General features: G+C 47.6%; 54 protein-coding genes, 2 tRNA genes and 1 pseudogene (2 of these 57 cut by a window edge). 21 read left to right on the forward strand and 36 right to left on the reverse strand.

From position 1 onward, the window contains the following. The 4 genes in view from WJT86_RS07260 to WJT86_RS07275 are tightly spaced (at most 38 nt apart) and all read right to left on the reverse strand, a layout consistent with a single transcriptional unit that may run on beyond the window. A protein-coding gene (locus WJT86_RS07260) for a DNA polymerase III subunit delta' (RefSeq protein ID WP_346336882.1) crosses the window boundary here: on the reverse strand, nucleotides 1-50 show its beginning. Its footprint begins 1,018 nt before the window's first position; 50 of the gene's 1,068 nt are visible here — the first part of the coding sequence; the start codon lies at nucleotides 48-50; its stop codon lies off the left edge, out of view. Beyond that, the gene (gene tmk / locus WJT86_RS07265) at nucleotides 47-706 is read right to left on the reverse strand and encodes a dTMP kinase (RefSeq protein ID WP_346336883.1); all 660 of its coding nucleotides are present in this window, start codon (nucleotides 704-706) and stop codon (nucleotides 47-49) included. The genes WJT86_RS07260 and tmk overlap by 4 nt, the downstream gene beginning before the upstream one ends. After that, complete coding sequence (locus WJT86_RS07270) at nucleotides 703-1,917, reverse strand: D-alanyl-D-alanine carboxypeptidase family protein (protein ID WP_346336884.1); 1,215 nt, start codon at nucleotides 1,915-1,917, stop codon at nucleotides 703-705. Before WJT86_RS07270 ends, tmk begins: the two co-directional genes overlap by 4 nt. 38 nt (nucleotides 1,918-1,955) lie before the next feature. Then, a complete protein-coding gene (locus WJT86_RS07275; RefSeq protein WP_346337065.1) occupies nucleotides 1,956-2,843 on the reverse strand; it encodes a septal ring lytic transglycosylase RlpA family protein in 888 nt (295 codons plus the stop codon). Nucleotides 2,844-3,387: 544 nt separating this feature from the next. Between WJT86_RS07275 and WJT86_RS07280 the strand changes: the two genes are divergently transcribed. Then, nucleotides 3,388-3,801: a phospholipase D family nuclease gene (locus tag WJT86_RS07280; protein WP_346336885.1), complete on the forward strand. Its 414-nt coding sequence runs from the start codon at nucleotides 3,388-3,390 to the stop codon at nucleotides 3,799-3,801. A gap of 30 nt (nucleotides 3,802-3,831) precedes the next feature. On the opposite strand, the gene WJT86_RS07285 is transcribed toward WJT86_RS07280, so the two are convergent. Continuing rightward, entirely contained in the window at nucleotides 3,832-4,290 is a 459-nt protein-coding gene (locus tag WJT86_RS07285) for a winged helix-turn-helix transcriptional regulator (RefSeq protein WP_346336886.1), read from the reverse strand. Nucleotides 4,291-4,396: 106 nt separating this feature from the next. On the opposite strand from WJT86_RS07285, the gene WJT86_RS07290 reads away from it, so the two are divergent. Further along, on the forward strand, nucleotides 4,397-5,620 hold the full coding sequence (locus WJT86_RS07290) for an MFS transporter (RefSeq protein ID WP_346336887.1): 1,224 nt from the start codon (nucleotides 4,397-4,399) through the stop codon (nucleotides 5,618-5,620). A gap of 21 nt (nucleotides 5,621-5,641) precedes the next feature. Here WJT86_RS07290 and WJT86_RS07295 read toward each other — a convergent pair. Together WJT86_RS07295 and WJT86_RS07300 are read right to left on the reverse strand one after the other, a co-directional pair. After that, nucleotides 5,642-5,800: pseudogene (locus WJT86_RS07295) on the reverse strand (aldo/keto reductase); the annotation flags it as partial. 3 nt (nucleotides 5,801-5,803) lie between these two features. Continuing rightward, nucleotides 5,804-6,208, reverse strand: a complete 405-nt coding sequence (locus tag WJT86_RS07300; RefSeq protein ID WP_407066918.1) for a nuclear transport factor 2 family protein — start codon at nucleotides 6,206-6,208, stop codon at nucleotides 5,804-5,806. Nucleotides 6,209-6,309: 101 nt separating this feature from the next. On the opposite strand from WJT86_RS07300, the gene WJT86_RS07305 reads away from it, so the two are divergent. Then, nucleotides 6,310-6,894 (forward strand): TetR/AcrR family transcriptional regulator, encoded by a 585-nt coding sequence (locus tag WJT86_RS07305; protein WP_346336888.1) that lies wholly within the window; start codon nucleotides 6,310-6,312, stop codon nucleotides 6,892-6,894. A 123-nt stretch (nucleotides 6,895-7,017) separates the two neighbouring features. Here WJT86_RS07305 and WJT86_RS07310 read toward each other — a convergent pair. Continuing rightward, nucleotides 7,018-7,107, reverse strand: a tRNA-Ser gene (locus WJT86_RS07310). A 156-nt stretch (nucleotides 7,108-7,263) separates the two neighbouring features. On the opposite strand from WJT86_RS07310, the gene WJT86_RS07315 reads away from it, so the two are divergent. From WJT86_RS07315 to rimO, 4 genes are all read left to right on the forward strand, one after another. Continuing rightward, entirely contained in the window at nucleotides 7,264-7,572 is a 309-nt protein-coding gene (locus tag WJT86_RS07315) for a hypothetical protein (protein ID WP_346336889.1), read from the forward strand. Nucleotides 7,573-7,692: 120 nt separating this feature from the next. Beyond that, the gene (locus WJT86_RS07320) at nucleotides 7,693-7,941 is read left to right on the forward strand and encodes a GlsB/YeaQ/YmgE family stress response membrane protein (RefSeq protein WP_346336890.1); all 249 of its coding nucleotides are present in this window, start codon (nucleotides 7,693-7,695) and stop codon (nucleotides 7,939-7,941) included. Between the two features lie 145 nt (nucleotides 7,942-8,086). Further along, nucleotides 8,087-8,782: a rhodoquinone biosynthesis methyltransferase RquA gene (rquA, locus tag WJT86_RS07325; protein ID WP_346336891.1), complete on the forward strand. Its 696-nt coding sequence runs from the start codon at nucleotides 8,087-8,089 to the stop codon at nucleotides 8,780-8,782. Between the two features lie 279 nt (nucleotides 8,783-9,061). Next, nucleotides 9,062-10,381 (forward strand): 30S ribosomal protein S12 methylthiotransferase RimO, encoded by a 1,320-nt coding sequence (gene rimO, locus WJT86_RS07330; protein WP_346336892.1) that lies wholly within the window; start codon nucleotides 9,062-9,064, stop codon nucleotides 10,379-10,381. Nucleotides 10,382-10,390: 9 nt separating this feature from the next. On the opposite strand, the gene pncA is transcribed toward rimO, so the two are convergent. The 5 genes from pncA to WJT86_RS07355 all read right to left on the reverse strand — a co-directional run bounded on the left by pncA (nucleotide 10,391) and on the right by WJT86_RS07355 (nucleotide 15,755). Further along, on the reverse strand, nucleotides 10,391-10,999 hold the full coding sequence (pncA, locus tag WJT86_RS07335) for a bifunctional nicotinamidase/pyrazinamidase (protein WP_346336893.1): 609 nt from the start codon (nucleotides 10,997-10,999) through the stop codon (nucleotides 10,391-10,393). A gap of 82 nt (nucleotides 11,000-11,081) precedes the next feature. After that, nucleotides 11,082-12,161, reverse strand: coding sequence for a BMP family ABC transporter substrate-binding protein (locus WJT86_RS07340; protein WP_407066919.1), 1,080 nt, complete (start codon nucleotides 12,159-12,161; stop codon nucleotides 11,082-11,084). A gap of 62 nt (nucleotides 12,162-12,223) precedes the next feature. Beyond that, nucleotides 12,224-13,138, reverse strand: a complete 915-nt coding sequence (locus tag WJT86_RS07345) for an ABC transporter permease (RefSeq protein WP_346336894.1) — start codon at nucleotides 13,136-13,138, stop codon at nucleotides 12,224-12,226. Continuing rightward, on the reverse strand, nucleotides 13,138-14,208 hold the full coding sequence (locus tag WJT86_RS07350; RefSeq protein ID WP_346336895.1) for an ABC transporter permease: 1,071 nt from the start codon (nucleotides 14,206-14,208) through the stop codon (nucleotides 13,138-13,140). The genes WJT86_RS07345 and WJT86_RS07350 overlap by 1 nt, the downstream gene beginning before the upstream one ends. Further along, nucleotides 14,205-15,755 carry an ABC transporter ATP-binding protein gene (locus tag WJT86_RS07355; protein WP_346336896.1) on the reverse strand — a complete coding sequence of 517 codons (1,551 nt, stop codon included), beginning with the start codon at nucleotides 15,753-15,755 and terminating at the stop codon, nucleotides 14,205-14,207. The genes WJT86_RS07350 and WJT86_RS07355 overlap by 4 nt, the downstream gene beginning before the upstream one ends. Before the next feature lie 243 nt (nucleotides 15,756-15,998). Between WJT86_RS07355 and WJT86_RS07360 the strand changes: the two genes are divergently transcribed. Both WJT86_RS07360 and hspQ read left to right on the forward strand, forming a co-directional pair. Then, nucleotides 15,999-17,207 (forward strand): UbiH/UbiF family hydroxylase, encoded by a 1,209-nt coding sequence (locus tag WJT86_RS07360; RefSeq protein ID WP_346336897.1) that lies wholly within the window; start codon nucleotides 15,999-16,001, stop codon nucleotides 17,205-17,207. 15 nt (nucleotides 17,208-17,222) lie between these two features. Next, nucleotides 17,223-17,555 (forward strand): heat shock protein HspQ, encoded by a 333-nt coding sequence (gene hspQ, locus WJT86_RS07365; protein WP_346336898.1) that lies wholly within the window; start codon nucleotides 17,223-17,225, stop codon nucleotides 17,553-17,555. A 52-nt stretch (nucleotides 17,556-17,607) separates the two neighbouring features. Here hspQ and WJT86_RS07370 read toward each other — a convergent pair whose 3' ends face one another. Further along, nucleotides 17,608-18,342 (reverse strand): invasion associated locus B family protein, encoded by a 735-nt coding sequence (locus tag WJT86_RS07370; RefSeq protein WP_346336899.1) that lies wholly within the window; start codon nucleotides 18,340-18,342, stop codon nucleotides 17,608-17,610. A 380-nt stretch (nucleotides 18,343-18,722) separates the two neighbouring features. Between WJT86_RS07370 and WJT86_RS07375 the strand changes: the two genes are divergently transcribed. Next, entirely contained in the window at nucleotides 18,723-20,582 is a 1,860-nt protein-coding gene (locus WJT86_RS07375; RefSeq protein WP_346336900.1) for an extracellular solute-binding protein, read from the forward strand. A gap of 12 nt (nucleotides 20,583-20,594) precedes the next feature. Here WJT86_RS07375 and WJT86_RS07380 read toward each other — a convergent pair whose 3' ends face one another. From WJT86_RS07380 to WJT86_RS07405, 6 genes are all read right to left on the reverse strand, one after another. Further along, nucleotides 20,595-20,969 (reverse strand): hypothetical protein, encoded by a 375-nt coding sequence (locus tag WJT86_RS07380; protein ID WP_346336901.1) that lies wholly within the window; start codon nucleotides 20,967-20,969, stop codon nucleotides 20,595-20,597. Between the two features lie 107 nt (nucleotides 20,970-21,076). Further along, nucleotides 21,077-21,415 carry a hypothetical protein gene (locus WJT86_RS07385; RefSeq protein WP_346336902.1) on the reverse strand — a complete coding sequence of 113 codons (339 nt, stop codon included), beginning with the start codon at nucleotides 21,413-21,415 and terminating at the stop codon, nucleotides 21,077-21,079. Further along, nucleotides 21,408-21,806 (reverse strand): phage holin family protein, encoded by a 399-nt coding sequence (locus tag WJT86_RS07390; RefSeq protein WP_346336903.1) that lies wholly within the window; start codon nucleotides 21,804-21,806, stop codon nucleotides 21,408-21,410. Before WJT86_RS07390 ends, WJT86_RS07385 begins: the two co-directional genes overlap by 8 nt. Before the next feature lie 15 nt (nucleotides 21,807-21,821). Beyond that, nucleotides 21,822-22,304, reverse strand: coding sequence for a hypothetical protein (locus tag WJT86_RS07395; RefSeq protein WP_346336904.1), 483 nt, complete (start codon nucleotides 22,302-22,304; stop codon nucleotides 21,822-21,824). Nucleotides 22,305-22,443: 139 nt separating this feature from the next. Further along, nucleotides 22,444-25,956: a transcription-repair coupling factor gene (gene mfd, locus WJT86_RS07400; RefSeq protein ID WP_346336905.1), complete on the reverse strand. Its 3,513-nt coding sequence runs from the start codon at nucleotides 25,954-25,956 to the stop codon at nucleotides 22,444-22,446. A gap of 36 nt (nucleotides 25,957-25,992) precedes the next feature. After that, a complete protein-coding gene (locus WJT86_RS07405) occupies nucleotides 25,993-26,280 on the reverse strand; it encodes an FAD assembly factor SdhE (protein WP_346336906.1) in 288 nt (95 codons plus the stop codon). Between the two features lie 183 nt (nucleotides 26,281-26,463). Between WJT86_RS07405 and recG the strand changes: the two genes are divergently transcribed. Further along, on the forward strand, nucleotides 26,464-28,587 hold the full coding sequence (recG, locus tag WJT86_RS07410; RefSeq protein ID WP_346336907.1) for an ATP-dependent DNA helicase RecG: 2,124 nt from the start codon (nucleotides 26,464-26,466) through the stop codon (nucleotides 28,585-28,587). Between the two features lie 3 nt (nucleotides 28,588-28,590). Here the strand turns inward: recG and WJT86_RS07415 are convergent, their stop codons facing one another. The 3 genes from WJT86_RS07415 to glmU form a co-directional block, all read right to left on the reverse strand. Next, a complete protein-coding gene (locus tag WJT86_RS07415) occupies nucleotides 28,591-29,325 on the reverse strand; it encodes a DUF502 domain-containing protein (protein ID WP_346336908.1) in 735 nt (244 codons plus the stop codon). A 118-nt stretch (nucleotides 29,326-29,443) separates the two neighbouring features. Continuing rightward, entirely contained in the window at nucleotides 29,444-31,270 is a 1,827-nt protein-coding gene (gene glmS, locus WJT86_RS07420; protein ID WP_346336909.1) for a glutamine--fructose-6-phosphate transaminase (isomerizing), read from the reverse strand. 141 nt (nucleotides 31,271-31,411) lie between these two features. Further along, nucleotides 31,412-32,746, reverse strand: coding sequence for a bifunctional UDP-N-acetylglucosamine diphosphorylase/glucosamine-1-phosphate N-acetyltransferase GlmU (glmU, locus tag WJT86_RS07425; RefSeq protein WP_346336910.1), 1,335 nt, complete (start codon nucleotides 32,744-32,746; stop codon nucleotides 31,412-31,414). 219 nt (nucleotides 32,747-32,965) lie between these two features. Here glmU and WJT86_RS07430 point away from each other — a divergent pair, with 219 nt between their 5' ends. The 3 genes from WJT86_RS07430 (at nucleotide 32,966) to WJT86_RS07440 (ending at nucleotide 37,059) form a co-directional block, all read left to right on the forward strand. Beyond that, on the forward strand, nucleotides 32,966-34,522 hold the full coding sequence (locus tag WJT86_RS07430) for a glucan biosynthesis protein (RefSeq protein WP_346336911.1): 1,557 nt from the start codon (nucleotides 32,966-32,968) through the stop codon (nucleotides 34,520-34,522). Between the two features lie 5 nt (nucleotides 34,523-34,527). Further along, nucleotides 34,528-36,678 carry a glucans biosynthesis glucosyltransferase MdoH gene (gene mdoH, locus WJT86_RS07435; protein WP_346336912.1) on the forward strand — a complete coding sequence of 717 codons (2,151 nt, stop codon included), beginning with the start codon at nucleotides 34,528-34,530 and terminating at the stop codon, nucleotides 36,676-36,678. A 305-nt stretch (nucleotides 36,679-36,983) separates the two neighbouring features. Beyond that, nucleotides 36,984-37,059, forward strand: a tRNA-Lys gene (locus WJT86_RS07440). A gap of 53 nt (nucleotides 37,060-37,112) precedes the next feature. Here WJT86_RS07440 and WJT86_RS12290 read toward each other — a convergent pair. After that, entirely contained in the window at nucleotides 37,113-37,313 is a 201-nt protein-coding gene (locus WJT86_RS12290; protein WP_407066931.1) for a DUF6868 family protein, read from the reverse strand. Here WJT86_RS12290 and WJT86_RS07445 point away from each other — a divergent pair. After that, nucleotides 37,264-37,401, forward strand: a complete 138-nt coding sequence (locus tag WJT86_RS07445) for a hypothetical protein (RefSeq protein WP_346336913.1) — start codon at nucleotides 37,264-37,266, stop codon at nucleotides 37,399-37,401. The genes WJT86_RS12290 and WJT86_RS07445 overlap by 50 nt on opposite strands. 56 nt (nucleotides 37,402-37,457) lie before the next feature. Continuing rightward, nucleotides 37,458-38,138 carry a 4'-phosphopantetheinyl transferase family protein gene (locus WJT86_RS07450; RefSeq protein ID WP_346336914.1) on the forward strand — a complete coding sequence of 227 codons (681 nt, stop codon included), beginning with the start codon at nucleotides 37,458-37,460 and terminating at the stop codon, nucleotides 38,136-38,138. A gap of 11 nt (nucleotides 38,139-38,149) precedes the next feature. Here WJT86_RS07450 and tgt read toward each other — a convergent pair whose 3' ends face one another. The 6 genes from tgt to gyrA all read right to left on the reverse strand — a co-directional run bounded on the left by tgt (nucleotide 38,150) and on the right by gyrA (nucleotide 44,890). Next, nucleotides 38,150-39,280 (reverse strand): tRNA guanosine(34) transglycosylase Tgt, encoded by a 1,131-nt coding sequence (tgt, locus tag WJT86_RS07455; protein ID WP_346336915.1) that lies wholly within the window; start codon nucleotides 39,278-39,280, stop codon nucleotides 38,150-38,152. Further along, a complete protein-coding gene (gene queA, locus WJT86_RS07460; RefSeq protein ID WP_346336916.1) occupies nucleotides 39,277-40,353 on the reverse strand; it encodes a tRNA preQ1(34) S-adenosylmethionine ribosyltransferase-isomerase QueA in 1,077 nt (358 codons plus the stop codon). Before queA ends, tgt begins: the two co-directional genes overlap by 4 nt. A 67-nt stretch (nucleotides 40,354-40,420) precedes the next feature. Further along, nucleotides 40,421-40,888 carry a peptidylprolyl isomerase gene (locus tag WJT86_RS07465; protein WP_346336917.1) on the reverse strand — a complete coding sequence of 156 codons (468 nt, stop codon included), beginning with the start codon at nucleotides 40,886-40,888 and terminating at the stop codon, nucleotides 40,421-40,423. A gap of 65 nt (nucleotides 40,889-40,953) precedes the next feature. Further along, nucleotides 40,954-41,493 carry a peptidylprolyl isomerase gene (locus tag WJT86_RS07470; protein WP_407066920.1) on the reverse strand — a complete coding sequence of 180 codons (540 nt, stop codon included), beginning with the start codon at nucleotides 41,491-41,493 and terminating at the stop codon, nucleotides 40,954-40,956. 44 nt (nucleotides 41,494-41,537) lie between these two features. Continuing rightward, entirely contained in the window at nucleotides 41,538-42,038 is a 501-nt protein-coding gene (gene coaD / locus WJT86_RS07475) for a pantetheine-phosphate adenylyltransferase (protein ID WP_346337068.1), read from the reverse strand. A gap of 152 nt (nucleotides 42,039-42,190) precedes the next feature. Beyond that, nucleotides 42,191-44,890, reverse strand: coding sequence for a DNA gyrase subunit A (gyrA, locus tag WJT86_RS07480; RefSeq protein WP_407066932.1), 2,700 nt, complete (start codon nucleotides 44,888-44,890; stop codon nucleotides 42,191-42,193). 437 nt (nucleotides 44,891-45,327) lie between these two features. On the opposite strand from gyrA, the gene WJT86_RS07485 reads away from it, so the two are divergent. After that, a complete protein-coding gene (locus tag WJT86_RS07485; RefSeq protein WP_346336919.1) occupies nucleotides 45,328-45,954 on the forward strand; it encodes a MarC family protein in 627 nt (208 codons plus the stop codon). A 6-nt stretch (nucleotides 45,955-45,960) separates the two neighbouring features. On the opposite strand, the gene WJT86_RS07490 is transcribed toward WJT86_RS07485, so the two are convergent. Next, nucleotides 45,961-47,103, reverse strand: a complete 1,143-nt coding sequence (locus tag WJT86_RS07490) for a M20 family metallopeptidase (protein ID WP_346336920.1) — start codon at nucleotides 47,101-47,103, stop codon at nucleotides 45,961-45,963. Between the two features lie 151 nt (nucleotides 47,104-47,254). On the opposite strand from WJT86_RS07490, the gene WJT86_RS07495 reads away from it, so the two are divergent. After that, complete coding sequence (locus tag WJT86_RS07495; RefSeq protein ID WP_346336921.1) at nucleotides 47,255-48,001, forward strand: murein L,D-transpeptidase family protein; 747 nt, start codon at nucleotides 47,255-47,257, stop codon at nucleotides 47,999-48,001. 66 nt (nucleotides 48,002-48,067) lie between these two features. Here the strand turns inward: WJT86_RS07495 and WJT86_RS07500 are convergent, their stop codons facing one another. Next, nucleotides 48,068-48,598 carry a single-stranded DNA-binding protein gene (locus WJT86_RS07500; RefSeq protein ID WP_346336922.1) on the reverse strand — a complete coding sequence of 177 codons (531 nt, stop codon included), beginning with the start codon at nucleotides 48,596-48,598 and terminating at the stop codon, nucleotides 48,068-48,070. A 383-nt stretch (nucleotides 48,599-48,981) separates the two neighbouring features. On the opposite strand from WJT86_RS07500, the gene uvrA reads away from it, so the two are divergent. The 3 genes from uvrA to trmFO all read left to right on the forward strand — a co-directional run bounded on the left by uvrA (nucleotide 48,982) and on the right by trmFO (nucleotide 53,826). Further along, nucleotides 48,982-51,933 (forward strand): excinuclease ABC subunit UvrA, encoded by a 2,952-nt coding sequence (gene uvrA, locus WJT86_RS07505; protein ID WP_346336923.1) that lies wholly within the window; start codon nucleotides 48,982-48,984, stop codon nucleotides 51,931-51,933. A 216-nt stretch (nucleotides 51,934-52,149) separates the two neighbouring features. Next, on the forward strand, nucleotides 52,150-52,302 hold the full coding sequence (locus WJT86_RS07510; protein ID WP_346336924.1) for a DUF1127 domain-containing protein: 153 nt from the start codon (nucleotides 52,150-52,152) through the stop codon (nucleotides 52,300-52,302). A gap of 129 nt (nucleotides 52,303-52,431) precedes the next feature. Then, the gene (gene trmFO, locus WJT86_RS07515; RefSeq protein ID WP_346336925.1) at nucleotides 52,432-53,826 is read left to right on the forward strand and encodes a methylenetetrahydrofolate--tRNA-(uracil(54)-C(5))-methyltransferase (FADH(2)-oxidizing) TrmFO; all 1,395 of its coding nucleotides are present in this window, start codon (nucleotides 52,432-52,434) and stop codon (nucleotides 53,824-53,826) included. 3 nt (nucleotides 53,827-53,829) lie between these two features. Here trmFO and WJT86_RS07520 read toward each other — a convergent pair whose 3' ends face one another. The 4 genes from WJT86_RS07520 to secD all read right to left on the reverse strand — a co-directional run. After that, entirely contained in the window at nucleotides 53,830-54,711 is an 882-nt protein-coding gene (locus WJT86_RS07520; protein WP_346336926.1) for a phytoene/squalene synthase family protein, read from the reverse strand. Between the two features lie 13 nt (nucleotides 54,712-54,724). Next, on the reverse strand, nucleotides 54,725-55,141 hold the full coding sequence (locus WJT86_RS07525) for an Mth938-like domain-containing protein (protein WP_346336927.1): 417 nt from the start codon (nucleotides 55,139-55,141) through the stop codon (nucleotides 54,725-54,727). A gap of 5 nt (nucleotides 55,142-55,146) precedes the next feature. Next, nucleotides 55,147-56,073 (reverse strand): protein translocase subunit SecF, encoded by a 927-nt coding sequence (secF, locus tag WJT86_RS07530; protein ID WP_346336928.1) that lies wholly within the window; start codon nucleotides 56,071-56,073, stop codon nucleotides 55,147-55,149. Between the two features lie 67 nt (nucleotides 56,074-56,140). Further along, nucleotides 56,141-57,073 carry the 3' portion of a protein translocase subunit SecD gene (secD, locus tag WJT86_RS07535; protein WP_346336929.1) on the reverse strand. The gene runs 681 nt beyond the window's last position, so the window shows 933 of its 1,614 coding nt (coding positions 682-1,614); the start codon falls outside the window, past its right edge; the stop codon is at nucleotides 56,141-56,143.

Here is a 57,073-nt window from a genome sequence, read left to right on the forward strand (position 1 = left end):
CCCGGAAACTGATCTGGCTCAAGAATGGGATCATCTGCTTTAGCCATCATGCATCTCCACTAAGCGTAAAGTGCTTTGTGACGGTAGCCCAGATATCTTCAGCAATAGCCTCTCGGCTACGTTCGGCATTGATAACCCGGCATCTTTCAGGGTTGGCCTTCGCAATATCCAGAAATGCCTGCCTCAATTTTCGATGGAATTCAAAGCCCTCACCTTCAAAACGGTCAACGGCTCCGCCAAGCTGCTCACGACGGACATTTGCACGTTCCAATCCAGCTTCCGGAGAAATATCCATAATCAGCGTCAGGCTTGGTTTGTTTTGACCAACAGCAACGCGTTCAAGGCTATTAATCGCCTCAACGTCAATATCACCCAGTACGCCCTGATAGGCACGGGTTGAATCGGCAAAACGATCGCACAGTACAAAGGCGCCTCTTTCAAGGGCTGGTACAATGGTTTCCCGCAGGTGATCTATTCGGGCAGCCGAGAACAGGACTGCTTCAGCCAGAGGCCCATAAGGCTTTCCACGGCCAGAAAGAATAAACTCCCGGATCTCTTCACCTCTGGGGGAGCCGCCAGGCTCTCGTGTGACCACAACTTCATAACCAAGAGCCGTAATGCGCTCCTGCAAGAGACGGACTTGCGTGGACTTTCCTCCGCCCTCACCGCCTTCAAATGTTATGAACCGTAATGGATGAATGGTCACTGCTTCTTCTTTATGCTTGCTACGATCTTCTGCCAAAGACCACGGAACGTACGCCCTGACAACTCTTCTATTGCACTGGTTGCCTTAGCATAAAGAGAACCTTCTGCAATATCGGTAGCTGTATAAACAGGAAACGAGACTGTCAAAACACCATTTTTCATGACGTTAAGATAACCGACTGCCTCATTTTTCTGAATCGGCGCCACCAGTGGACCTTTATAGTCTATGCGCATTGAAATGCGCTCTGCACTGCCCTGTTGCCACAAGATATTAACCGCTTTATCAGCAACAAGGGCAACTTGCCTTTCTTTTCCGCCATAGACTTTAATAAAGGCTATAGGTTCCTGCTCAGGAAAAAGGGATCGTTCTGTAAAATGCTCGAAGCCCCATTGTAGAATTTTTTGAGCTTCAGTCGCAGCTTTATGGCTATCATCCATTTTGGCGACAACAACGATAAGCTGTTTATCCGTCTGACCTGCGGTTCCGACCAGGGAAATACCATCAGTCGTTTTTCTGGCTGATTTTAGCCCATTTGCTGTCGGCTCCAGTAGCAACAACGGGTTTTTGTTAAGTTGCTCTATCTTACTCCACGTAAAGGACTTTTCCTTATAGAGCCGATAATATTCCGGATAACTTCGCATCAAATGGAAGGCTAAAACGGCAATGTCACGCGCAGTCGTATACTGGGGTTCATCTCCACTGCCCGTCGAATTAATGTAAAAGGTCTCTCTCAGGCCAAGAAGTTTGGCCTGGTTATTCATCAAAGCAACAAATGCCTCTTCCTTACCTGATGTCAGGCCTTCTGCCAGAGCAATTGCTCCATCATCTGTTGAGAGCACAGTGATACCGCGCAGCAGGTCTTCAACCCGAATACGGCTGTTCACAAGCGCAAACATTGAACCGCCTCGTCCATGCTGCCATGCGTGCTCGGATATGGGGTATTCTGTATCCAGTGTAATCTTTCCCTGTTTTAAAACTGAAAAAATAACATTGGCTGTCATCAGCTTATTCATATCCCCGGACAGAAATGGCTGCTGGGCATCTTTAGACGCAAGGATGTCTCCATTACTTGCATCCATCAGAATAAAGACAGGCGCTGTTGTATTGGGAGTTGAGGCATCCTTGACAGAAGGTACCGCCATAGAAGGAATAGTACATAATGTGCATAGCAGCATCAGGAAAAAGAAAAGCCCACGTTTTTTGTAAAACATGGGCCCCATAAAGCTGAAAAATATTTTTTTCACTTTGGTCACTTTTTCAAAGGTTTAAATCCTTCAGATGACATCGATGCAAATGGGCCATCTTCCAGACTATCGTCTGTTTTCTGTGGCTCGGAGTAATACAGTTCAGCCATCTGTGCATTCTGCTGCATATGACCACCAAGCGCATATGGCCTTTGAGGTGGAAGCGGAACGTCTCCCATAATTATAGGGGCCGTATTATTAAAAGCCAGTTGTGACTCTCGTTGAAAATTCTGCTGTGGCTGGCTCATTACCGGATTGACATATTGAGGCTCTGCATTTGCAAGCATAGTTGGCTGTGCCTGACGAAGCTGAGCTGGCATACCATCCTGGCGAAGGGTTGCCATCAATGTCTTGTCATCACTGCCATTGAGCGAAGCCTTGCCGACATAATCAACTTTAACTTTAGCTGTACCGTTATTCTTAAAGCCCAGAGCATCTGCAACTGTCTTCGAGACGTCCATCACACGGTTGGCATGAAATGGCCCGCGATCATTCACACGAACAATCATTGAGCGGTTGTTCTCAAGATTTGTAACCCGGGCATAGCTTGGAAGCGGCATCGTTGGGTGGGCCGCTGCAATAGCGTATTTATCAAAGACTTCACCATTAGCCGTCAAACGGCCGTGGAAGTCAGATCCATACCAAGAGGCAATACCAACTGCGGAATAATTAGGATTCTCGTTCGGATAATAAGTACGTCCGGCAACCACGTATGGTTTACCAACCTGATAACGCCCGCCACCTTTCGGTACAGGCTGTCCATCAGCAACAACTCTGGGAGATGCCTTGACGCCGTACTTATTCATCTTACCTGAAGAGCAATTGGCAACTGTTAGTGCAATAGCAATAACACCAATGGCTTTAACGACTGGATGGCTGATAACCTTAGACATCTTGGAAGCCTGTCTAAAAGTATTGCGATCTTTGGTCATAAACTCCACCATCTTGCCCTTGTATACATCTCTTTTGCCGCGAAGCGACTTTAATCTGAATGCTCCACCATACCCCAAAAGCAAATGTCACATGTGTTAACTCTTGTCATATGGTTAAAAAACAACCAACAAACCAAGGCTATGCGCAAGACTTACCTATTGTCGAGGATACATAAGTTGCACTCTCAGCGCAGACAAAAGTTTATTTCTATTTATGACATGCTTGCCTGTCTGATTTGACAGTTGTTCCAACCCGTATATTGGGCAAAGTGTCCACATCAACTGCTGATAGTTGACTTTACGATTAGCTTCCACTCTCGCGTGGCCTTTGGGTCACGCTTTTTTTATAAATTCAGGCTATGTCTTTCACACTATGAAAAGAATGCCTGTATCAAAACTCATACTTATTTTTATAATTTCCCTGCTAAGCACAACAGCTCTCGCGCAGGATATTACGGCCGCCTTCTCACCCAGTAAGGATTCTCAAAAGCTTATTTTGAGTGAAATGAGCTCTGCTAAAAAGACGATTGAAGTCGCAGCCTATATTTTCACGTCAGCACCTGTTTCAAAAGCCTTACTTGCTGCCCATAAACGCGGCGTACGTGTCAGGGTCGTTGCAGACAAAAAGGGAAATAATAACAAACTTTCCCGCTCCGCATTAAATGCCCTTGTCCTTGGCGGAATAGAAGTTCGTTTGAACAGCGCGTATGCTATCCACCATGATAAGTTTATGATTATTGATAGCAAAACCGTGCAGACTGGCTCACTGAACTACACTTCATCAGCTATGAGCCGTAACAGCGAGAATGTTCTGGTTATAAGAAACCAGCCAAAACTGGCACAGCAATATTATCAGCATTGGCTATCACGCTTCAAAGAAGCTGAACCGTATTCCGTAAATTTCAGTCAGGCCGAGTGATATTTTCAAAAGCTTTCTAAGCGTTATTTTCTATACACTCTCGTTACCACATTTCTTCACATGGGTATTATTCCAGTCGAGAGGCTGCCTATCGGAACCATTCAAACTCAGCCGTGGAACAGGCATGCCCGTTTTGGTTTCAACCAAAGATGATTTGGGCTCGCCAGAACTATAAAAGTGATCTTCTCCCCATTGGCGCAATGCAACAATAACAAGGAAAAGCCCCTGGCCCTTTTCAGTTAGAACATATTCTTTATAAGCAGAACCGTCAGATGCTGGAGCCGTCTCCATAATTTCGCGCTCAACCAGATTACGCAGTCGCGTTGACAGGACACCTTTAGCAATACCAAGTCCGCTTTGAAAATCACTAAAACGACGCCCGCCATCAAATGCGTCACGAATAATCAGAAGTGACCACCAGTCACCTATCACATCAAGCGCACGCGCAACTGGACAACCCGCATTCCAAAGACTGACCCGTTTGACCATAGCAATAAACCTTTACCTATTATTCTGGTCTTAAAATAGAACTAGATTTTTAAAGGGGCAATAGTTCTTACTAAGAAGACAGATCCATCATACCAACAGAAGTCAGATGAAACGCCAGACAGAACCAACGGCACAGCCCCACTCTCGAAATCAACTCACATTATTCATGACCTGCATATTTGCGATAACGGCTGGTCTCAACGTTGCAAATGTCTATTACGCGCAACCTTTGCTCGAAACTATGGCGGTGGATTTTAATATTCCCCTTAACGACGCCGGTCTCATCGTAACTCTAACTCAGGTTGGCTATGGATTAGGCCTTGTTTTACTCGTACCACTTGGCGAGCTGATTGATCGCCGACGCCTTATTCTTGGCCAGAATACCTTACTGATTATAGCTTTGTTTGCCGTTGCAGCTGCTCCGACAAAAACACTGTTATTCATCTGTTTGGCTGCCATGGGATTACTGTCTGTTACAGTCCAGATTCTTGTTGCTTTTGCCGCGACTCTGGCGCTACCGGCGCAACGCGGCAAGGCAGTTGGTATGGTTACAAGTGGAGTTGTTATTGGTATTCTGGCGGCCCGTATCGTTTCCGGAATACTTGCAGATATTGGAGGCTGGCGAGCAGTTTATGCCACTTCGGCAATTCTAACAGCTGTAATGGTTGGCATACTGCTGCGGATTCTACCGCATGACCAGATATCTGAACGACCTGAGAGCTATATAAAAACGCTGATATCCATCCCGGTTTTATTTCTACGAAACCAGATATTACTGGTTCACGGTATGCTTGCATTATTCGCCTTCGCAGCATTCAGTACATTCTGGACAGCACTGGCCCTGCCCTTAAGTTCTGATCCATTTGGATATAGCCATACTCAGATTGGATTATTTGGCCTTATTGGTATGGCTGGAGCACTTGCAGCAACAGGTGCCGGCCAACTGGCAGATCGCGGCTTAGGGCAGCAAACAATCAGTATTTCTCTCACCTTGCTACTGCTGTCATGGAGTATGATCTATGCGTTACCGTATGCCTTTCCCGTCTTCCTGATTGGCATTATCGTTCTTGATCTTGCTGTTCAGGCTGTCCACGTTACCAATCAGAGCATTATTTTCCGTCTGTTTCCGGAAGCTCGTAATCGCCTTGTTAGTGGTTACATGCTGTTCTACTCAGTCGGCAGCGCGCTCGGCGGTATCACTTCAACAATAACTTACAGCTACGCTGGCTGGGGCAGCGTAGCTGTGCTTGGCGCGATATTTAGCGCAGCAGCCTTAAGTGTCTGGAAGATAAGCCTTGCACATAAATCTAATGCCAGAGAAATTCATTAGAATTAAAGCATTTTCAATGAACTAAAAGAATGTTTCATCTACATCAATTTTAGATAAAGCATCATTGATTCCAGCTAATTCTTCCGCTGTTAATTGAATGTCAGTTGTTCTCAAATTCTCTACTAATCTATGCAACTTCGTCGTGCCGGGAATGGGTATGATATACGGCTTTTGCGCCAATTCCTAAGCGAGAACGGCCTGTGCTACGGCGAAACTATCTTCAAAAAGTCGGAATCGTTTGATCAGCCCGTCCTCAACGATAAAGTCGAAGACAAATTCCGTTTCAATAAGCTTACCGGTCTTATTTACACGTGACGCCAATTCGCCAATTGCAACAACCCTGCTTCCAAGAGCTAGGATATCTTTCAGTTCAAATTGCTCCGAGGTAATCTCAGTACGAAGTTGGGCGTAAAACTCTGCCACAGCTGACTTGCCGATCTTGCGGCCGATCCATGGCACGACAGATATGTCACCGGCAACAAACCAGTCAACATCCTCGCTAACCAGCTCCGCAATCTCATCAACTGAGGTTGCGGAACCAATACGGTGGAAAAATTCTTCGATCGTTTTACGGGGAGAAAGTTGCATTGTGCCGTGCCTTTATGTAGTCAGAATTAAATAATTTGCTATTACACAGCATAGTGCCGGTCAATCTATATCTGTAGTCAAAATTAAAGAAATGTGGAATAATGTCACGCGGACGTCCAAGAAGCTTTGATCGTGATATTGCCTTGCACGCCATAATGGAGGTGTTCTGGGCACGCGGTTATGAAGGCGCACAACTCGTTGATCTAACAAAAGCTATCGGCATTGCACCTCCCAGTTTTTACGCCGCTTTTGGATCGAAAGAGGCGGCATTTATCGAGGTCGTGAAACTCTATATTGAGACGGTAGGGGCTGTCCCTATGAACGCCCTGAACAATTCCACGACTCTGCGGGAGGGCGTGCAGGCAATGTTGCTGGCAAGCATCGATGTTGCTTTGTCGCAGACCCCCGGAGGATGCCTACTGATATTGGGTGTCGTCAACTGCCTGCCCGAAAATGAAGCAGCTCGCAACTGCTTGAAAGAAGCCAGACAGGTAACACGAGATTTGATAGTAAAACGCTTAAGACGCGCGAATGCAGAGAACGAACTACCAAAGAAAGCCAATATTTCCCAGATTGCGGCATTCATTCATGGGGTCATGCAGATGATTTCATTCCAAGCGCGAGATGGTGCGAGCCGAACAGAGATTGAAGCTTTGATCAATCCGGTACTCAAGGCATTGGATTGAGCGACATATTGGCTACAACGTTTTCAAATATTGGTAATAAGGATGCCACAAGCTCATAATCGCGAACACAGCGCGCGACACAATACCAATGCTATTATTCTATGATTTGGTCAAATTCTGCAATGGCGGAGAGGGTGGGATTCGAACCCACGGTAGGCTCTCACCTACGGCGGTTTTCAAGACCGCTGCCTTCAACCACTCGGCCACCTCTCCGTCTGCTCTAAAGCAGCGCACAATGAATGTGCTGTGCTTCTGTAGTCATAACCGAGCTTTTAGGCAAGTCCCTAATCGGAAGATATAACATTTTTCAAAACGGTCTTTTTAGTTTAATTGGCCTGACAGCCCTAAAATCCCTTTAGAAGGTGGATGATGTTTATTCTGATTGATCCTGCGGACAAGCAACTGAGATTCATGCCCTCCATGGAAAACGAAGAGATTTTGGGTTTCCTTCAAGATGAAGATATTGAAACCAGACCACTTGGCAAGATGCTCGCAGTAACAGGAAAAAATGCACAGAAAGCTTTACATAATACGAGAGTGTCTCTGAAAGCAGGTTCCGGCGTTGAGACATTTCACGGACCAATGCTGTTACTTCCACAGGAAGGCTACTTCTGGGATGAAGAGATCGTACAGAGCCTGATTGACGATCTGGGACACAACATCAGCTTTTCATCATAATGAGAGCAGAAAACCTTTAAGTACTTTACATTCCCCATTATTTTTAAACATCCGTATAATTGAAAGCCACCTTTCCTCCTCTAGGTGTTCTAATCAGTAGTAACCGAAAGGATAAAAGTTATGACTGTTGAAAGCCTGATTGTTTTTCTTCTTATTGGTGCAGTAGCCGGCTGGCTCGCCGGTGTTATCGTTAAAGGCTATGGTTTCGGTCTGGTCGGGAATATCGTTGTTGGTATTGTCGGCGCATTTATTGCAGGATGGTTATTACCAACTATTGGTTTTGCCTTCGGTTCTGGAGTTTTAGGCGCAATTATCAATGCAACCCTTGGCGCTGTTATTCTGCTTGTTCTGTTGAAACTGATACGCTAGCATTTAAAAAATTATCCTATGCGACAATGTTCGGTATCTCCTAGAATCATAAGAGCAGATACAATGAATAAATAGACACTTTAAATGCCCAGTCGGGTTCTTTTCAGGCTTCCTTTGTGAGGCCATAACTTTTGGTTTGAAGCTTATGAAGCCTGAAAGACTGTTATCTTCTTATTATAGTGGCGTGCCTGATTACATGGTTGATGTCTATGACTGGGCCTATGTAAATCCAAAATGGGTTGCCAAACTCGATAATAATCTCGTCGTCTGGATTTTGCTGTTTGGTAACGCCAGTCGCCTGATCAAAGCCTATCTCAATGAGATTGATTCTGGCTCGCGTGTCTGGCAGGTCGCCCATGTTTACGGAGATCAATTACAGCAGTTAGCCCAAAAGATAGGCCCGACCGGTCAACTTGAGCTGACAGATATTACACCCATTCAAATTGAGCACGCACATCAGAAACTGGATGCATACCCGTGGGTAAATATCCAGTGCTGTGATTCAGCGTATTTTAAGAGTTCTGAAAAATTTGATGTCGTTGGTAGCTTCTTCCTGCTTCACGAAGTGCCAGATGAAAAGAAACGACAGATTATCGACAATATGCTTGAACATGTTGCGGAAGGCGGAAAAGCGGTCTTTATCGATTATCATCGCCCTGCCCGCTGGCAGCCAATCCGGCAGATATTAAAGCTCGTGAATATTGTTCTGGAACCCTTTGCCTTTTCAATCTGGGATCATGAAATCAAGGATTTCACTGGAAAGGCTGACAAGTTTGTCTGGAGCAAGAAAACGTTCTTTGGCGGTGTCTATCAATACACTGTTGCAAAACGTATTGCCTAACAGCCCAACACAAAACTCAATAATTCTGGCTAAGCGGCCGTAATAATGCTATGGAACGCGGGAAATACGGGTTCAGAAACAGCTTAAATTAATTGATTTACTGTTCAAAGCATTGCGCAGCCTGCTATTATTTCGCTGAAACTCAGTCACAATTTATGATATGTGGCTTGGCACCAGTTGCCTCATGAGAGGATATTGGCTGTTTTAGCAACAACAGCTTGAATTGATTTGTAATTTACAAAGACGTTCATGAATAATTTCTTGATCAAGGTTCTATAAATGTCCACTGCGGCAGCGCCTAAAATTTCGTTTGTATCTCTTGGATGCCCCAAGGCCCTCGTTGACTCCGAGCGTATTATTACGCGCCTGCGTGCTGAAGGATACGAGCTGACAAAGCAGCATCAGGGGGCAGACCTTGTTATCGTCAATACCTGCGGCTTTCTAGATAGCGCCAAGCAGGAATCACTTGAGCATATTGGTGAAGCTCTCTCTGAAAACGGCAAGGTTATTGTTACAGGGTGCATGGGCGCCCAGCCGGATGAAATTACCAGCCGCTATTCCAACCTTCTGGCGATTACAGGCCCTCAGGCTTACGAGAGCGTTCTGGATGCCGTTCATAAGGCTGCACCTCCAGCACACGACCCATTCGTTGACCTTGTACCGCCACAGGGTATCAAGCTGACACCACGGCATTATGCCTATCTCAAGATATCAGAGGGCTGCTCAAACCGCTGCTCATTCTGCATTATTCCGCAACTGCGTGGAGATCTGGTCAGCCGGCCCATCAATGAAGTCCTGCGTGAAGCTGAAAAACTGGCGAAAGCTGGCGTTAAAGAACTTCTGGTTATTTCTCAGGATACAAGCGCTTACGGCCTAGATATCAAATACCAGCCACAGCTTTGGCAGGATCGTGAAATTCGCACGCGCTTCTTTGAATTAGCAAAAGAGCTCGGAGACATGGGTATCTGGGTACGTATGCACTACGTTTACCCCTACCCGCATGTTGACGAAATCATCCCGTTAATGGCTGAAGGCAAAATACTTCCGTATCTGGATATTCCTTTCCAGCATGCCTCACCAAATGTTCTCAAGGCCATGAAACGCCCGGGCAATCAGGAAAAGACACTGGAGCGCATCAAGAAATGGCGTAGTATTTGTCCAGACCTTGCAATCCGCTCCACCTTTATCGTTGGCTTCCCCGGCGAAACCGATGAAGACTTTGATATGCTGCTGGACTGGATTGAAGATGCTCAGATTGAACGTGCTGGCTGCTTTAAATTTGAACCAGTGAAAGGCGCTGTTGCGAATGATCTGCCAGGCCTTGTTCCTGAAGAAGTCAAGGAAGAGCGCTGGCATCAGTTTATGCAGACCCAGCAGGAGGTATCTGCCGATCTTCTGGCGCGCAAGGTTGGCAAGACCTTACCCATCATCATTGATGAAATGGGATCAACAATTGCCAAAGGACGCTCACAATATGATGCTCCCGAGATTGATGGTGTTGTTTATGTGAGAACACCTAAAGCCCTCTCAGCAGGCGATATCGTGAATGTCGAGATTGAAAAATCTGACGAATATGATCTTCACGGCAGGCTCGTCTGAGCCTGCCGATTACATGATAACAATGCCCATTTCATCCCACTGATGTCGGGCATGTTCCAGCGAGCCATTTGTATCAATGGCACGACAGGCCTCTTCGATGATGAAGGTATCAAAGCCTGCCGTTATGGCATCAATGGCCGTCCAGGATACGCAGAAATCAAGTGCAAGACCGGCACAATAAACATTACGGATACCGCGCTCCTGAAGATAACTTGCCAGACCTGTTCTGGTTGCCCTGTCAGCTTCAAGGAAAGCAGAATAGCTATCAATTGTCGGATGGTGCCCCTTCCGGATCACAAGCTCTGCCTTTGGAATGTTCAGCCCAGAAGCGAATTCAGCCCCTCGTTCGCCTTGGATACAATGATCCGGCCATAATATCTGCGGGCCATAATCAAGCTCGATCATCTCGTAAGGCTGTTTGTCTTCGTGTGATGAAGCAAAGGAGATATGAGCTTCCGGGTGCCAATCCTGTGTCAGGATAACATTCTGAAAACGCTCTGCAAGAAGATTGATGGGTTCAATAACCTGATCACCTTCTGGAACAGCTAAAGCTCCTCCCGGAAGGAAGTCGTTCTGAATATCGACGACAAGCAAGACACTATCACTTCCATATCGCATACGATCTTCCTCTCAAAAAGAAAAGCGGCCGGTCAATGACCAGCCGCTCTAGTATATAGAGGCTCAAGCCTGTTTTAAAAGCTTATTGAGGAAGTTTGTCCTCAATACCCTTGACGTAGAAGTTCATGCCAAGGATCTGTTCATCAGACAGAGTGCCTTCACCCTTACATTCAACTTCCTTGCCGGACTGATCAAGAACCGGGCACTTGAATGGCTTCAGCTTATGGGAAGCAATAGCGGCTTCTGTTTCTTCAGCCATCTTCTTCACATCATCAGGCATGTTCTTGTAAGGAGACATGACAATCATCTTCTTATCCAGACCATCCCATGTGTCTGTAGAAGTCCATTTGCCATCAAGTACAAGCTTTGTACGCTCAATGTAATATTCACTCCAGTCATTGACCAAAGCTGTCAGCTGAGCCTTTGGTGCAAACTGCTCCATATCTGAAGCCTGACCGAAACCAAACTTGCCACGGGCTTCTGCTGTCTGAAGCGGAGCCGGGCTATCTGTGTGCTGGGTAATGACATCAACGTTCTGGTCAAACAGTGCTTTGGCAGCATCAGCTTCCTTGGCTGGATCATACCATGTGTTGGCCCAGACAACTTTCAGCTTGATATCAGGACGTACGGACTGCGCACCAAGCATATAGGCATTGATACCAGCAACGCATTCCGGAATTGGGAATGCAGCGAGGTAGCCGATGATACCGGTTTTGGACATCTTGGCAGCAATCTGGCCCTGAATGTAACGGCCTTCATAGAAACGGGCAGCATATGTTGCAACATTCGCAGCACGCTTATAACCGGTTGCATGTTCGAACTTCACATTCGGATACTTCTTGGCAACCTTCAGTGTTGCTTCCATAAAGCCGAAAGAGTTTGTGAAAATCAGCTTATGACCAGTACGGGCAAGCTGTTCAATCGGGCGCTCTGCATCAGCTTCTGAAACACCTTCAACATAAGTTGTTTCGACTTTATCGCCGAGAGCTTTTTCCAGAGCCTTACGGCCTTCATTATGCTGGTAGCTGTAACCATAGTCACCGATTGGACCAATATAGATAAATCCAACCTTCAACTTTTCTTCAGCGGAAACACCTGAGCTGGCTGCAAGAGCCATAGCACAAGCACCTGCCAGAGTTGCGAGAGCCCGACGCGTAATCATTTACATTTCCCTTTCCAGAAGGATTGCCACACACATAAACAACATGAGGGGAATAACGCCCCTCATCGATCAGTAATATACGGATTACCAAGCGAGCCCGGGCCGCCGGCATTACGCCCATGCACCCAAGCCAGAATGACCAGCACAACAATTGTTACAACATAAGGAACACTGCTCAACAGCTGAGACGGAATACCAAGCTGAGCCGCCTGCGCATGAAGCTGCAATACGCTGGCAGCACCAAAGATATACGCACCAACAACCAGCCATACAGGACGCCAAGCCGCGAAGACGACGAGCAGAACGGCAATCCAGCCCTTGCTTGCCGTAATATTGGCGGCCCAGAAGCCTGTGTAGACAAGAGACAGATATACCCCTGCAAGACCAGAGCACGCCCCACCAAAAAGAATGGCACCTAAACGAATACGGCGGACGGGCAAGCCCAGAGCCTGAGCGGAAACATGGTTCTCACCAACGGAGCGCAGCATAAGCCCTAAACGCGTTCTAGACAGAAACCATGCAACCAGAACAGTCAGAATAATGGACACATAAACAAAGATATCATGTGAAAACAGAGCTTTGCCGATAAATGGAATGTCACTGAGAAACGGTATCTCTGTTGGTGCAATCTGAATGCGGCGTAATCCAACAAAACGATTACCAATCATCCCGGCAACACCAAGGCCAAAGATTGTCAGAGCCAGACCACAGCCAACCTGATTGGCTGCGAACCCCAGAACAGCAAGAGCAAAGACAGCAGCAGTCAGCATACCGGCCAACATACCAACCAATACGCCAATGGCATTTGAATCAAAAGTGATTGCTGCAGCAAAGCCACAAGCGGCACCCATTGCCATCATGCCTTCAACACCAAGGTTAAGGACACCTGCTCTCTCAGTTACAAGCTCACCAAGGGCAGCAAGGAGAAAAGGCGTTGAAGCCGTAACAATCGTAAAGAGAACGAGCTCATAAGACATTAGCCACGTCTCCCTCTAACAATACGAAATTTATAACTGACAAGCGCATCTGCTGATAGCACGATCAAAAGCAATAAACCCTGGAAGGCTGTTGTCAGATCAAGCGGCAGTTTCAGCATGATCTGGGCATTTTCACCACCAATCATAACCATAGCCAGAACAAGAGCAGACAGTACAATGCCAACTGGATGTAAACGGCCAAGAAATGCAACCGTTACAGCGGAGAAGCCGTAGCCAGGCGAGATTGTTGGCTGTAGCTGGCCAATCTGGCCTGCAACCTCACTCGCTCCTGCTAGACCGGCAAGTGCTCCTGAAATGCAGAAAACAATAATTGTTGTTGTCTTGCTGCTGAAACCGGCAAAGCTTGCAGCCTTTGGCGCATCACCAGTAATACGCAGACGATAGCCAAAGATGCTTCGGCTGACGATAACCATCGTGATCAGCACAACGATGATTGCTAAAATCAACCCGAAATGAACACGGTCACTACCAAAAACTTTTGGCAGTAAGGCAGCATCCTCAAAGGTTACGGATTGGGGAAAATTCATTCCCTTCGGGTCTTTCAAAGGACCGCGAACCATATAATCGAGGAAAAGCTGCGCAATATTGACCAGCATCAGGCTTGTCAGAATTTCATTGGCACCAAAGCGAACCTTCAAAATAGCAGGAATAAACCCATAAACAGCACCAGCGACAGCACCGACCAGGAGAACGTAAGGCCAGACAAGGCTCCATTCTCCACCATGGGTTGCAATTGCAATCCAGCCACCAAACAGACCACCAATGACAAACTGGCCTTCCGCACCAATATTCCAGAGGTTTGACCGAAAGCAGTAAGACAAACCAATCGCAATCAGTATAAGCGGCGTTGCCTTAACCAGAAGCTCCTGCAAAGCCCAGCTGTCTGACAGAGACCCAACAATATAGACATCAAAGGCCTGTAATGGAGATTTTCCGTAAAATGCAATGACAATAGCCGCAATTGCAAATGCCAGAACAAGCGCAGCAATCGGCGCAGCCAAACGCATTAATGGTGTGATATTGGCGCGGGGAGAAAGCTCAAGCCTCATGAGTGCTTTCCCTCTTGTCCAATACCCATCATTTCAAGGCCAATCGCTTCACGAGACCAGCTCTCCGTCGCATTTGCCGTACTCAGTTTACCATCATGAATGACGGCAATTCTGTCTGAAATTTCAAACAACTCGTCGAGGTCCTGACTTATAACCAGAATAGCACTTCCATAGGCTGCCAGATTAATCAAAGCCTGACGGATCATGTGTGCCGCACCAGCATCAACACCCCATGTGGGCTGATCAACGATCAAAAGGCGTGGCTTGGAAATAATCTCACGGCCAATCACAAATTTTTGCAAATTACCGCCCGACAACATACGGGCTTCCGGATCGGGATTAGGAACCCGAACATCAAAGCGGCGGATAATTTCCCCAGCCAGCTTGCGCGCTGCTTCCTTGGAAACCATGCCTTTGCTGACAACATTGGAATCCAAACGATGTGAAATCAGCGTATTTTCGCTCAGCGTATAATGAGGGGCTGCAGCATGACCTAACCGCTCCTCAGGAACAAAAGCTGCCCCCAAGGTACGTCGTGTCGTAATTCCGTCCAGGCTGCAGTCACGCTCTTCAATAGAAACCATGCCACGTCGCGATAGTCTCTCACCAGAGAGAGCTGCAAACAATTCGCTTTGGCCGTTGCCGGCAACACCCGCGATACCAACAATTTCACCGCAGTGCACTTCAAGATCAATATCCTGCAGGGCAATTTCATGAATTGTTTCCGACTTCAAGGCCAGCTTGTTCAGCTTCAGCATCGATTCTTTTGGCGCATGCTCACGTGGAGAGATATTACCAACCTCAATACCCACCATCATAGCCGCAATATCTCTGGCGGAATTTCGACGTGGATCAAGCGTTGCAATCACCTTCCCGGCCCGCAGAATGGTTGCGGAGCTGCAAATCCGGCGAACTTCTTCAAGACGATGTGAAATATAGAGGATGGCACAGCCTTTGGCAGCCAGCTGCTCCAGAGTCTCAAATAGTTTGTCGGCCTCCTGAGGCGTCAAAACTGATGTTGGCTCATCAAGGATCAGTATCTTTGGATTTTGCAGAAGGCAGCGGACAATTTCAATACGCTGCCTCTCACCGGCAGAAAGTGTCCAGACTTTACGATCCGGCTCCAGCGAGAGACCATAATCAGCACTGATCTTGCCAATTTCGGTACGCACAGACTGGAGCGTCCAGTCTTTACCAAGGGCAACCGTGATGTTCTCTGCAACTGTCAGATTATCAAACAGGGAAAAGTGCTGGAACACCATACCAATACCAAGGGCACGGGCTTGAACAGGAGAGCCCATAGCAATCGGCTTCCCTTCCCAGAGAATGTCGCCGGCACTCGGCTCTACAGCACCATAAAGAATTTTAACGAGCGTTGATTTCCCTGCGCCGTTTTCTCCAAGGAGGGCGTGGATTTCTCCGCGGTTAATACGCAGATCAATATCGTTATTGGCCAGAAGGTCTCCGTAGCGCTTGCAGATTCCCCGCAACTCTACCAATGGTAAAGAGGTTACAGCTCCAAAACTGTCGCTGACTTGCGCGCTCACTCAGTCCTCGTAAAGATTTAGCCGATCTGTCATCTGGCCTAGGTGATATAAGGTTAAGCATGCCCCGTCGGCAATCGTTGATGAATTATTAACTGTGAGTCGTTTCAAAAAAATCTGTCCGCAAAGATGACGCCTCGTTCTTCAATTGCTTGCCATTCGATGTTAAGAATAAAAAACGACCTATCTAAATATGTATCAAAAGTAGAAATATTTATTTAGATACAATGAATTATGGAGTTTCGCATGAAGGGTGCAGAGCCATTTGATATTGCCGTTGTCGGCTCAGGAGCCGTTGGCCTTACAGCAGCCCTCACATTCTCCCGCGAAGGTTATAAAACCTGCCTGATTGGACCAAAAAACTTTGTCAGAGACGGGCGGACCGTTGCGCTATTTCAAGGAGCTATCTGTTTTCTTGATGCAATTGGCTTATGGCGTAAGCTTTCTGACAATGCTGCACCGCTGGAAGGCATGCGAATCATTGATGATACGGGCAACCTGTTCCACACGCCCCCTGCTCTGTTTAAGGCAACAGAGATTGGTGAGGATGCCTTTGGCTGGAACATAACCAATGTTGGCCTGCTTGAGCAGCTGACAGAAGCAGTCGAAAACAGACCAGAGATTATTCGTATTCCGGAGTTTGCAAGCTCTTACAGCACAACAGAGGATTACGCTGAGATAAAGACCAGCGATGGGCAGATAATAAAAGCGTCTCTGGTTATTGCAGCAGATGGTAAGCGCTCTGCTCTCAGGCACCAGGCGGGTATTGTCGATAAAACCTGGAGCTATCCACAATCTGCCCTTACAACAATACTGTCCCATGAGCTGAGCCATCAGAACATCTCAACAGAATTTCATACACGTGAAGGCCCTTTTACCCTTGTTCCCCTCAAGGGTAAAAGATCAAGCCTTGTCTGGCTGACATCGCCATCCAAAGCGACAGACCTGCTGGCATTGCCCGAGGAAGAGCTTGCTCAGAGCATAGAGATGCAAGCAAAATTCATGCTCGGAAAAATGAAAATTGATGGACCAAAAGCAGCCGTGCCGATGAGTGGTCTTTCTGTTGAAAGTTATATTGGCCCTCGCTTAGCTTTGGTTGGTGAAACAGCCCATGCATTCCCTCCCATTGGCGCACAGGGACTAAACCTTGGCTTACGTGATATTGCCAATCTGCGTGATATTATTGTTGAGGCTCAAGGGGCGGATATTGGTGCTGCTGACGTTCTGAAACGCTACCATAAAGGCAGAAAACAGGATGTTGATGTCAGAACACTCGGAATTGACATGCTAAACCGTGCCCTGCTCTCACACGCCTTACCAGTCGACTGGTTACGTACCAATGGTCTTCTGGCGCTGATGGGTATCAAACCTTTACGCCAGATGGTCATGAAGATGGGAATGCGTCCTGTTACTCATACACCCCAGCTTATGCAGGGATCTGTCAGATTTCAGTGAAGAGCCGGTAGATATATGATCAAAAAAGGTAGTGCCAAATTTTCGATCGGACAAATCGTCAAACACCGTCTCTTTCCGTTTCGGGGTATTATTTTTGACGTTGATCCGGAATTTGCAAATACAGAAGACTGGTGGCTGTCCATTCCTGAACAACAACGCCCGATAAAGGAACAGCCATTCTATCATCTGTTTGCTGAGAACACTGAGATTGAATACATCGCTTATGTATCCGAACAGAATCTGGAGTTGGATATTTCAGCGGAGCCTCTCAGGCACCCCATGATTTCCGACGTGTTTGAACGATCTCCAGCAGGAGACTACATCGTCCGCAAAGACAGAGCACATTAAATAAAAAAACGCCGGAGATGATCCGGCGTTTTTATTAAACTATGTCAGCAACTTACTGCTGTGCAGGGGCCGGAGCTGGTGCTGGTGTACCTGCTGTACCGCGGGTTTCCAGATCCTTCTTCATCTGCTCGCTACGACGCTGAAGGTCCTGTTCCATCTGCTTCTGACGCTCTTCAATGACCTTTGGATCAATAGCCGGGCCATCAAATGCTTTTGCGAACCCTTCTGCAGGAACAGCAAAGACGATTTCACCACCGGCAGCATTGCGAACGGAGATATTGAAGACCTTACCAGTCTTCATTGTCTTGATCTGATCGTCTTTGAGAACGACTTCAGCAAAGCAACCATTAGGCATACATACCTGGAACTTGCCAGGCGTGAAACCAGAACGGTCGATAGAGAAGCGAATGCCAGACTCAAGAGCAAGTGAGAATGGAAGCAGGAAGCGTGCACGACGTTCCTTACCCTGCGGAGTTTTAATTTCCGTCATAGCAAATGCGAGAACTGGCTGATCATCATTCGAAACGAATTCACGAGCAGTGATACAGACTTCCTCGTTAGGACCACACTGCTTGACCCAGTCAGCAACACCAGGAGCACCTTTAACCTCGACAACCATCGGACCGCTAGGCTGCTGCTGTTGCTGCTGAGCAGGCTGTTGAGATGCAGGCTTTTGGGCTGTCTGAGCCACAGCCATAGAAGACATGGCTACACCCAGGGAAAGGCCCATCGCTGCAGCGATGCTCAACGGGGCACGCAATTTTGCAAAGCGCATCGCAGATGACATACTATTATCCTCTTCAAATCGAGTACTAAATAAACTCAGCTCCGCTGGCGTATTCATTACGTCTTTGGCGCTCATATTTCTTAATCTGTCATTCGACACCCAAATATGGCGAAGACATGACGTTTCCCGCTCTTTACCTCTTTAGCAACAAGGTTTCTAGTCATAGTTTTCGTTTTTACAAAATGTAATTCAGGTGAAAGTTCATCATTCCCTGTTTTCTGGGAAAAACAAAGGGTGCATATCTTATTAATTGTTACAATGGCCTCTTTTAACGGATCAACGACGAACCTCTGAATGTAACAGAGATTTCAGACAAAGCTCCCAATCAAATCAGAAATGCTCTACCTTCGGAGACATTCGAATCAGCAGTATGGATTGCAATGTTATCTTTTCGTGTTACGACGGCCACGATGTTTCTCAGCTTTACTGTTTTAGCTCTTTTCTCCCTTTCCCCTCAATTAGGGGCTCAGGAGATAAGAGTTGCTCAGACCGAAGCAGAAGCCCCTCTACTTGAAGAGAAAACAGCCCTTGCGATGCATGGCGCCCCCGCTCTTGCAGAAAATTTTAATCATTTTCCATATGCCAATCCGAAAGCTCCCAAAGGCGGCAAGCTTGTTGTTGCCCTTCAGGGAACCTATGACAGCCTGAACCCTTATATCGTTTTTGGTGTTGCCCCTGATATCGGTCAGAAATACGTTCTCCAGAGCCTGATGGCCCGGTCAATGGATGAACCATTCACGCTGTATGCCCAGATTGCAGAATCTTATGAGATGCCGGAAAGCCGCAATCACATCTCTTTCAATCTTGATGAACGTGCAAAATTCTCTGATGGCACGCAGCTTACAGCTGAAGATGTTGCTTTCTCATTTGAAATGCTAAAGCAGAACGGCAAGCCCTATCACCGTTCCAGTTTCAGTGCGGTTCGCAGTGTCAAGGTTGTGTCTCCCCAGCGAATTGAGTTTGACCTCACCGGCTCTCAGGACCGGGAACTGCCACTCATCATTGCAACTATGCCCATTTTCGCAAAGCATGCGACAGATCCCGAGACATTCTCAAATACGACATTAAAGCCAATAATTGGCTCTGGTCCTTACGCATTCTCTGAAATTTCTCCCGGAGAAAGCGTGACTGTAAAACGGCGTAATGATTATTGGGCGGCTGATCTCCCAACATCGCGTGGCCTCTATAACTTTGATGAGATAAAATACGATTTTTACAGAGATGCCAATACGTTGTTTGAATCTTTTAAAGCTGGACTTTATGACTATCGACTTGAAAGTGACGCAACACGTTGGGTGAATGGCTATAATATACCAGCTGTTGCAAACGGCACCATCATCAAGGAAAGCGTTCCAATTCAAACACCTAAAGGAATGCGTGGTTTTGTTTTCAATACACGCCGGCCGGTCTTTGCAGATGTCAAAGTTCGCGAAGCCCTTTCCTATCTATTTGATTTTGAATGGGTTAATCGTAATCTTTATCAAAAAACATTGAAACGCTCCAACAGCTATTTCAATGCCTCTGAGTTATCATCAAACGGCACTTCTGTTTCAGAGAGAGAAGCAGATCTGCTTGCACCTTACCTCGCTTCCATTCCCGATGATATTCTGGAAGGCAAATGGCGGGCTCCCAATCCGGATGGGAGTGGTCGGGACCGATCCATGGCCAGAAAGGCACTTCAGCTCCTGCATAAGGCTGGCTGGGTGAAAGATGGTGAAATTTTACGCAATTCCAAAACCAGAGAAACACTGAGTTTTGAGTTTATGGTCACTTCTGTCGAACAAGAACGACTTGCTATTAATTATGCAGCCTCTCTGAAGCGCCTTGGGGTGATTTGTACAGTCAGGCGTGTTGACGATGTACAGTTCTGGCGGCGTATCAGTGATTTTGATTTTGATATGATCCAGTGGAACTGGCCTGTATCAGCTTCTCCTGGCACAGAGCAGCGTGGACGCTGGAGCTCAGCTGCCGCTGCCCGTACAGGTTCACTGAATTATGCAGGCGTAACATCTCCTGCTGTAGACGGTATGGTTGACGCCTTACTCTCAGCAGAGACACGTGAAGATTTCATTTCGGCTGTCCATGCTCTCGATCGTGTGCTTCTGGCCGGCTTTTATGTTGTGCCTCTATTTTACAGCCCCGATCAATGGGTGGTTTACAGCTCAAAACTGAAACACCCTGAAACTCATCCGTTTCAGGGTGTCGCAATAGAAAGCTGGTGGTCAAACCAACTTAATTAGTCAGATATGGCTTTATTCTTCATCCCAGTCATCCTGATATGACTGGGAGCAGGAACGAGCCACTAATGCGCCAATAACAAAACCAGCTGCTAAACCTGCAAGACCGACAACATAAGGGCGCTCTTCAACAAGTGTCTTAAAATTATCAGTCGCCTTATTGAGTGCCTCTTCTGAAGCTTTACGAGCCCGCTTATAGCCATTGCGCCCTTTTTCATAGGCATCAGACGCCCATTCAGAAGCATTTTCATAAGCAGCCTGAGCACGACCTCTTGCCTCATCAGCATATTCATTAGTTGCTTCACGTGCAGATTCTGCAGCTTTTGTGGCAGTACGGCGTGCTCTGTTTGCAGTTCGACGAGCTGTTTCTCTGGTGGTTTCCTCACGCATGTAAATTCTCCTTTCAAGAGATTATCTAGGGATTACATCTACTCATTATGGCAAAAGCAGTTTTGGACTCATTTGCCACGGTAAAGTCATCGCCTGAGCCCATGACGTTATCGGTTACATCGGTACTTTTTTGCTCCAAACCTTGATCTAGACGCCCTTTTGGCTGGCACTTTCCTAAAAGAACTCAAAAGCCAGCCACTCCCAACGGTAATCAGAAGAACAGGTAACGGGTTGGAACGGATAGTCAGCATTATGCGCTCATATAAAGAGCCTTCTGTTTCATGAAATTCTTCCTCACTCCAACCACGATACGACGACTTTTGATCCAGAAAACGCATAAGCGGATTAAAGCTCTCAAATGCATCAAAGAGCTCATCAACATTTGCAGTCAGATCAGTCCTTGCCTGAATGACTTCTGCTTGCGCTTCTTGAACGGACTTAGCCATTGCTCTGATCGCCAAACAAGGTTCGGACGTCCTGCTTAATAGAGGCAATTGTCTGTTTTGGAACCAGGCTCGCACGGGAAAGCTTGTAATAAGAAATTCCCAGAGATATCAGTGCGATAAATATAGCTCCTCCGGCAACGATCAAAGCGGCAATAGCTCTTGATGCTACGAGCACAACAAGCCATTCAAATGATGCAATACCTAGAAAAACAATTGCAATAATGAGCGCACATATTCCTAAAACTGCCAGCACAACTGAAAAGCAGATACCTCGGATAGTCTGCTCGGTTTCAGCTTTAAACAGGGCAAACTCTTTTTGCGCCAAGTGAATGACATCACCCACTATGGAGAAAAGAATATCCTGAAACGCTCCGGTTTTACGCCTACGCATAACAGAACATCTCCATCAAGCTTTACGCTCTGGTCTCAAATCCTGCTCATCAGAACCTTTTCGTTTTACAGCACGAGTTACAAGATAACCTGCCGTCAGCGCACCAAGTCCAAACAGAACCGGTTTGCGCTTAACCAGATATTCAATTTCCTCAAGAGCAGAAGAAAGCTTCATGTCACGAATGGCATCGGATAATTCTTCCAGATCATCTGCAATATCATCAACAAATGTTGCAGGCCCATCATCACGACCTTGATATCCGCCGGTATCTCTCAAGGAACCAGCAAAATTATCGACAACCTCTGCGGCCATATTCTTGTAATGATCAGCATAATAATAGGCCTGACCACGAGCAATATTGCCAACAGCATGAAGAAAATCGGAGAATGCCTCATTGTTTTCCTCATGAGGCGGAGGGGTTCTGAAGCTTCTTCTGCGGTTGCGCCACATACGGTTATTGGAAACGTTCTCTCTACGACGTTTATTTCGTCCGAACACGTTCTTACTCCCTTACTGACAACCAAAAACGCACGAGCGCCTGAAAGCGCCCTTGTTAAAACAACACCTTGCGGAAGATATGGTTCCGCAAGGTGCAACAGATTTATAAAAAACCTGAATTATTACAGTAAGATAATGGCTATTTTTTTTCTGCCACTCTTGCCAGATTTCGTAATATTATGGTCGTTATCTTAATACGTTCTTCTGGGGTATCTGTTTCCCGAATAAACACGACAGACATATCCGGGCGAACTTTTGCAAAAGAGCCCTGCTCCGTAATGTATTGAATAAGACCTTGCGGATTAGCGAAAGAATTATTACGGAACGAAACCGTAATGCCTTTAGGCCCACCCTCAACCTTTTCAATGTTGGCACGACGGCACAATACCTTGATGGACATGATCTTCAGCAACAGATCAACTTCCGATGGCATAGGGCCAAAGCGGTCAATAAGCTCTGCACCGAAGCCTTCGATTTCCTGATCTGTCTCGAATGATGACAGTCTGCGATAAAGCCCAAGACGCAGCTGGAGATCAGAAATATAGCTTTCCGGGATCATCACTGAGGTACCCAGATTAATTGATGGTGACCACTGATCTTCTGCTATGTCTTCAATACCAGCCTTGAGTTGTGCAACAGCCTCTTCCAGCATCTGCTGATAAAGCTCATAACCAACTTCCTTGATATGGCCAGATTGCTCCTGCCCCAACAGATTACCTGCTCCACGAATATCCAGATCATGGGAAGCAAGCTGGAAACCGGCTCCAAGCGTATCCAATGACTGCAGAACCTTGAGTCGACGCTCGGCCTGAACTGTCAGCGTTTTATTGGCTGGAACTGTAAAGAGTGCATAAGCCCTGCTCTTTGAACGGCCAACACGACCGCGCAACTGATACAACTGTGCCAACCCAAACATATCAGCCCGGTGAACAATCAGTGTATTGGCGGTTGGGATATCAAGCCCGGACTCAACGATCGTGGTCGAAAGCAGAATGTCATATTTGCCCTCATAAAAGGCAGTCATGACATCTTCAAGCTGCCCGGCAGCCATTTGCCCATGAGCAACAGCAACCTTGGCCTCGGGCACTTCTCGCGCGAGAAAATCTTTGACCTCAGCAAGGTCATCAATTCGTGGGACTACATAAAAAGACTGGCCACCACGATAACGTTCACGCAGCAAGGCTTCCCGAACCAGAAGCGGATCAAAAGGAGTGATAAAAGTGCGAACGGCCAGACGATCAACCGGTGGCGTTGCAATCAGGGAAAGCTCGCGAACACCTGTCAACGCAAGCTGCAAGGTTCTTGGAATTGGCGTTGCGGACAAGGTCAGAACGTGAACCTCTGCCCTCAGCTCCTTCAGGCGCTCTTTATGCCCAACACCAAAATGCTGCTCCTCATCAACGATAATCAGACCCAGATCTTTAAATGATATGGACTTACCAAGCAGCGCATGTGTACCAACTACGATATCAATCGTACCATCAGTGATACCTTCTTTGACCTTTTTCAGCTCGGCATTGCCCACAAACCGCGAGGCTTGGGCAACATTAACAGGCATACCGCGGAAGCGTTCCTGAAATGTCTTGAAGTGCTGACGCGCAAGAAGTGTTGTCGGGACGATTACAGCAACCTGTTTGCCTGATAAGGCAGAGGCAAATGCAGCACGCAGCGCAACCTCGGTTTTACCAAATCCAACGTCACCACATACCAGTCTGTCCATCGGGCGCCCGGATGCGAGATCATCAAGCACAGCATCAATGGCCCCTTGCTGATCCTCAGTCTCATCGTAAGGGAAACCAGCAGAAAACTCTTCATAAAGCCCATCAGGCGGCAGTAACCTTGGAGCCTCCTTGAGAATGCGTGCCGCCGCAATCTTCATCAATGCAGCAGCCATCTCGCGGATACGCTGCTTCATCCGGGATTTTCTGGCCTGCCAAGCAACACCGCCCAGTTTATCCAGCTGAACATCTGCTCCTTCAGAGCCATAACGGGTCAGAAGTTCAATATTCTCAACCGGTAAGAAGAGACGGTCACCACCGGCATAATGTATTTCAAGACAATCATGCGGCGCCCCTGCCGCTTCAATTGTTTTCAGACCAATAAAGCGACCAATACCATGCTCGACGTGAACAACCAGATCTCCGGGGGTCAGGGCTGTGACTTCAGTCAGAAAATCCTGAGCACGCTTGGTTTTCTTCGTTGAACGGATCAGCCGATCACCAAGAATATCCTGTTCACCAAGAACGGCGAGATCATCTGTTTCAAAACCAGTTTCAATACCCCAGATTGCAGCGGTTACTTCAATCTTTGGTGTTGCCAAGGCTTCTGTCAGATTGGCAACTGGTTTAACATTATGAAGTTTATGTTCTTGCAGAACATGGATTAAACGTTCTCTCGAACCATCCGACCAGGCCCCCAGAACAACACGCTTACCGCTTTCCTGAAGAGCTGCAATATGCTTGACAACGCTGGAGAAAACATTGGCAGCATCATCTGCACGCTCTGCAATAAAGTTACGGCCAACACGAGCTGTGCAATCAACAACATCCGCACCGGCATCTGGTATTGCAAAAGGTGTTAAACGGATATCCTGCAGCTCTGATATCAGCTTGGAGATTTCGTCCCGCTGTAGATAGAGCTTGTCAGCAGGCAATGGTAGATACGGCGCGACACCTGTTTGGGACTGGCCAATATTCTGCTGACGAGCATCGTAATAATCCTCAATGAGATCAATACGTTCACTGATGGCTTCTTCAACCAGATTATCCAGAACAATAGGGCATTTTCCGACATAACTGAATAAAGTATCCAGCTTATGGACATAGAGAGGCATCCAGTGCTCCATGCCGGCATAACGCCGCCCCTCACTGACTGCCTCGTATAGCCGGTCATCTCGGCTTGGTGCACCAAAGAGTGCCACATAATTTTGGCGGAAACGTTTGATATTCTCAGTTGTCAGCTGCACTTCACTCATTGGAACCAGATCGAGAGAGCGCATTTGACCAATTGTTCTCTGGTTCTCCGGATCAAAAGAGCGGATGCTTTCCAGTGTATCACCAAAGAAATCGAGACGAACAGGTGTCGCAAGACCAGCCGGATACAGATCAATAATACCACCACGAACAGCATATTCGCCGGTATCATGAACTGTGCTGGTTCGCGTAAAACCATTTATCTCAAGCCAGCTGACAAGCTTCTCGGTATCAACAGTGTTGCCTGGAGCAGCGGAGAATGTCTCAAGTGATACCTGAGAAAATGCCGGTACGCGCTGAACCAGCGCATTTACTGTTGTCGAGAGAATTCGTGGCTTTTCTGATGTTGAGTGCGATTTTGTCAGACGTGCCAAAGTCGTCATACGCTGCGCAGCAATGGCCGCATTCGGAGAGGCACGATCATATGGCTGACAATCCCAAGCCGGGAAATTCAGCACTTCAATTTCTGGTGCGACAAACGCCAGACCATTCATTAAAGCCTGCTGGCGCTGTCCATCCCGTGAAACATGTAAAAGAGCCGCCGGCGCATCACCTTTCTGGCTCAGACCGCGTGCAATATCAGCGACCATGACAGCATCAAAACCGTCTGGAACATTTGAAAGAGTGAGCTTACCGCCTTTTTTCAGGCGCTCCATAAGCTGTTTCATTTCCTTGGACATGCCAGATATTGCTTCCGTTTTATCTCATTCTCTTTCTTAGAAGAGTTTATGTGCCTCAAAGCTGATGAGTCTATGCATTAAGGGCGTATCATATTCGTCAGGGAGCGGAGCTTCTCCGTTGATCCATTTATAAAGATCAATATCAAGAACTTCGACAATCCGTTCAAACTCATCAAGTTCAGCCTCACTCATGCCTGGCAGATTTTCATCAGCAAAACCACCCATAATCAAATCCATCTCACGTGTGCCTCTGCGCCATGAGCGAAAGAGAATACGGCGGCGGCGCGGATCCAGCTCAGAACTGTTACGTGTTGTGCCTGTCATGGGAATCTTTCCTGAAAATCTTTAAAAGCTGTTTTTCAAGGCCATAAGGCTTATTGAACCCCAGCACTTATAAACGCAAGTCAAAAGGGCATCCAGATCAACAAATTACTGCTGTATCATTTGGATATTACGGCTGTTGCTGGTAATGAGAATGTAAGACATTTTGATTATTCCCAGTACGTTATGAGCTCTCTACGCCCATCTATTCTTGATCCGCTCTTTGCTCCGGCATCAACTCTTCCCGGTGTTGGGCAGCGCTTTGCGCCATTACTGGACAGATTAGTGGGGACCCCAGAACGACCTGCCCGCATCATTGATCTGTTATTTCACCTCCCCCATAGTGGCATCAGCAGAGAGGTTAAAGGCTCAATCAGCGATGCACCTATTGGCGAAACCGTCACACTTGCTGTTCGGGTTGTGAAGCATATTCCGTCCCCTCCGATCAAGAGCAGAGCACCATATCGCGTATTGGTTGAAGACGAGACCGGAGATATCAGTCTCGTCTTCTTTAAAGCTCAGAAAAGCTGGATGGAAAAACTGCTGCCAGTCGGTGAAGTCAGATATATTTCAGGTAAGATTGAACTGCGGGATGGGCACCGCCAGATGGTACATCCTGACAGGGTTCTTGATCAGGCAAAGATGGAAGCCCTACCCGCTGTTGAAGCCGTCTATGGGCAGACAGAAGGGATATCATCAAGAATGCTGGCTAAGTTTATGAAGCCGGCCCTCGAACGTATTCCTGGCCTTCCTGAATGGCAGGATGATGCATGGCTTAAAAAGCAGAAATGGCCAGCATTTAAGGATGCGCTTTTTCAAATACATAATCCGGAAAATGCCAATCAGGCCACGTTAGAGGCGCAACAGAAAAGCCCCATACGCAAGCGTCTGGCCTATGATGAAATATTGGCCTCTCAACTGGCTCTCGCTTTAGTACGTAGCCGTATGCGCCGCCTTCCCGGACAGGTTAACGCAGGTGACGGGAAAATGCTGGCAAAAGCAATCAGCACCCTCCCCTTTAAACTGACAGAAGGACAGGCCTCAGCACTCAAAGACATCCGGCAGGATCTTCTATCAGACAAACGTATGTTGCGCCTTCTACAAGGCGATGTAGGCTCTGGTAAAACGGTCGTAGCCTTTTTAACAATGATCTGTGCCATTGAGGCGGGGAAACAGGCTGCCCTCATGGCGCCAACCGAAATACTTGCCAGACAACACTATGAAAGATTACTCCCCCTGGCAGAACAAAATGGTCTCAAGATTGCCATTCTGACAGGAAGAGATAAGGGCTCCAGCAGGAAGAAAACACTCGCAGAACTGGAATCCGGCGAGATTGATCTGATCATAGGAACCCATGCCCTGTTTCAGGACACTGTTATCTTCCACAACCTCGGCATTGCTGTTGTCGATGAACAGCATCGTTTTGGTGTTCATCAAAGATTGGCTTTAAGCGGCAAAGGACAAGCTGTCGATGTTCTGGTGATGACGGCAACCCCAATTCCTAGAACATTAACACTCACCTATTTCGGCGACATGGATGTCTCCATTCTCAATGAAAAGCCTGCAGGACGAAAGCCTATACAAACACGCCTAGTATCGATTGATCGTCTGGATGAAGTTGCGGCCGCCCTTGGCAGAGCGATTGCGGCAGGTAATCTTGTTTACTGGATTTGCCCGCTTGTCTCAGAATCAGAAGTGCTTGATCTGACTGCGGCTGAAGAACGTTATGAAATGTTAAAGCAGTTCTTCGGAGATAAGGTCGGTCTTGTTCACGGGCAAATGAAAAACGCAGACAAAGACGAAGCAATGGCACGCTTTGTTGCGGGAGAAACAAAAATACTTGTATCGACAACCGTTGTAGAAGTCGGTGTCGATGTTCCAGCTGCGACCATCATGGTTATCGAACATGCTGAACGTTTTGGCCTTGCCCAGCTGCATCAGCTCAGAGGCCGGATTGGCAGAGGCAGCGAAGAATCAACCTGTCTCTTACTCTATAAAGGCCCGCTCGGAGAAACATCCAAAGCCCGCCTGGAAATGATGCGCGACACCGAAGACGGGTTCAAGATTGCTGAAGCAGACTTACGTCTGCGTGGTGAAGGTGAAATTCTTGGTACCAGGCAATCTGGACTTCCCGGATTTCAGATTGCCAATCTCGAAGTTGATACTGAGCTTCTGGAGGCCGCTCGAGATGATGCACGGCTCACAATCGAAAGAGATGAAGAGCTGGAAAGCCCACGTGGGCAGGCTTTACGCACCCTGCTCTATCTTTTCGAGAGAGATTCTGCCGTACGGCTTATACGCGCGGGCTAAGCCTCAGCTTACGGCCTGATCCTGATCTTCCAGAATCTTCTGGTCTGCCTGCTCAATAGAGACTTCTTTACCAAAGAGACTTTCCGGCTGAATAACACCAGCCGACATTACAAGTTTTGCAGCATCATCGACACTCATCTGAAGTTCAATGATTTCAGATTTAGGCAGATAGAAGAAGAAACCTGTCGTAGGGTTGGGCGTACAGGGCAGAAATACCCCGATCTTTTCTTCCTCACCCGGCGTCAGTTTTTGAATCTCTGGCGTCGCTGGTGTGGAAATGAATACAATTGACCATGTTCCTTTTGTCGGAAACTGAACAAGACCAACTGTTCTGAAAGATGTACCGTCTGCAGAAAAGATCGTTTCAAAGACCTGCTTTGTTCCGTTGTAAATTCCACGAACAACCGGCATTCTCTGCAAGATGCGCTCACCAAGACCCAGAAGGCTTTTTCCAAGAAGATTAGCTGCCAGAAAACCGAGAACCGTCAACCCAATAACAACAGCGATCAACCCAACACCGGGAATATCAAATTCAAGATAGGTTTCAGGCAAATAACGCAGAGGAATGAATGGCTTAACCCAGCCATCAACCCATGTCACAAACCACCATGAAATATAGGCCGTAATGGCAAGGGGCCCAGCAATAATAAGCCCCGTCAGAAAGTAGCTATGAAGACGCAGGCGCAACAATCTGCTGACCTTTTGTTTTTTTGGTGTCTGTTCAAGAATCTTACGCATACTCCGATATAAACCTGTTCTATGATAAAGAGATAGCGCCATTTGGGAAAATAGCGCATTTCTCTTGAGTTCTATAGGGACTAAATTGAAGCAGTAAGATTCTTAAATCTGGTTTCAGTCACTCTACAGTAACGGATTTCGCCAGATTTCTAGGCTGATCGGCATCTTTACCCATCAGGACTGCCGTATGATATGCCAACAGCTGAATTGGTATTGCGTAGACGATTGGTGCAATGACACTAGCACAGTCAGGTACGACAACTGATGAAATATTATCAAGTCCAGAAGCCTGACTTCCAGTCTGATCTGTCAGCAGAATAATACGTCCACCACGCGCAGCAACTTCCTGCATATTGGAAACCGTTTTCTCGTAAGCGGAATCACTAGGCGCAATGACAACAACAGGCAGCGTCTCATCAATAAGCGCAATCGGCCCATGCTTGAGCTCTCCAGCCGCATATCCTTCTGCATGGATATATGACAGCTCTTTAAGCTTTAGGGCACCTTCAAGTGCAAGTGGGTAAGATGTCCCGCGGCCCAGATAAAGAACATCACGTGATTTAGCGATATCACGAGCCAGTTTCTCAACATCCTGCTCACATTTCAGTGTTTCACTGATCAAGCCTGGAGTACTGATGATTGAATCGACAAGGCTTTTTTCTTCATCTTCTGAAAGTGTGCCTCGAGCCCGACCCGCAGCAATTGCAAGACAAAGCAGAACCGATAACTGGCAGGTAAAGGCTTTTGTAGAAGCTACACCAATTTCAGGGCCGGCAAGAGTTGGAATAACGACATCACTCTCACGAGCAATTGTCGATGTTGCAACGTTGACAACACTGATGATGTGTTGCTTCTGCGCCTTGCAATAGCGTAAGGATGCAAGCGTATCCGCAGTTTCACCGGATTGGGAAACAAAAAGAGCAGCCTCGCCTTCTTCCAGCGGCATCTCACGATAACGAAATTCTGATGCAATATCGATTTCTACCGGTAAACGGGCAATCTTCTCAAACCAGTACTTGCCAACAAGCCCGGCATAATAGGCAGTGCCACATGCAACGATGGAAAGCCGCTTCAGGTTTTGAAATTTAAAAGGCAGTTCAACAGGCAGATTGACACGCCCGGATGCAAAGTCGACATAATGTGAGAAGGTCCGGCCAACTACTTCTGACTGCTCATTAATTTCCTTGAGCATGAAGTGGCGGTAATTGCCTTTATCGGCAAGGAAAGATCCTGTATTAATCGTATATTTCTGGCGATCAACAGACTTGCCGGAAGCATCTCTGATATCTACGCTTTCACGTGTGACAATAACCCAGTCTCCTTCGTCCAGATAGGCAATATTAGCCGTAAATGGCGCAAGAGCGAGCGCATCAGAACCAAGGTAATTTTCACCTTCTCCATACCCGACAGCCAGAGGTGCACCATGACGGGCACCAATCAGGAGATCATCTTCACCGGCAAACAGGAAGGCCAATGCAAATGCACCATGCAAGCGTGGCAACACAGTTGCAACAGCATCAACCGGCTTCCGACCATTGGATATTTCTTTTGATACAAGCTGAAGAACAACCTCGGTATCGGTTTCCGTTTCAAAAACAACACCCTGCTCTTCCAGCTCGCTTTTAAGCTCACGAAAGTTTTCAATAATACCATTATGAACAACAGCAACTTTATCTGTCGCATGTGGGTGAGCATTGCGCTCATTTGGTTTACCGTGAGTTGCCCAACGCGTATGGCCAATACCAACACTGCCAGCTAAGGGGGTTTCCTGAAGCTTTGCTTCCAGATTACGCAGCTTACCTTCCGCACGGCGGCGTTCGATAACACCATTGTTAAGTGTGGCAACACCGGCAGAATCATAGCCGCGATACTCCAGCCGTTTAAGTGCCTCGACAATCTGGGGGGCAACGAGCGAAGTTCCAAGAATACCAACGATTCCACACATGTACGCGTCTTCCATAATAGGCTGACAATCATCCGATTATCAGCTGAATATTTATTTATGCATATTTAGCTAAAGTTAGTGAGCAGAAAGGCCAAATCAACTTGCGTAACTGATTATGTCATTAGCCTGTTTTCAACCGCACTATTTCTTCTTTGTTTTCCGGAACTTGGTAGCCCAATCTTTTTTCTCAACCTGAATTCCGCGGGCAATTGCCAATGCGTTATCGGGGACATCGCCCGTAATCACAGACCCAGAGCCTACAAATGCTCCTTGCCCGACAACAACAGGAGCAACAAGAGAAGAGTTTGAACCGATAAAGGCGCCATCCCGAATAACAGTCTGGAATTTATCATATCCGTCGTAGTTACAGGTAATCGTTCCTGCTCCGATATTTACATCAGAACCAATTGTTGCATCACCAAGATATGTAAGGTGAGAAACTTTGGCACCCTCACCAAGTTCGGTTTTCTTGATCTCAACAAAGTTGCCAACCTTTGCTTTTTCCCCGAGAACAGCCCCGGGTCTTAAGCGTGCAAACGGGCCAACAGACACATTATTTTTAATGGTTGCCCCTTCAAGATGGCTATAGGCATGGATAGTTACCCCATCACCAACAGATACACCTGGCGCAAAAAAGACATTCGGCTCAATTTCAACATCTTTGCCAAAGCATGTATCGAAACTGAGAAAAACGGTCTCAGGCGCCGTCATTGTCACGCCTGCAACAAGTGCGCGATTGCGCAACCTTTGCTGCATCGTTGCTTCAGCAGATGCGAGCTGTACCTTATCATTAACGCCTTTGACAGTTTCTTCATCAGCATAAACGGCAGAAGCCAGCTTACCTGCTGCAGCTGCAATAGAAACGGCATCAGTGAGATAAAACTCACCCTTGGCATTGTCATTGCCAATGGCGTTGAGAATATCCAAAAGTCCCTCACCCTGAAAAGCCATTAATCCGGCATTACAGAGACGAACGGCCTTTTCCTGATCTGAAGCCTCTTTCTCTTCACGAATCGCAACAAGCTTCTCATCTTCAACGAGTAACCTGCCATAGCCAAAAGGATTTTCAGCCTCGAAGCCAAGAACAGACACAGCTGCTCCTGAAGCCAATGGTTTTCTGAGATCAGAGAAAACATCGGCTGTAATCAATGGCGTATCAGCAAATGCAACAACGACATCATCAACGGGCTGTTTCAATGCCTCCTTGGCAGCCAGAACAGCATGAGCCGTACCAAGACGCTCTTTCTGAACAACTATTTCTGCATGTGGAGCAACTTTTAAAGCCTCAGCCGCAACACGATCATGATCAGGTCCAACCACGACAACGAGTCGGTCTGCGCCTGCTTCCTGAACCTCTGCCAGCACGTGGGCAAGCATGCTTCTACCGGCAATACGGTGCAAAACCTTTGGCAGAGTTGAGCGCATCCGCGTACCTTCACCAGCGGCTAAAATAATTGCTAGACAGGAACGGTTCATATTGTCTCCGGTATGGAAGTTATTTCTGACTCATTGTCTCTTAACCCACCTTATCGTTCATTTGAACTTTATAATGCTTTAACGCTTTATCGAAATTGAGAAAAACAGTTTAAAACAGCTATTCTTTTTCCTCCCATCCTGTTTACTTTCATGCTAAGCAAAGCCCGCATTTATTCGTTCAGATAATATAATCGTTCTCACCTCCTGATGGAGCACACCTTGTCTTTGTCACGTCAGACTATAAACCGCCGTAAATTCACTGCTCTTCTTGGCGCAAGTGCAATTACATTCAACGTATCGGCGGCCTTTGCTCAATCAGGTGATCAGCCAAGTATTTCAACGGTTGGCGAAGGAATGCCCTTTTCCATAAATGCCGTATCAGATCTTGCTCGCCAGCTGTCAAAAAAGCCTTTTGTACCTCCGTCCCGCAATATGCCGGATGTTTTTGCCAATCTGAATTACGAACAGTACGCAAGCATACGTTCAGATTCTTCTTCATTTGTATGGGCGAACGAGAACTGGGGTTTTGCCATTGAGCCACTGCATCGTGGTTTTGTGTTCTCGAATATGGTTCGGCTTTATACGGTAGAAGATGGTGTTGTCCGTCGCATCCCGTACGATCAGAAGCGTTTTAGCTTTGGCTCTCTGGAGGTTCCTCCAAATCTGCCCGAAGACCTTGAGTATTCAGGATTTCGTCTTCATTCCAAAGAAGATCAGAACTTTACTGAGTTTGCAATTGTCCAAGGAGCAACCTTCTTTCAGGCAATCGCACGTGGACAGAACTACGGCTCTATCGCCCGCGCATTAACGCTCAAACCAGCTGATATGCGTGGTGAAGAATTCCCGGTTTTCAAAGCATTTTGGATCGAACGCCCAACAGCTGGGTCTAATGCCCTTGTCATCAATGGATTAATCGACTCAGAATCAACCTCAGGAAGTATCCGCCTGACATTCCGCCCTGGCGAAATGACGATTGTTGATGTTGAGATGACCCTTTTCCCGCGTGCAGCACTTGAACATATCGGAATCGGGGCAATCGGTAGCCGCTTCTTCTTCAGCCCGAATGAAAACAAGAAATTCGATGATTTACGTGAAGCGGTCCATGATGCCAATGGTCTGGGAATTCATAATGGTCAGGATGAATGGCTCTGGCGCCCATTAAAGAATCCGGAATCACTGCAGATTTCACAATTCATGGATAAAAACCCCAAAGGTTTTGGCCTTATTCAGAGATATCGTGATTATACGGCTTACCGGGATGATTCCCGCCATCTGGAAAAATGCCCAAGCGTTTGGATCGAGCCCCTTGGCGAATGGGGTGAAGGTGTTGTGCAGATGATTGAAATTCCCAGCGATGCCGAGATTAATTCGAATATCCTGACATACTGGCGTCCAGGGGCAACGATTGCAGCTGGCTCTGAGGTCACATTTAACTACCGCCAGTACTGGTGCTGGAATTTACCCGAGCGCCCACAGCTGGCAACAGTTACCTCAACACGCTCCGGAAAAGGCTCCTCAAACAGAAGACGCAAATACCTTGTTGAGTTTAGCGGTGATAATCTGACAGAGCCTGCAATTCACGAGCTTAAGGCAGATATTACTGCAAGACCGGGATCAATTTCCAATATCAATATCTGGAGATATACTGATCAGAAGACAATCAGGGTTACATTTGAAATGGATCCTGGAAATGAAAACGCCAGTGAGCTTCGTCTCGTACTGATGGCAGGAGATAAACCTGCCAGTGAAATATGGCTATATCGTTGGACGGCGTAACAAGAATGTCTCAAACCAGTAAATTGCATTCTCAATCTGAAACAGGCATGCCTGTTGAGCGTCATATTGCCATGCCCACGCAGGCATTGTTTCGTTGGTCCAAGAGTGAAGAACGAAAGCTCATACATCCAGAAAACTACGATAGACGTATTCTGGTACGTCTGCTTGTTTTTGGTGGAGCCTTTTTACTGACAGCTTACGGCGCCTGGGAAATGTATCAGGTTGTTTCGGTAAACCGGACAACCTTTTTGCAGTACATTCTGCTAGCCCTCTTCACAGTCAACTTCTCCTGGATTGCTCTGGCCTTTACGAGTGCGATAGCCGGTTTCTTTGCTCTGTTCTTCAGAAGCCGAAAAGTAAAAGCCCTCCCGGAAAAGCTTTCAACACGAACCGCCATCATCATGCCGGTTTATAATGAATCAACAGCAAGAACATTTGCTGCAGTTCAGGCAATATGGGAATCGGTTGAAGCAACGGGATACGGCGATAATTTCGATTATTTTATTCTGTCAGACAGTACGCAGCCCAATGCGTGGGTTGCTGAAGAGCGCGCCTTTTTAGACCTTAAAAAGCGGTTTGGTCCTGATGGTCGTATTTTCTACCGTCATCGTCCGAAGAACTATAGCCGAAAAGCTGGTAATATCTCTGACTTTGTGACCCGCTGGGGCGCAAACTACGATCATATGCTGGTTCTGGATGCAGACAGTCTGATGACAGGTGATTGTGTGGTTGAACTCGCTGCGACCATGGAAGGCGACCCTGACGCTGGTATTATTCAGACACTGCCACTGATCATTAATCGCAACACATTGATGGCGCGCGTACAGCAATATGCCGCTCGTATCTACGGACCAATTGTTGCAGCTGGCCTTTCCTCCTGGATGGGTAAGGATGGTAATTATTGGGGCCATAATGCGATTATTCGGGTTAAGGCATTCGCTGAAGCCGCAGGCCTTCCTGACTTACGTGGCAAACCTCCCTTTGGCGGCCATATTATGAGCCATGACTTTGTTGAAGCTGCTCTGATCCGTCGTGCTGGCTGGCTTGTCTATATGCTCCCTTACCTGCAGGGCTCCTATGAGGAAAGCCCGCCCTCCCTTATCGACCTTGCCGTTCGCGATCGTCGCTGGTGTCAGGGCAATATGCAGCATAGCCGCGTATTGCCCACCAAAGGTTTAAAACTGGCATCTCGCCAGCACTTTGCAACCGGCATCATGTCTTATCTGGCATCCCCATTCTGGATGTTCCAGCTGATTGTCGGTATCGCCCTTGTCTTGCAGACACATTATATCCGCCCCGAATATTTTACGCGTGATTTCAGTCTGTTCCCGGTATGGCCAACCTTCGACCCTGAGCGCGCCCTCGCTCTTTTCGGGTTAACAATGGCTATTCTGCTTGCTCCCAAATTCTTTGGTCTTCTCCTGACCCTCATGAACAAAGAAGAGCGAAAAGCCTGCGGTGGAACTATACGCCTGCTCATCTCCACCATCATTGAGCTCATTTTGTCCGCTCTGATTGCGCCAATCCTGATGCTGATCCAATCCGGCTCTGTCTTCCAGATATTACTGGGACGCGATACAGGCTGGAATCCACAGCGTCGTGATGATGGTTCTATTCCATTAAAGGATATTATCCGCCGCCATCGCTGGCATACATTGCTTGGTATTATCACCGGAATATCAGCATTTCTGATTGCAACCTCCCTGTTTCTCTGGATGTCGCCAACCATTCTTGGTCTTGTTCTGGCGATTCCAATTTCATGGAGTAGCGGACAGCTGGGTATCGGTCTTTGGCTTAAAAAACATGGTTTGCTGGCAACCCCGGAAGAAGGCTCTCCGCCTGCTATCGCAACACGTGCCAATGAACTTCAGCAAGAACGTACCAAGCTTGATTTTGACGATGCCGATGCATTGATTGCCCTGTATACAGACAGCAATCTGCGACATGCTCATGAGAAAATGCTCCCACTCATGCCAGAACGCAAACGCGGCATTATTGATGCTGATCGTGCTGTCGCAGAAGCTAAGATTAAAGAAGCGGAGACAGTCTCAGAAGCTGCTCAATGGTTAAATTCCAGGGAACGTATGGTCGTTCTGCACGATCCATATCTTATGTCCCTGATTGTTGGCCTCGAGCCTCCAGCAAAAGAATACTGAAAAAAAGGCCCGGAGTCACAAAAGTGAGTCCGGGCAGGGAGTTGGAAGCTACGGATGCCCAACGGAACATCCAAGCGCACTCTAAACGCTTCACAGCGCTATTGCTAGTATAAAAGTAATTTTTTACAAGATTATTAGGAAAAGCTCATATATTTAGACATAAAATTACAGGCGCATATTTTTTTACAGCTCACTTTTTGATGTAATTTTCATAAATTTTATTTTTTTCCTGCATTCATTCAAAAGAAATGCGCTTTATGGCTTGACCAAGAAGCTCTTAGCCCCTATTCCGTAGCCTTCCTCTGGAGCGCGTAGCTCAGCCGGTAGAGCATCTGACTTTTAATCAGAGGGTCCTGGGTTCGAGTCCCAGCGCGCTCACCATAACTCCAGAGGTCAAGAACCCGCCACTTTGGCGGGTTTTTTGTTTGCCAAATCTAAAACCCAAATTTCATGACGAGGTAAGGCACAACAAACAACAGTAATGTCGCAATTTTATAAAAAGCAAGACAGCTATACAGCACGAGATCAAACGCGCCCCGAGACAGCCGGAACCACCTTGAATGTAATCTGAAAAGAGCATCATGCATGGAAACAAAAATTAAAAAATACAGAGTAACAATCGCCAGATTAATGATCGCACTCCAGCCAAAAATCATGCGTGTTGTTTCAAAGGTCATTGGACTACCCCTGATTGTATCAGACGTCCTTATTGATATAGGCTGATAAAAGGTATTTAGAATGCCACTGAGGCTCTTTTATTGGCATGCAGAAAGCAGTTGATGAACAATTCCACTCTTATCTTTTCATCAATCATTGATAAGCAAAGCCAGATGGCAGAGGAGCTGGCCGCAGATTTTTCCAACCCTGAAGACTATTTGCAATCCTCCAAAAAAGACGGTGTTCTGGCCCGTGCATTAGGCCGAAAAATCATTAGTTCCCAAACCAATACACAATCAGAAGACTGGACATTCTCCAGAGAGGTTTCCGGGAAGCCTCTTGCATTATTTTGTGGCGCTTCATCGGGTGTCTATATTTCAATATCTCATTCAGCAAATTACATTGCTGTTGCAATTACGAAAGCCGGTGCAATCGGCATTGATATTGAACACCATAAAGATTTTCAGAATATACAACCTGTCTCAGAATTAGCGTTTGGGCATCTGGAGCAACGTGAGGTTATCCAGAAGGGCGCAGATCGTTTCTACGAAATCTGGACAGCAAGAGAAGCTTTTGCAAAAGCAACAGGCCGCGGGCTGGAACAGGCCGCCAACAGGCAGGATCAGTTTCCTCTCCCTTTAAGCAGAGGAAAGCTCTGCCCGAATACCTTCTCAGAAGCACAGAGTGAAAACTGGTATTTTGGTATCGATTACCCACGAACATCCCTTCCCTGCACGATTGCTGTACAGGTTCAGGATTGCAAGCAGAGATCACTTGAGTGGCAGCAGGAAAACTTTATTTGAGCAGATAGTCCTTATGACTTGCTCTGCTCGCCCTCTGCCCAGCCCGCTTTGGTCTCTGCGATAAAATCATCAAGACGGCCATCTGTAATCGCCTGACGTAACCCAGCCATCAGATATTGGTAATAGGCAATGTTGTTCCATGTGAGGAGCATCATTCCCAATATCTCGTTTGAACGGACAAGGTGATGCAGATAAGCGCGGGAATATTTAGAAGATGCCTCACATGATGAAGCCTCATCCAATGGACGCGGATCATCCGCATGACGTGCATTACGTAAGTTAATACGTCCAAACCGCGTATAGGCTAATCCGTGGCGTCCAGCGCGCGTTGGCATGACACAATCAAACATATCAATGCCGCGGCGAACAGATTCAACAATATCATCTGGCGTACCAACGCCCATAAGATATCGCGGTTTTGACTGCGGCAGGTTTGGAGCAACAATATCAATCATCTGCAGCATGACATCCTGCGGCTCACCAACAGCCAGACCACCGACAGCGTATCCCTTGAGATCAAGATCAACCAGCTCGCGGGCACTCTCAACCCGCAGACGCTCAACAGCACCACCCTGAACAATCCCGAACATTGCTTTGCCCGGCTGATTGCCAAAAGCAACCTTACAACGTTCGGCCCAACGCAGAGAGAGATGCATTGCCTTTTCGGCAACGGCATCCGTGCATGGCAGCTTTACACATTCATCAAGCTGCATCTGAATGTCGGAATCCAGCAATCCCTGAATTTCAATTGAGCGCTCAGGTGTCAGGACATGCTTTGATCCGTCAATATGCGATTGGAAGGTCACGCCCTCTTCCGTGATCTTTCTCAGAGCCGCCAGAGACATAACCTGAAAGCCGCCAGAGTCTGTTAAAATCGGGTGGGGCCAGCGGGCAAACTCATGCAGGCCGCCAAGGCGTGCAATACGCTCTGCACCGGGACGCAGCATCAGGTGATAGGTATTACCCAGAATGACGTCTGCTCCGGCCTCCCTGACCTGATCGAGATACATGGCTTTAACAGTTCCAGCCGTACCAACGGGCATGAATGCAGGTGTACGGATAACACCGCGTGGCATACTGATCTGGCCACAACGGGCATTACCATCAGTTGCTGAAACCGAGAACGTGAAAACCTCACTCATAAAGCCTCTCCGGCGCCGCGAAAGAGCAGCGAACTATCTCCGTAAGAATAAAAACGATACCCATTGGCAATGGCATGGGCATAAGCCTTCTGCATGGTTTCCATACCAGAGAATGCACTCACCAACATAAAGAGCGTTGATTTTGGCAAATGGAAATTTGTCATCAGAATATCAACCGCCTTAAAACGATATCCTGGCGTGATAAAAATAGCCGTATCGCCTGAAAAGGCCTGAATACGATCATCATCACTGGCGGCACTTTCAAGAAGTCTTAATGCGGTTGTGCCAACTGCAACAACGCGTCCTCCACGCTTGCGGACAGCATTCAGTGCTTCAGCCGTTTCAGGCGATACTTCACCCCACTCACTATGCATACGATGCTCTGAGGTTTCCTCAACCTTTACGGGAAGAAAGGTGCCGGCTCCGACATGAAGCGTTACAAAATGTTTTTCAATTCCGCGCGCTGCCAGATCAGCCATTAAGCGATCTGTAAAATGCAGGCCGGCAGTTGGTGCAGCAACTGCACCTTCATGCTTTGCATATATGGTTTGGTAGTCTGTGCTGTCTTTACCATCTGTTGGCCGTTTACCAGCGATATAAGGCGGTAGAGGCAACTCTGCAATTTTCATCAGAGCCTGGTCAAACTCAGGGCCGGATAAGGAAAACTGAACGCTGACCTCACCGCCCTCACCTTTGCTGACAACGGTCGCACTGAGAGAGATATCGCTCTCCTCTGTACCAAAGGAAATAACATCTCCAATATTCAGCTTTTTTGCCGGGCGTGCAAAAGCCAGCCAGCTATCAGGAGACTGCCTCTTATGGAGCATAAGCTCTACACGCGCCTTAGCCTCTGCACGAATGCGGTATCCGTAAAGGCGAGATGGAATAACCTTTGTATTATTGAAGACAAGCGCATCACCCGGCTGTAACAGCATCGGGAGATCAAGAACATGTTTATCCTGAAGATCACCTTGAGGCCCAACAACAAGAAAGCGCGCCTGATCGCGCGGCTCTACCGGGCGAAGCGCAATATTTTCTTCAGGTAAATCGAAATCAAATAAATCTACGCGCATGAAGCGCTACCAACTCAATATAAAAACAGGGTGAGCATTTTGTGCCCACCCCGAAAATCAATAGAAATCAGACGTCAGCCATAACACGCATGGAAACGATACGATCTGGGTTCTGCACAGGCTCACCGCGCTTAATCTGATCAACGTTTTCCATACCTTCTACGACCTTACCCCATACGGTGTACTGGCGATCAAGGAAGCGGGCATCATCAAAACAGATGAAGAACTGGCTGTTTGCAGAGTGCGGAGCACTTGTGCGGGCCATGGAGCAGATACCACGAACATGTGGCTCAGCATTAAATTCAGCCTGCAGATCTGGCAGATCAGAACCGCCTGTACCGGTGCCATTTGGGCAACCTGTCTGAGCCATGAAGCCATCGATCACACGATGGAAGGCAATGCCATCATAAAAACCCTTACGGGCCAGAGTCTTCATGCGTTCGACGTGGCCTGGAGCCAGATCAGGACGAAGCTGAATAACAACCTTGCCCTTTGTTGTTTCGAGAATGAGTGTGTTTTCTGGATCAAGAGACATAAGCTCTACCTTTCATTGAATTCACTAAATCTTCTAAGGGCTTGCCCAAAAAAGACCTTATAAACTTACTTAGCGTCAGTTGCCATCTGCATTTTTACGATCTTGTCAGGGTTGGTCACAGAACCGTTGTTCTGCTTGGACCCCTTCTTGATCTTGTCGACAATATTCATACCCTTTGTGACCTGACCGACGACGGTATACTGGCCATCAAGGAATGGAGCCTCATCAAAGCAGATGAAGAACTGGCTGTTAGCGGAATCCGGGTCGCTGGAACGAGCCATACCGACAGTTCCCCGCTTGAAGGAAGCCTTGGAGAATTCGGCAGGAATATTTGGCAAGTCAGAACGGCCTGTACCCGTACCTGTTGGATCACCGGTCTGGGCCATGAAGCCATCGATGACACGATGGAAGACGATACCATCATAGAAGCCGCGCTTTACGAGAGCTTCAATCTGCGCCACATGCTTAGGGGCCAGATCGCGACGGAGCTGAATTTCAATGCGGCCGTCCTTGGTATCAAGGTAGACAACATCTTTTTTGTCCTGCGCAACAGCTGGTGTCAAAAACAACATCAGCATAGCGAATGCTGCAAGCAAGCGTTTCATATTATTTCTCCAAATTGGAACTGCCAATGAGCAGCAAGAATTTCCTAGCCCTTCTGATACTTTTTAGCCAAGCTCTGCGCAACGGCTTTAGGTACGAAAGGTGTTACATCTCCCCCCATTGTGGCAATTTGCCGGACAAGGGTCGCAGTAATTGGGCGGACACCCGGAGATGACGGAAAGAAAATGGTCTGAATATCCGGTGCCATAACTTCGTTCATGGCCGCCATCTGGAACTCGTAATCCAGATCGGTTCCATCACGTAACCCGCGCACAATTGTTGTGGCGCTATGGCGTGCGGCTGCAGATGTTGCCAGATCATTGAATGTCACGATAACCAGTTCTGTGCCTGTTTCCTTAGCAACAGGGCTACAGGTCGCTTCCAGCAGCTTTTTTCGCTCCTCAACATCAAGCAATGGTTGTTTTGATGGATGAACACCGATTGCAATGATCAGCTTATCAAATATCCGACACGCTCGGCGAACAACATCAAGATGACCATTCGTAATCGGATCAAAGCTGCCAGTGTAAAGAGCTGTCTGTTTCATCGTCATGATCCCTGCCTGTTCTGGCAATCATATAACTATCATCGGAAGATTATATGTGAAACTTGCAAACAGGCGAATACGTGAAATGGTTGTCTATACGAAATGACCGGCATTTTAAGGTGCCGGTCATTTTATCTTTTTGGCTTTAAGACTTAGTTTTCAGTATCTGGAGCTGGGTCAGCAACGTCTCCATTGCCTTCGTTATCTCCGTCGACACCATCAACGTCATCTTCCTCGTCTTCTTCGTGATCAATATGCTCAACCGAGACGACCTTCTCACCTTCAGCGGTATTGAAGACAATGACGCCCTGCGTTGAACGACCGACGGCACGAATGCCACCAACCGGGACGCGGATGAGCTGACCACCATCGGTCACAAGCATGATCTGATCAGTATCTTCAACTGGGAAGGATGCGATCAGGTCACCATTACGCTCGTTGACCTGCATCGCAACGATACCCTTACCACCACGACCGGTGATGCGGTACTCGTAGGATGAGGTGCGCTTGCCGTAACCATTGCTGGACAATGTCAGGATAAACTGTTCCAGAGCACTCATTTCGGCATAACGCTCCTGCGAAATACCGACATCGCCGACAGCTTCCTCATCACTTCCATCTTCAGCACCCGTCTCACCCATCAGGGCACGACGCATCTTCATGTAGGAAATACGCTCTTCAGCCGTTGCCTCAACGTGGCGGACAATAGCCTGCGAGATGATGGTATCGCCTTCAGCAAGATTGATACCACGAACACCCATGGAATCACGGCCCTTGAAGACGCGGACATCCGTAACCGGGAAGCGAATACACTGGCCCTTAGCTGTTGTCAGAAGAACGTCGTCGTTCTCTGTACAGATATGAACACCGGCAATCTGGTCACCCTCGTCCAGCTTCATAGCAATCTTACCGTTACGGTTGATCTGTACGAAGTCAGAGAGTTTGTTACGACGAACTGTACCGCGGGTTGTCGCGAACATAACGTCGAGCTGTGCCCAGCTGTCCTCATCCTCGGTGAGAGGCATGATTGTTGTGATACGCTCACCCTCATCAAGAGGCAGCATATTTACAAGTGCCTTACCACGGCCATTCGGAGCAGCAACCGGCAGACGCCAGACCTTCTCTTTATAAACCTGTCCATGGGATGAGAAGAACAGCACTGGTGTATGGGTATTGGCAACGAACAGCTGCGTGACAAAATCTTCATCACGGGTATTCATGCCTGAGCGGCCCTTACCACCACGACGCTGCGCACGATATGTAGAGAGCGGAACGCGCTTGATATAACCGGCGTGAGAAACGGTCACGACCATATCTTCACGCTGAATCAGATCTTCGTCGTCAACATCACCTGCAAAATCAAGAATATCCGTACGACGTGGCGTTGAATAAGCTTCACGAACCTCTTCAAGCTCTTCCTTGATGATGTTCATGATACGCACACGTGAGCGCAGAATATCAAGGTAATCTGCAATCTCAACGGCAAGCTTCTTCAGTTCATCACCAACTTCATCACGCCCCAGAGCCGTAAGGCGCTGCAGTCGCAGATCAAGAATGGCGCGAGCCTGAGCCTCTGACAGACGATATGTTCCGTCTGGATTGATTGGGTGACGTGGATCATCAACCAGTTCAATCAGAGGCTTAATGTCTGTTGCTGGCCAATCACGACCCATAAGGGCATCACGGGCAGCATTGGCATCAGCAGATGTGCGGATCAGACGAATAACTTCGTCGATATTCGCAACAGCCGTTGCAAGACCACACAACACATGTGCGCGCTCGCGGGCTTTATTCAGCAGATACTTGGTACGGCGGCTGACAACCTCTTCGCGGAAATCAACGAATGCAACGATCAGATCGCGCAGGTTCATCTGTTCCGGGCGGCCACCATTGAGCGCCACCATATTGGCGCCAAAGCTCTGCTGCAGAGGTGTAAAGCGATACAGCTGATTCAGAACGACATCTGCAACGCTATCACGCTTGATTTCGATGACGATACGCATACCGTCACGATCAGATTCATCACGAAGATCTGAAATACCTTCAATACGCTTGTCCCGAACGAGCTCAGCGATCTTCTCAATCAGTGAAGTCTTGTTGACCTGATAAGGTATCTGGCTGACGATGATAGCTTCACGGTCTTTGCGGACTTCTTCAACATGCGTACGGGCACGCATGACGATTGAACCACGGCCAGTCTCATAGGCAGAGCGAATACCGGCACGGCCGAGAATAAAGCCACCTGTCGGGAAGTCAGGCCCCGGAATGATTTCATTCAGTTCAGAAACCGAAACTTCCGGGTTATCAATATAGGCAATACAGCCATTGATAACTTCACCCAGATTGTGTGGCGGCATATTGGTCGCCATACCAACCGCAATACCACCCGCACCATTGACCAGAAGGTTTGGATAGCGGGCAGGCAGAACCGATGGCTCTGACTGGGAATCATCATAGTTCGGATTGAAATCAACCGTATCTTTATCGAGATCGGTGATCAGCGGCATTGCAGCCTTTGTCAGGCGAGACTCGGTATAACGCATGGCCGCTGGCGGATCACCGTCAACAGAACCAAAGTTACCCTGCCCATCCACCAGCAACAGACGCAGCGAAAAGTCCTGAGCCATACGAACCAGGGCATCATAAATCGCGCTGTCACCATGCGGGTGATATTTACCCATGACGTCACCGACAATACGCGACGACTTAACGTGCTTCTTGTCAGGGGTATAACCACCCTCATACATGGCGTAGAGAATACGACGATGCACAGGCTTGAACCCGTCTCGGGCATCTGGCAATGCACGGCTCACGATCACGCTCATGGCGTAATCAAGATATGAGCGCTGCATCTCATCAGTAATCGAGATGGGTTTAATATCGTTCGCTGGCGGCGCTCCAGCTGCAGCGCCGTTTTCGTTATCGATCGGATCGCTCAATTTCGGTCCTTACTGCGGTTGCGGCAGTTCTCGCCGCGTGAAACTTGAAAGCCCTATTACTGCGACTGTGAATCGATACAACGAATCGCAACGTAGGCATGCTTCCTTGTTGGGCGATACAGCCATGAATTTCAAGCAATAGAAAGGCTTTTCCGTGGGATAAGACGGCGTATTTTTAAAAGATAATATAGGGTTGTTTTTTTGAATTGTTTTATCAAGAAACAAAAACAATCCACTGATATTAAAAGATAAATATTATTTATAAAAATATTCTCACATTGTAATATCGCCAAAGCTGGAACATGACTGCATATCGAATACCAAACACCTAACATTTTTCGCTGGTTCTTATGCCGTTTGATACATTTACATCTGCTCTTGTTACCCTGCTTGTAACGCTTGATCCAATCGCTTTGGCACCAGTGTTTTTGTCCCTGACGCATGGCATGAGTAAAGCTGAACGTAATCAGGTTGGCTTCAGGGCATCTCTCATTGCTTTTGTTATTCTGGCTTTCTTTTGTCTGGGCGGTGAAGCGGCCATGCGCGCTCTGGGTATTGGCCTTCCAGCCTTCCGTATTGCCGGTGGTTTGTTGCTGTTCTGGATTGCCTGTGAAATGGTTTTCGAGAAACGGACAGAACGCAAGGCTCAAACTGCCGAAACAGCTATCACGAAAGACCATATCCGTAATGTGGCCGCCTTCCCGCTTGGCATTCCGCTATTGGCCGGGCCCGGCACGATAACAGTCATTATTCTTTATTCTGGTCAGGCTGGTGGCAACTACGCCTATACTGCAACATTGCTTCTGGCTATTGCGATTGGCGTTCTTTGCTGTTTTCTGGTGTTTCTTGTCGCTCAGACCCTCTCTCGCATTTTGGGAGTGACGGGTAATATCGTTATGAGCCGACTTTTTGGGATGATTTTGGCTGGTATGGCCGTCCAGTTCATTCTGGACGGCATCAAGGCTGCCTTTTCATAAAACGAATTATTCTGCTTCAGCAGCCAGTCTCTCCAACAGGCGCATCATCAGAATACGACGCGGTTCAATGGACGACAGCTCAATATATTCATTGAGCGTATGACCACCGCCTCCCTCGATGCCAAGGCCATCAACTGTTGCAATACCAAGAGCAGCGGTAAAGTTACCATCTGAACCACCACCGACACGTGGCATTTCACCGATTGTTTGCCCAATGCTGGTTGCAACCTCTTCGATAATCCCACAAAGACGCGCAACTTCTGCATGGCGCTCAAATGGCGGGCGATTAATTTCACCTTCAATACGCAGTTTTATCCGCTCATCATAAGGCTTGATACCTATAATCTTGCGGAAATATTCTTCACCGTCTTCAATGTTATTAATCCGTAGATCGACTGTCAGCATGCAATACTGCGGCACAACATTTACGGCAGAGCCACCATTAACGACACCAACATTTACAGTGATTCCACGCTCATAATCAGTCAGGGCTTCCAAATCGAGTATCTGACGGGCAGCTTCCTTAATAGCACTGGCACCCATCTCATGATATACACCCGAATGAGCAGGAACGCCTTCAATAAGAATATCAAAACGCCCGACACCTTTGCGTGAGGTAACAAGCTTTCCGCCTTCCCGGCAGGCTTCTGTGACAAGAACATATTCAGACTGCTGGCCTAAAAGCTCAATAATAGGCCGACTTGAAGGGCTACCAATTTCTTCATCAGGCACGAAAAGAAATAAAACTGGACGTATCAGTTTATGATCAAAGATCAGCTGTTTAAAGGCCTGCAAGGCAATATAGGCGCTTGCTTTCATATCATAGACGCCGGGCCCATAAGCTCTGTCGCTATCAATCTGCCATGGCAGATCATTGGCTAATGTGCCAACGGGATGCACTGTATCAAGATGAGCCAACAGCAGAACCGCTTTTTTGCCGTTGTCAGGGCCGGCTCGCAAAAGCAAAGTATCTCCAAGACCATCACGCCCGGAAAACCGCTCGACCAGCACCGGAAGCCCCTCAACTTCCTTCTCAACAAGATCCATCATGGCATTAACGCCAATAGCGTGGGTTGTCGGACTTTCCGTTTCAACCCAGGTGCGAATGGCTTCAAGCATATGTTGTGGTGGAAGTTTCTTTTCTGACATAGCTGTCTCCTGATCTGACAACTATAAACATAAAGTGCTGGTTTCATAAAGGATTTTATATCGTTTTACGAAGTTTTACTCTTTCCTAATACATTCCTGAAATGAAGGAATTTATCCATAAAGATATCTCTTCAAAACTTAGCAGGAAGATATGGGCAGGCTGGCAGTATTTACAGCAATAATTATCATAATCGCTGCGGGGCTTTTTTATGCCTACAAACGATACGGGATCCTTTTTCAACTCGCTCCATACAATACAGCAATAGATCAGTCTCTTGAGCAAGCTGGATTTAAACTGGGCACCCCGATACTGGTTCGTATTTTTAAAAAAGAGAGCCTTCTCGAAGTCTGGCAACAAAGAGACGATAAATTCACACTCTTCAAAACCTACCCTATCTGTACCTGGTCCGGAGCACTTGGGCCAAAACATCGTGAAGGTGACAAACAATCTCCGGAAGGTTTTTATATAGTTACAAAGAAACAGCTTAATCCAAACTCCAGATATCATCGTGCCTTCAATATCGGCTATCCAAATGCTTATGATAAACAGCTGGACAGAACAGGCTCAGCCCTCATGGTTCATGGCAGCTGCGTCTCTGTTGGCTGCTATGCCATGACGGATTACCAGATCAGTGAAATATACCGCATTATTGAAAAAGCTTTTGATGCTGGACAGGCCGAGTTCCAAATCCAGATTTATCCTTTTCGGATGACCAAAGAAGCTATGGAAGCCAATAAATACAATCCATGGCTTGAGTTCTGGCAAAATCTCAAACAGGGCAATGATCTGTTTGAAGCAAGCGGTACACCACCAAAGGCATACGGGTGTAATGGCGTCTATGGTTTCAACTTGAGCAAGCAAGAAGCTGAGAAATGTCAGCCAATTAAAGGCTGGTGAAACAAAACAAGGGAAAGCGCAGAGCACTTTCCCTTGCCTGAATGAAAAGCCGACAAGCTTTAAAGACTAGAATGGAATATCGTCGTCCAGATCATTAAAGCGGCCCCCGCCACTCTGGGCTGGCGCGTTGGATGGAGCTGGGCGGGACATTGACTGCTGTCCACCACCGAAATCACCACCCTGACTGATCTGGCCCTGACTGGAACCCATATTATCATCATAGCCGCCGACATCACCACCGCTGCCGCGGCTGTCGAGAATTGTCAGTTCACCACGGAAACGCTGCAGAACGATTTCTGTTGTGTAGCGTTCCTGACCTGACTGATCCTGCCACTTACGTGTCTGAAGCTGGCCTTCAACATAAACCTTTGAACCCTTACGCAGATATTGCTCGGCAACACGGGCGAGGTTTTCATTGAAAATTACGACAGAGTGCCACTCGGTCTTTTCCTTGCGTTCACCCGAGTTCTTGTCGCGCCATGTTTCAGACGTTGCAATACGCAGGTTCACAACTGGGTCACCAGAGCCCATGCGACGTACTTCAGGATCACGACCGAGATTGCCGACCAGAATAACTTTATTAACGCTGCCTGCCATCACACTCTCCACATTCGTAATCGGCAAATACCTAAAGATGATGTTCTGTACCGCAAACGCGCCAAGAACAAGGCATTTCAGGATATTTACCCAACATATCCAGACATAATCGCAATAATACGCTACCCGGAACTTAAAATATACCCGCGCTTATTGTTCTTTTTTTGTTCTAAAATCAATACGCAAGTAAAATATTTCCAGTGAAATTAAGAGTCATATTTTTATGGGCAGCCTATTTTAAACTTCTCCCTTTGCCCCCACATATCAGCAGGCATATTATTCTTGCCGCTTGAGTTTGTACTCATTTTGTTCTAAATCATCATACGTTACAGTTTTAAGATAACTGCCTGCAATTATGCAGCTAAGCCAAAGATATTGATCCGATGACGACTCTCGACGACCTTTTCAATCGCGCTAAAGCGGGTGATCCAACAGCTCGTGTTATCACCGTTCGCGGGGCGCGTGAGCATAACCTTAAAAACGTCGATCTGATGATCCCGCGGGATAGTTTTACCGTTTTCACCGGGCTTTCTGGCTCGGGTAAATCGTCATTGGCATTTGATACCATCTACGCTGAAGGTCAGCGTCGTTATGTTGAATCCCTCTCAGCTTATGCCCGCCAGTTTCTGGAGATGATGCAGAAGCCGGATGTTGACCAGATTGACGGACTTTCTCCGGCCATTTCAATCGAGCAGAAGACAACCTCGAACAATCCACGTTCAACGGTCGGCACAGTCACGGAAATCTACGATTATATGCGCCTGTTATGGGCACGTGTTGGTATTCCTTACTCTCCAGCAACAGGCCTGCCGATTGAAAGCCAGACAGTCAGCCAGATGGTTGATCGTATTCTTGAGTTGCCGGAAAAAACACGCCTTTTTCTGCTGGCCCCAATTGTACGTGGTCGCAAAGGCGAATACCGGAAAGAACTGGCCGATCTCCAGAAGAAAGGCTTTCAGCGCGTCAAGATTGATGGCACGTACTATGAGATCGACGAAACACCGGCTTTAGACAAGAAACTGAAGCATGAAATTGATGTGGTCGTTGATCGTATTGTTGTGCGCGCTGATATTGGTTCAAGACTTGCGGAATCCCTTGAAACAGCTCTTGAACTCGCAGAAGGCATTGCTGTTGCAGAATATGCAGACGACAAGGATGAGAAAGGTAATGCCAAGCGTATTACCTTCTCTTCCAAATTTGCCTGCCCTGTTTCAGGCTTTACAATTCCTGAAATCGAACCACGCCTGTTCTCATTTAATAACCCTTATGGTGCCTGCCCCACCTGTTCCGGCATTGGCCACCAGATGCGAATTGCCGATCATCTGGTCATTCCCAATACCAAGCTATCATTGAAGGGTGGTGCCGTTGCACCCTGGGCAAAATCCTCATCCCCCTATTACGCTCAAACCTTCAATGCGTTGGCCAAACATTATGGCTTTAAAATTACAACGCCTTGGGAAGATTTGCCGGAAGCTGCTCAGCACGCCATTCTTCATGGCTCAGGCAAAGCAGATATCCGTTTCGTATATGAGGATGGCGTCAGGAACTACGAGGTTACAAAGCCATTTGAAGGCATCATCCCCAACCTCGAACGCAGATATAAAGAGACAGATAGTGACTGGGCCCGTGAGGAAATAAGCCGTTATATGAGCGAGACACCCTGCTCGGCCTGTGGCGGAAAAAGACTGAAGCCAGAAGCTCTTGCTGTTAAAATCTCACAAAAAGATATCAGCGATATTACCTATGTCTCAATTCGCGCAGCACGTGACTGGTTCACCGGCCTGCCAGAGCAGCTGAACCAAAAGCAGAATGAGATTGCGTATCGTATTCTCAAGGAAATTAACGAACGCCTCACCTTCCTGCTGGATGTCGGCCTTGAATATCTGACGCTTGCCCGCTCCTCTGGCACCCTATCAGGTGGTGAAAGCCAGCGTATCCGTCTGGCTTCGCAGATTGGCTCGGGGCTTACAGGCGTTCTCTATGTGCTCGATGAACCTTCAATCGGGCTTCATCAGAGAGATAACGAGCGGCTTCTGGGGACTTTAAAGCGCCTGAGAGATTTGGGTAATACCGTTATCGTGGTTGAGCACGATGAAGATGCTATTCTTCAAGCTGACTATGTCTTCGATATTGGCCCTGGCGCGGGTATTCACGGAGGCAATGTTGTCTCTAAAGGAACACCGGAACAGATCAAGGCAGATCCAAACTCTCTGACCGGACAATATCTGACAGGCAAAAAGTCTGTCAGAACGCCAACAAAACGCCGGAAGCCTCAGAAAGACAGGATGCTTAAGCTAGTCGGCGCCACTGGAAACAACCTGAAGAATGTAACGGCATCATTCCCGCTTGGCACATTCACCTGCATTACCGGTGTTTCGGGCGGCGGTAAATCCACCCTCGTACTGGACACTCTTTATAAGGCAGTCGCGCGCCAATTGAATGGTTCAACGATCCATCCGTCTCCGTTTAAGGCGCTTGAAGGCATTGAGAACCTTGATAAGGTTATTGATATCGACCAATCACCAATTGGCCGGACACCACGATCAAACCCGGCAACATATATCGGAGCCTTCACCCCTATTCGTGAATGGTTTGCAGGTCTCCCGGAAGCCAAGGCACGCGGATATCAACCTGGTCGTTTCTCCTTCAACGTTAAGGGCGGCCGTTGTGAAGCGTGTCAGGGTGATGGTGTTATCAAGATTGAAATGCACTTCCTGCCAGACGTTTATGTGACCTGTGATGTCTGTAAGGGCAAGCGCTATGACCGAGAGACTTTAGAAGTTAAATACCGCGGCAAATCCATCTCGGATATTCTGGATATGACAGTTGAAGAAGCCAAGGAGCTGTTCAAGGCTGTACCATCCATTCGTGACAAGATGGAAACCCTGTCACGCGTTGGCCTCGGCTACATCAAGGTGGGCCAGCAGGCAACAACACTCTCTGGTGGTGAAGCACAACGTGTGAAACTTTCCAAGGAGCTGTCAAAGCGCGCTACTGGCAGAACACTCTATATTCTGGATGAACCGACAACAGGCCTTCACTTCCATGATGTTGCCAAACTTCTTGAGGTTTTGCACGAGCTTGCAGATCAGGGAAATACAGTACTGGTTATTGAGCACAACCTTGAGGTTATCAAAACAGCTGACTGGGTTATTGATATGGGCCCTGAAGGCGGTGATGGTGGCGGTATGATTGTTGCAGAAGGTACACCTGAAGATATCAGTAAAAATACCTCAAGCTATACCGGCCACTTCCTCAAAGAAGTTTTGCAGCGACGTCCGGAAACCATGCCGACTGAGAAGAAAAAATCGGCAAAGTCCAAAGCTGATAGCTAAACTGAATTTTGGAACACAAAAGACCCGCTAATCAGCGGGTCTTTTACGATTAGAAAAGCCTAAAACCTTAATGAAAATTAAGGGTTTCATTCACTAAACGCATGCCTTCCATGTCCATTCAGCTCTGGTTCAGACTAAAGTATTAATATATAAAGCTATCACGTCATGGGGACGTAGAAACGAGGTTGCAAAATATGCAATCCAATGGAGCTGAAGATGTTCATCTCATATGTTTTGGCAAAGTTCCGCACGTATCTTCGTTATCGGGAGACGGTCCGCGAGTTGTCCAAACTTACTGACCGCGAACTCGATGATTTGGGTATTACACGGTTCCAGATTGAAAACGTTGCACGCGTTCATAGTGCATAATAACTGTAAAACTTACAAGATTGCGCCCGCTACCAGCGGGCGTTGCTTTTTCTGGGCTTTGATTTCTAGAGCCATTCACATTATGAATGCTGCTTCCGACAAATCACTCAATATTCAAGGCCCTCGTGCATGACAAAAACAAACCCGATACATGTTGTTGGTGGCGGTCTCGCTGGTTCAGAAGCTGCTTGGCAAATTGCCAATGCGGGCGTTCCTGTCATTTTGCATGAAATGCGTCCTGTCAGAAAAACTGAAGCGCACTCAACAGAAGGCCTGGCTGAGCTTGTCTGCTCCAACTCATTCCGATCTGACGATGCAACTGCAAACGCGGTTGGGCTTCTGCATCAGGAGATGCGCAGCCTGAACTCTCTGATCATGGCAACAGCTGATAAGCATCAGGTCCCAGCCGGTGGTGCGCTTGCTGTAGACCGTGTTGGCTTTTCTGATGCCGTCACGGAAGCATTATCACAACATCCGCTTATCACAATTGAACGTGAAGAAGTTACCAGACTTCCACCAGAAGAATGGAAGTCTGTTATCGTCGCAACAGGCCCATTGACCTCACCTGCCCTTGCAGAAGCCGTTCAGGCTGTCACAGGTGAAAAGGAGTTGGCTTTCTTTGATGCGATTGCACCAATCATCTATCGTGACAGCATTGATATGAATAAGGCCTGGTTCCAGTCCCGCTATGACAAGGCAGGCCCCGGAGGAACTGGTGCAGACTATCTGAACTGCCCATTCTCAAAGGAAGAATATGAGGCTTTCATTGATGCGCTGATTGAAGGCGAGAAAACATCATTCAAGGAATGGGAAAACACACCTTACTTTGATGGCTGCCTGCCAATTGAAGTCATGGCCGAACGCGGACGTGAAACCCTGCGCCATGGGCCAATGAAGCCTGTTGGTCTGACGAACCCGCATAATCCTGAAGTGAAATCTTACGCTATTGTTCAGCTACGTCAGGATAACGCACTGGGCACCCTGTTCAATATGGTCGGTTTCCAGACCAAGCTGAAATACAGCGAACAGACACGTGTTTTCAGAATGATCCCCGGGCTTGAGAATGCTGAGTTCGCCCGTCTTGGTGGCTTGCACCGCAATACCTACCTGAACTCACCCAAGCTGCTGGATGAGACTTTACGCCTGAAATCGCACCCATGGCTTCGTTTCGCCGGGCAGATCACAGGTTGTGAGGGTTATGTTGAAAGCGCTTCCATGGGCCTCATGACCGGGCGTTTTGCTGCGGCTGAGGCATTGGGCAAGCCAATTACTTCACCTCCGCTGACAACGGCACTGGGAGCCTTGATCAACCATATTACAGGTGGACATTTGGCTTCTGAAGATGAAGGCCCACGTTCATTCCAGCCAATGAACGTCAATTTTGGCTTATTCCCACCACTTGAGAGCATGCCAAAGGCACCAGATGGCAAAAGACTGCGTGGTTCCGTTAAGGCTCTTGCGAAGAAGAATGCCCTGACAGACCGTGCCAGAGCAGATCTCGCACAGTGGATGCAGTCACTTTAAAACTTAAGCAAACAGTGGCTTCTTGGAACTCCGCCATAAAGTCCACTGTTTGCGCCATTGCGCAATATCCAGAACACTTTGGTAAGGCTGATAATCTTTACGTGTCATCAGCTCCAGATAAGACTTTACAAGGCAGAGTGGTAAATAAGCTGCCCGGATTGAGCCCGGCAGCTGCTGTATAGCCTGCTCAGCAAGATTCAGGTGGTTCTGAGCAATCTCCCTTGCATCATGAAGGACCTGCTTCACATCTGCCTCTGAGTTTCCCTCAAACACATCTTGATGATCTATGCTTCTCTGCTGAAACAACGACAGGGGAATATATAGTTTCCCGTGCCTTGCATGCCATGGAAAAGCCCGGAGCAGACCTGTAAGTGTATAAGCAACGCCACTATGACCAGAAGCCTCAGACGCATCAATCTGTTGACCTGCCAGTATGGTTGCAACCATCTGAAAAAGAACCGAACAGGTTTCTCCGCAATACCCCTCAAGGTCATTCACTGTCGGCATCGGTTCCTGATAGATATCGAAAACCCGTGCATCCACTAAATTACGAAGAAACGATACAGGTAGTGAGAACCTTGCAACCGTATCAGCCAGAGCCATGACAACGGGGCTCGACTGGCCTTCTAGCCCCTCTCCCGCTTTGGAAGAATGCTCCAACAGATCCAGCGCATCTCGCCACCACTGCAGGCGAATCTCACCAGTCAGACTCTCTTTGATACTTCCCTGAATATGGGCAATTTCTGCACTGAAGGCATAAAGCGCCATAACATGACGGCGCTTCTCAGATGGTAAAAAGAGCGATGCAAAATAACGGTCAGAATCCTGCTGTCGCAATGTATGGGCACATTGCTCATAAGCAAAATCAAGCCTGTCCTGTGCCATGGTTTTCCAACCGTCAGTTCTGAACTGCAATCACAGCCATCGCAATGCGACGCTGTTCTTCAAAAAGCGAATTATATGTCCGTAAAGCAGAGCCTGTCTGCATGAAATCAGAGCGAATACCGCTCTCTATAAGCTTCTGTTTCAGGGTATTGGTTGGGAGCACTACATTATTGCCTGTTCCAACAAACAGAAAATCAATCTCATGTGCTTCCTGCCGGATTATGTCCAGTATCAGGTTGAAATCCTGTTCAAGGCTCTCGCGGGAAACAGCAGCAGTCTCATCCCGCCGCCAGGCATGGATACCTGATGGCAGGATGACGATAGAACCTCGGTGAGACATTTCTGCAAACCGGAAACCACCATCACCATAGGCATCTATTGGGTAACGGCCAGGGATAAAACCATCATATATCTGCTGGCCGTCACTCATTATTTTCAGGCTCCAGCGACGGCTTTATCTTTCTGACCACTCAGCTTCAGACCGATGTAAATCAAAGATGGCGTCGAAATGCAGATAGCTGAATAGGTACAGATTATAACACCAGCCAGCATCACCATAGCGAAACCATGAATAGCCTCACCACCGAAGAGCACGAGTGCCAGCAATGAAAGCGAGGTTGTAATCGCGGTCATCACGGTACGCGACATTGTGTGGTTGATTGAAATATCGAGCAATTCAACTGTTGGAATAGCTTTATATTTACGCATCAGCTCACGGGTACGGTCAAACACAACCACAGTCTCGTTCAGTGAGTAGCCAACAATCGTCAGGATCGCGGCAATTGATGTCATATTAAACTCAATCCGCGTAATCATGAAGAAGCCAACAGTCAGCACGATATCGTGCAGCGTACCCACAATAGCTCCTAAGGCCAGCTCACGTTCAAAGCGGAACCAGAGATACATCAAAACGGCAACAACGGCGACAATAATACCGATTGTACCGGACTGAACCAATTCACCGGAAACGCGTGGACCAACGCTCTCCACACGGCGGAAGTCATAATCTGCCTCTAAAGCTGCACGTGCTGTCTGAACGACCACTTTCTGGGCCTCTTCACCACCTGGCTGGCTTTTGAACTTGATTGAGACGCCACCGGAATTGCCGAAGCCCTGTACTTCAACCTCACCAAAACCAAAATTGGTTGTAGTGGTACGAAGCTTGGCCATATCTGCAACACCAGAGTGAGCCTGAATTTCAATCAGCGTTCCACCTTTAAAATCAACGCCAAAGTTCAGACCAACCGTGAAAAACAGCACGATTGTCGCAATCGACATAATTGCCGAAAGCGGAAAGCTGAAATGACGTAATCCCATAAAATGGATTTTTGTATTGTCGGGCCAAATGCGGAGAAGACGCATGGATTTGCCTTATATCAGTAACAGTTCAACACCAGCGGGCCATCTGGCCCGCAGTCTCAGATCAAAATTAGAACGGAATGCTCTTTGGACGTACCCAGGAGTACCAGGCTGCAATCATCATACGTGTCAACGTTACAGCGGTAATCACGGTTGTCAGAATGCCCAGAATGAATACCACAGCAAAGCCTCTGACAGGGCCAGAACCGAGGAAGAACAGGATAAGAGCAGCAATCGCCATTGTACTGTTCGAGTCGATAATGGTTGCAAAGGCACGGTGGAAGCCAGCCTCAATCGAATTCACGATTGTACGGCCTTCATGATATTCCTCACGGATACGCTCATAAATCAGAACGTTGGAGTCAACGGCCGTACCAATTGTCAGCACGATACCCGCGATACCCGGCAATGTCATCGTTGCTTCCAAGACTGACATCAAACCAAGAATCAGGCCGACGTGAACAATCAGGGCGATGTTTGCAAAAAGACCGAAGATGCCATAGGTTGCGAACATGAAGATTACGACGAAGACGGCAGCCACAAGTGTTGCCTTCTTACCGGCTTCAATCGAATCCTGACCAAGGCCCGGACCAACAGTTCGCTCTTCAACAATTGTCAGCTTAGCAGGCAGAGCACCGGAACGAAGCAGCAGAGCAAGTTCATTAGCTGTTTCAGTCGTATATCGGCCAGTGATAACACCATTACCACCCGTAATTGGCGTATTGACGGTTGGTGCAGAAATTACGCGGTTATCGAGAACAATTGCCAGATTACGGCCAACACCTTCCGTAGTCGCCTGCCCAAAACGCTGGGCGCCACGGGCATTAAATTTGAAAGTGACATTCGGCTCGTTTGTCTGCTGGTCAAAGCCAACCTGAGAATCTATTAGATCTTCACCACTAACGATGATACGTCGCTCAACCGGCATAGGCTGCCCGCCATAATCATCAGAGGGTAGCATATCAATATCAGTATCCCCCTGACGGGCCACAAAGCGAAATTC

The organism is Hohaiivirga grylli, assembly GCF_039655745.1.
Taxonomy (GTDB): Bacteria; Pseudomonadota; Alphaproteobacteria; order Rhizobiales; family Beijerinckiaceae; genus Hohaiivirga; species Hohaiivirga grylli.

What these genes read in the sequence shown, in the direction of transcription:
- pncA (WP_346336893.1), bottom strand. Translation starts at nt 10,999, where the DNA reads ATGCGATATGGAAGTGATAGTGTCTTGCTTGTCGTCGATATTCAGAAC.
- tgt (WP_346336915.1), bottom strand. Translation starts at nt 39,280, where the DNA reads ATGAGTGAGGTTTTCACGTTCTCGGTTTCAGCAACTGATGGTAATGCC.
- WJT86_RS07285 (WP_346336886.1), bottom strand. Translation starts at nt 4,290, where the DNA reads ATGGTCAAACGGGTCAGTCTTTGGAATGCGGGTTGTCCAGTTGCGCGT.
- WJT86_RS07315 (WP_346336889.1), top strand. Translation starts at nt 7,264, where the DNA reads ATGTTTATTCTGATTGATCCTGCGGACAAGCAACTGAGATTCATGCCC.
- WJT86_RS07305 (WP_346336888.1), top strand. Translation starts at nt 6,310, where the DNA reads ATGTCACGCGGACGTCCAAGAAGCTTTGATCGTGATATTGCCTTGCAC.
- WJT86_RS07340 (WP_407066919.1), bottom strand. Translation starts at nt 12,161, where the DNA reads ATGATTACGCGTCGGGCTCTCGCAACTCTGGCAGGTGCTTGTGCTATG.
- WJT86_RS07360 (WP_346336897.1), top strand. Translation starts at nt 15,999, where the DNA reads ATGAAGGGTGCAGAGCCATTTGATATTGCCGTTGTCGGCTCAGGAGCC.
- WJT86_RS07345 (WP_346336894.1), bottom strand. Translation starts at nt 13,138, where the DNA reads ATGTCTTATGAGCTCGTTCTCTTTACGATTGTTACGGCTTCAACGCCT.
- WJT86_RS07465 (WP_346336917.1), bottom strand. Translation starts at nt 40,888, where the DNA reads ATGTCTCTTGATCCAGAAAACACACTCATTCTCGAAACAACAAAGGGC.
- WJT86_RS07500 (WP_346336922.1), bottom strand. Translation starts at nt 48,598, where the DNA reads ATGGCAGGCAGCGTTAATAAAGTTATTCTGGTCGGCAATCTCGGTCGT.
- mfd (WP_346336905.1), bottom strand. Translation starts at nt 25,956, where the DNA reads ATGTCCAAGGAAATGAAACAGCTTATGGAGCGCCTGAAAAAAGGCGGT.
- queA (WP_346336916.1), bottom strand. Translation starts at nt 40,353, where the DNA reads ATGCGCGTAGATTTATTTGATTTCGATTTACCTGAAGAAAATATTGCG.
- WJT86_RS07280 (WP_346336885.1), top strand. Translation starts at nt 3,388, where the DNA reads ATGAGCTCTGCTAAAAAGACGATTGAAGTCGCAGCCTATATTTTCACG.
- rquA (WP_346336891.1), top strand. Translation starts at nt 8,087, where the DNA reads ATGAAGCCTGAAAGACTGTTATCTTCTTATTATAGTGGCGTGCCTGAT.
- gyrA (WP_407066932.1), bottom strand. Translation starts at nt 44,890, where the DNA reads ATGCAGCGCTCATATCTTGATTACGCCATGAGCGTGATCGTGAGCCGT.
- WJT86_RS07385 (WP_346336902.1), bottom strand. Translation starts at nt 21,415, where the DNA reads ATGGCTAAGTCCGTTCAAGAAGCGCAAGCAGAAGTCATTCAGGCAAGG.
- WJT86_RS07370 (WP_346336899.1), bottom strand. Translation starts at nt 18,342, where the DNA reads ATGTCATCTGCGATGCGCTTTGCAAAATTGCGTGCCCCGTTGAGCATC.
- secF (WP_346336928.1), bottom strand. Translation starts at nt 56,073, where the DNA reads ATGCGTCTTCTCCGCATTTGGCCCGACAATACAAAAATCCATTTTATG.
- WJT86_RS07470 (WP_407066920.1), bottom strand. Translation starts at nt 41,493, where the DNA reads ATGAAACGCTTGCTTGCAGCATTCGCTATGCTGATGTTGTTTTTGACA.
- recG (WP_346336907.1), top strand. Translation starts at nt 26,464, where the DNA reads ATGAGCTCTCTACGCCCATCTATTCTTGATCCGCTCTTTGCTCCGGCA.
- glmU (WP_346336910.1), bottom strand. Translation starts at nt 32,746, where the DNA reads ATGAACCGTTCCTGTCTAGCAATTATTTTAGCCGCTGGTGAAGGTACG.
- WJT86_RS07375 (WP_346336900.1), top strand. Translation starts at nt 18,723, where the DNA reads ATGTTATCTTTTCGTGTTACGACGGCCACGATGTTTCTCAGCTTTACT.
- WJT86_RS07510 (WP_346336924.1), top strand. Translation starts at nt 52,150, where the DNA reads ATGTTCATCTCATATGTTTTGGCAAAGTTCCGCACGTATCTTCGTTAT.
- glmS (WP_346336909.1), bottom strand. Translation starts at nt 31,270, where the DNA reads ATGTGTGGAATCGTTGGTATTCTTGGAACTTCGCTCGTTGCCCCCCAG.
- WJT86_RS07320 (WP_346336890.1), top strand. Translation starts at nt 7,693, where the DNA reads ATGACTGTTGAAAGCCTGATTGTTTTTCTTCTTATTGGTGCAGTAGCC.
- WJT86_RS07270 (WP_346336884.1), bottom strand. Translation starts at nt 1,917, where the DNA reads ATGTTTTACAAAAAACGTGGGCTTTTCTTTTTCCTGATGCTGCTATGC.
- trmFO (WP_346336925.1), top strand. Translation starts at nt 52,432, where the DNA reads ATGACAAAAACAAACCCGATACATGTTGTTGGTGGCGGTCTCGCTGGT.
- WJT86_RS07380 (WP_346336901.1), bottom strand. Translation starts at nt 20,969, where the DNA reads ATGCGTGAGGAAACCACCAGAGAAACAGCTCGTCGAACTGCAAACAGA.
- WJT86_RS07525 (WP_346336927.1), bottom strand. Translation starts at nt 55,141, where the DNA reads ATGAGTGACGGCCAGCAGATATATGATGGTTTTATCCCTGGCCGTTAC.
- WJT86_RS07450 (WP_346336914.1), top strand. Translation starts at nt 37,458, where the DNA reads ATGAACAATTCCACTCTTATCTTTTCATCAATCATTGATAAGCAAAGC.
- WJT86_RS07415 (WP_346336908.1), bottom strand. Translation starts at nt 29,325, where the DNA reads ATGCGTAAGATTCTTGAACAGACACCAAAAAAACAAAAGGTCAGCAGA.
- WJT86_RS07485 (WP_346336919.1), top strand. Translation starts at nt 45,328, where the DNA reads ATGCCGTTTGATACATTTACATCTGCTCTTGTTACCCTGCTTGTAACG.
- WJT86_RS07490 (WP_346336920.1), bottom strand. Translation starts at nt 47,103, where the DNA reads ATGTCAGAAAAGAAACTTCCACCACAACATATGCTTGAAGCCATTCGC.
- WJT86_RS07495 (WP_346336921.1), top strand. Translation starts at nt 47,255, where the DNA reads ATGGGCAGGCTGGCAGTATTTACAGCAATAATTATCATAATCGCTGCG.
- coaD (WP_346337068.1), bottom strand. Translation starts at nt 42,038, where the DNA reads ATGAAACAGACAGCTCTTTACACTGGCAGCTTTGATCCGATTACGAAT.
- WJT86_RS07445 (WP_346336913.1), top strand. Translation starts at nt 37,264, where the DNA reads ATGGAAACAAAAATTAAAAAATACAGAGTAACAATCGCCAGATTAATG.
- WJT86_RS07520 (WP_346336926.1), bottom strand. Translation starts at nt 54,711, where the DNA reads ATGGCACAGGACAGGCTTGATTTTGCTTATGAGCAATGTGCCCATACA.
- WJT86_RS07390 (WP_346336903.1), bottom strand. Translation starts at nt 21,806, where the DNA reads ATGCGTAGGCGTAAAACCGGAGCGTTTCAGGATATTCTTTTCTCCATA.
- rimO (WP_346336892.1), top strand. Translation starts at nt 9,062, where the DNA reads ATGTCCACTGCGGCAGCGCCTAAAATTTCGTTTGTATCTCTTGGATGC.
- mdoH (WP_346336912.1), top strand. Translation starts at nt 34,528, where the DNA reads ATGTCTCAAACCAGTAAATTGCATTCTCAATCTGAAACAGGCATGCCT.
- WJT86_RS07275 (WP_346337065.1), bottom strand. Translation starts at nt 2,843, where the DNA reads ATGTCTAAGGTTATCAGCCATCCAGTCGTTAAAGCCATTGGTGTTATT.
- WJT86_RS07290 (WP_346336887.1), top strand. Translation starts at nt 4,397, where the DNA reads ATGAAACGCCAGACAGAACCAACGGCACAGCCCCACTCTCGAAATCAA.
- WJT86_RS07300 (WP_407066918.1), bottom strand. Translation starts at nt 6,208, where the DNA reads ATGCAACTTTCTCCCCGTAAAACGATCGAAGAATTTTTCCACCGTATT.
- uvrA (WP_346336923.1), top strand. Translation starts at nt 48,982, where the DNA reads ATGACGACTCTCGACGACCTTTTCAATCGCGCTAAAGCGGGTGATCCA.
- WJT86_RS07350 (WP_346336895.1), bottom strand. Translation starts at nt 14,208, where the DNA reads ATGAGGCTTGAGCTTTCTCCCCGCGCCAATATCACACCATTAATGCGT.
- WJT86_RS07405 (WP_346336906.1), bottom strand. Translation starts at nt 26,280, where the DNA reads ATGACAGGCACAACACGTAACAGTTCTGAGCTGGATCCGCGCCGCCGC.
- hspQ (WP_346336898.1), top strand. Translation starts at nt 17,223, where the DNA reads ATGATCAAAAAAGGTAGTGCCAAATTTTCGATCGGACAAATCGTCAAA.